At 60.6% G+C, this 57,671-nt stretch carries 52 protein-coding genes (2 of these 52 cut by a window edge); 36 read left to right on the top strand and 16 right to left on the bottom strand.

Going from position 1 to position 57,671, the window contains the following annotated elements; translation table 11 throughout:
* On the top strand, positions 1-133 hold the 3' end of the coding sequence (locus VVD49_RS16050; RefSeq protein ID WP_327600219.1) for an oxidoreductase. Its footprint begins 875 nt before the window's first position; 133 of the gene's 1,008 nt are visible here — the last part of the coding sequence; the start codon falls outside the window, past its left edge; its stop codon occupies positions 131-133.
* 89 nt (positions 134-222) lie between these two features.
* Positions 223-1,353 (top strand): GGDEF domain-containing response regulator, encoded by a 1,131-nt coding sequence (locus VVD49_RS16045; protein ID WP_327600218.1) that lies wholly within the window; start codon positions 223-225, stop codon positions 1,351-1,353.
* Between the two features lie 82 nt (positions 1,354-1,435).
* On the opposite strand, the gene VVD49_RS16040 is transcribed toward VVD49_RS16045, so the two are convergent.
* Positions 1,436-2,212 (bottom strand): outer membrane lipoprotein-sorting protein, encoded by a 777-nt coding sequence (locus VVD49_RS16040; protein ID WP_327600217.1) that lies wholly within the window; start codon positions 2,210-2,212, stop codon positions 1,436-1,438.
* 131 nt (positions 2,213-2,343) lie between these two features.
* Here VVD49_RS16040 and VVD49_RS16035 point away from each other — a divergent pair, with 131 nt between their 5' ends.
* A complete protein-coding gene (locus VVD49_RS16035; protein WP_327600216.1) occupies positions 2,344-3,141 on the top strand; it encodes an ABC transporter ATP-binding protein in 798 nt (265 codons plus the stop codon).
* The gene (locus tag VVD49_RS16030) at positions 3,122-4,504 is read left to right on the top strand and encodes a DUF1302 family protein (protein ID WP_327600215.1); all 1,383 of its coding nucleotides are present in this window, start codon (positions 3,122-3,124) and stop codon (positions 4,502-4,504) included. The genes VVD49_RS16035 and VVD49_RS16030 overlap by 20 nt, the downstream gene beginning before the upstream one ends.
* 40 nt (positions 4,505-4,544) lie before the next feature.
* On the opposite strand, the gene VVD49_RS16025 is transcribed toward VVD49_RS16030, so the two are convergent.
* The 3 genes from VVD49_RS16025 to VVD49_RS16015 are packed head-to-tail and all read right to left on the bottom strand — an operon-like array spanning position 4,545 to position 7,808.
* On the bottom strand, positions 4,545-5,321 hold the full coding sequence (locus VVD49_RS16025) for a PEP-CTERM/exosortase system-associated acyltransferase (RefSeq protein WP_327600214.1): 777 nt from the start codon (positions 5,319-5,321) through the stop codon (positions 4,545-4,547).
* 27 nt (positions 5,322-5,348) lie between these two features.
* Positions 5,349-6,563 carry an ABC transporter permease gene (locus VVD49_RS16020; protein ID WP_327600213.1) on the bottom strand — a complete coding sequence of 405 codons (1,215 nt, stop codon included), beginning with the start codon at positions 6,561-6,563 and terminating at the stop codon, positions 5,349-5,351.
* Between the two features lie 9 nt (positions 6,564-6,572).
* Positions 6,573-7,808, bottom strand: a complete 1,236-nt coding sequence (locus VVD49_RS16015; RefSeq protein ID WP_327600212.1) for an ABC transporter permease — start codon at positions 7,806-7,808, stop codon at positions 6,573-6,575.
* Positions 7,809-7,937: 129 nt separating this feature from the next.
* On the opposite strand from VVD49_RS16015, the gene VVD49_RS16010 reads away from it, so the two are divergent.
* A complete protein-coding gene (locus VVD49_RS16010; protein WP_327600211.1) occupies positions 7,938-8,819 on the top strand; it encodes a ThiF family adenylyltransferase in 882 nt (293 codons plus the stop codon).
* Entirely contained in the window at positions 8,812-9,897 is a 1,086-nt protein-coding gene (locus VVD49_RS16005) for a nitroreductase family protein (protein WP_327600210.1), read from the top strand. The genes VVD49_RS16010 and VVD49_RS16005 overlap by 8 nt, the downstream gene beginning before the upstream one ends.
* 2 nt (positions 9,898-9,899) lie before the next feature.
* Here the strand turns inward: VVD49_RS16005 and VVD49_RS16000 are convergent, their stop codons facing one another.
* Entirely contained in the window at positions 9,900-10,772 is an 873-nt protein-coding gene (locus VVD49_RS16000) for a class I SAM-dependent methyltransferase (protein WP_327600209.1), read from the bottom strand.
* Positions 10,773-11,035: 263 nt separating this feature from the next.
* Here VVD49_RS16000 and VVD49_RS15995 point away from each other — a divergent pair, with 263 nt between their 5' ends.
* The gene (locus tag VVD49_RS15995; protein ID WP_327600208.1) at positions 11,036-11,866 is read left to right on the top strand and encodes a PEP-CTERM sorting domain-containing protein; all 831 of its coding nucleotides are present in this window, start codon (positions 11,036-11,038) and stop codon (positions 11,864-11,866) included.
* A 156-nt stretch (positions 11,867-12,022) separates the two neighbouring features.
* Positions 12,023-13,348, top strand: a complete 1,326-nt coding sequence (locus VVD49_RS15990) for an N-acyl amino acid synthase FeeM domain-containing protein (protein ID WP_327600207.1) — start codon at positions 12,023-12,025, stop codon at positions 13,346-13,348.
* 46 nt (positions 13,349-13,394) lie between these two features.
* Here the strand turns inward: VVD49_RS15990 and VVD49_RS15985 are convergent, their stop codons facing one another.
* Positions 13,395-14,168 carry an N-acyl amino acid synthase FeeM domain-containing protein gene (locus VVD49_RS15985; RefSeq protein WP_327600206.1) on the bottom strand — a complete coding sequence of 258 codons (774 nt, stop codon included), beginning with the start codon at positions 14,166-14,168 and terminating at the stop codon, positions 13,395-13,397.
* Positions 14,169-14,652: 484 nt separating this feature from the next.
* Between VVD49_RS15985 and VVD49_RS15980 the strand changes: the two genes are divergently transcribed.
* The 20 genes from VVD49_RS15980 (at position 14,653) to VVD49_RS15885 (ending at position 38,662) form a co-directional block, all read left to right on the top strand.
* Positions 14,653-15,252 carry an XrtA/PEP-CTERM system exopolysaccharide export protein gene (locus VVD49_RS15980; protein WP_327600592.1) on the top strand — a complete coding sequence of 200 codons (600 nt, stop codon included), beginning with the start codon at positions 14,653-14,655 and terminating at the stop codon, positions 15,250-15,252.
* A gap of 83 nt (positions 15,253-15,335) precedes the next feature.
* Positions 15,336-16,862 (top strand): XrtA system polysaccharide chain length determinant, encoded by a 1,527-nt coding sequence (locus tag VVD49_RS15975; RefSeq protein ID WP_327600205.1) that lies wholly within the window; start codon positions 15,336-15,338, stop codon positions 16,860-16,862.
* A 15-nt stretch (positions 16,863-16,877) separates the two neighbouring features.
* On the top strand, positions 16,878-17,831 hold the full coding sequence (locus VVD49_RS15970) for an XrtA-associated tyrosine autokinase (protein WP_327600204.1): 954 nt from the start codon (positions 16,878-16,880) through the stop codon (positions 17,829-17,831).
* A 69-nt stretch (positions 17,832-17,900) separates the two neighbouring features.
* Positions 17,901-19,463, top strand: coding sequence for a TIGR03016 family PEP-CTERM system-associated outer membrane protein (locus VVD49_RS15965; RefSeq protein WP_327600203.1), 1,563 nt, complete (start codon positions 17,901-17,903; stop codon positions 19,461-19,463).
* A gap of 8 nt (positions 19,464-19,471) precedes the next feature.
* Positions 19,472-20,593, top strand: coding sequence for an XrtA/PEP-CTERM system-associated ATPase (locus VVD49_RS15960; protein WP_327600202.1), 1,122 nt, complete (start codon positions 19,472-19,474; stop codon positions 20,591-20,593).
* A 41-nt stretch (positions 20,594-20,634) separates the two neighbouring features.
* Positions 20,635-21,480, top strand: coding sequence for an XrtA system polysaccharide deacetylase (locus tag VVD49_RS15955; protein ID WP_327600201.1), 846 nt, complete (start codon positions 20,635-20,637; stop codon positions 21,478-21,480).
* Positions 21,481-21,544: 64 nt separating this feature from the next.
* A complete protein-coding gene (locus tag VVD49_RS15950) occupies positions 21,545-22,594 on the top strand; it encodes a FemAB family XrtA/PEP-CTERM system-associated protein (RefSeq protein ID WP_327600200.1) in 1,050 nt (349 codons plus the stop codon).
* Positions 22,595-22,599: 5 nt separating this feature from the next.
* Positions 22,600-23,913: a TIGR03087 family PEP-CTERM/XrtA system glycosyltransferase gene (locus VVD49_RS15945; protein ID WP_327600199.1), complete on the top strand. Its 1,314-nt coding sequence runs from the start codon at positions 22,600-22,602 to the stop codon at positions 23,911-23,913.
* A complete protein-coding gene (gene xrtA / locus VVD49_RS15940) occupies positions 23,891-25,450 on the top strand; it encodes an exosortase A (protein WP_327600198.1) in 1,560 nt (519 codons plus the stop codon). The genes VVD49_RS15945 and xrtA overlap by 23 nt, the downstream gene beginning before the upstream one ends.
* A 36-nt stretch (positions 25,451-25,486) precedes the next feature.
* Positions 25,487-27,373 (top strand): XrtA/PEP-CTERM system amidotransferase, encoded by a 1,887-nt coding sequence (locus tag VVD49_RS15935; protein ID WP_327600197.1) that lies wholly within the window; start codon positions 25,487-25,489, stop codon positions 27,371-27,373.
* A 2-nt stretch (positions 27,374-27,375) separates the two neighbouring features.
* A complete protein-coding gene (locus VVD49_RS15930) occupies positions 27,376-28,530 on the top strand; it encodes a TIGR03088 family PEP-CTERM/XrtA system glycosyltransferase (RefSeq protein WP_327600196.1) in 1,155 nt (384 codons plus the stop codon).
* The gene (locus VVD49_RS15925; protein ID WP_327600195.1) at positions 28,527-29,711 is read left to right on the top strand and encodes a glycosyltransferase family 4 protein; all 1,185 of its coding nucleotides are present in this window, start codon (positions 28,527-28,529) and stop codon (positions 29,709-29,711) included. Before VVD49_RS15930 ends, VVD49_RS15925 begins: the two co-directional genes overlap by 4 nt.
* On the top strand, positions 29,708-30,964 hold the full coding sequence (locus tag VVD49_RS15920) for a glycosyltransferase family 4 protein (RefSeq protein WP_327600194.1): 1,257 nt from the start codon (positions 29,708-29,710) through the stop codon (positions 30,962-30,964). The genes VVD49_RS15925 and VVD49_RS15920 overlap by 4 nt, the downstream gene beginning before the upstream one ends.
* Complete coding sequence (locus tag VVD49_RS15915; protein WP_327600193.1) at positions 30,961-32,061, top strand: acyltransferase family protein; 1,101 nt, start codon at positions 30,961-30,963, stop codon at positions 32,059-32,061. Before VVD49_RS15920 ends, VVD49_RS15915 begins: the two co-directional genes overlap by 4 nt.
* Positions 32,058-32,183, top strand: a complete 126-nt coding sequence (locus VVD49_RS15910) for a hypothetical protein (protein WP_327600192.1) — start codon at positions 32,058-32,060, stop codon at positions 32,181-32,183. Before VVD49_RS15915 ends, VVD49_RS15910 begins: the two co-directional genes overlap by 4 nt.
* A gap of 2 nt (positions 32,184-32,185) precedes the next feature.
* Positions 32,186-33,484, top strand: coding sequence for a putative O-glycosylation ligase, exosortase A system-associated (locus VVD49_RS15905; RefSeq protein ID WP_327600191.1), 1,299 nt, complete (start codon positions 32,186-32,188; stop codon positions 33,482-33,484).
* An 8-nt stretch (positions 33,485-33,492) separates the two neighbouring features.
* Complete coding sequence (locus VVD49_RS15900; protein ID WP_327600190.1) at positions 33,493-34,674, top strand: hypothetical protein; 1,182 nt, start codon at positions 33,493-33,495, stop codon at positions 34,672-34,674.
* Between the two features lie 277 nt (positions 34,675-34,951).
* On the top strand, positions 34,952-36,682 hold the full coding sequence (locus tag VVD49_RS15895; RefSeq protein ID WP_327600189.1) for an arsenate reductase/protein-tyrosine-phosphatase family protein: 1,731 nt from the start codon (positions 34,952-34,954) through the stop codon (positions 36,680-36,682).
* Positions 36,679-37,686 carry a polysaccharide deacetylase family protein gene (locus VVD49_RS15890; RefSeq protein ID WP_327600188.1) on the top strand — a complete coding sequence of 336 codons (1,008 nt, stop codon included), beginning with the start codon at positions 36,679-36,681 and terminating at the stop codon, positions 37,684-37,686. Before VVD49_RS15895 ends, VVD49_RS15890 begins: the two co-directional genes overlap by 4 nt.
* Positions 37,687-37,723: 37 nt before the next feature.
* Positions 37,724-38,662: a glycosyltransferase family 2 protein gene (locus tag VVD49_RS15885; RefSeq protein ID WP_327600187.1), complete on the top strand. Its 939-nt coding sequence runs from the start codon at positions 37,724-37,726 to the stop codon at positions 38,660-38,662.
* Between the two features lie 23 nt (positions 38,663-38,685).
* Here the strand turns inward: VVD49_RS15885 and VVD49_RS15880 are convergent, their stop codons facing one another.
* The 7 genes from VVD49_RS15880 to VVD49_RS15850 form a co-directional block, all read right to left on the bottom strand.
* A complete protein-coding gene (locus VVD49_RS15880; protein ID WP_327600186.1) occupies positions 38,686-39,750 on the bottom strand; it encodes a glycosyltransferase family 4 protein in 1,065 nt (354 codons plus the stop codon).
* Positions 39,751-39,809: 59 nt separating this feature from the next.
* On the bottom strand, positions 39,810-40,802 hold the full coding sequence (locus VVD49_RS15875; protein WP_327600185.1) for a glycosyltransferase family 2 protein: 993 nt from the start codon (positions 40,800-40,802) through the stop codon (positions 39,810-39,812).
* A gap of 47 nt (positions 40,803-40,849) precedes the next feature.
* Entirely contained in the window at positions 40,850-42,304 is a 1,455-nt protein-coding gene (locus VVD49_RS15870) for an oligosaccharide flippase family protein (RefSeq protein ID WP_327600184.1), read from the bottom strand.
* 9 nt (positions 42,305-42,313) lie between these two features.
* Positions 42,314-43,234: a hypothetical protein gene (locus VVD49_RS15865; protein WP_327600183.1), complete on the bottom strand. Its 921-nt coding sequence runs from the start codon at positions 43,232-43,234 to the stop codon at positions 42,314-42,316.
* 153 nt (positions 43,235-43,387) lie between these two features.
* Positions 43,388-44,644, bottom strand: a complete 1,257-nt coding sequence (locus VVD49_RS15860; protein ID WP_327600182.1) for a pyridoxal-dependent decarboxylase, exosortase A system-associated — start codon at positions 44,642-44,644, stop codon at positions 43,388-43,390.
* Complete coding sequence (locus tag VVD49_RS15855; RefSeq protein WP_327600181.1) at positions 44,641-46,227, bottom strand: acyl-CoA ligase (AMP-forming), exosortase A system-associated; 1,587 nt, start codon at positions 46,225-46,227, stop codon at positions 44,641-44,643. The genes VVD49_RS15860 and VVD49_RS15855 overlap by 4 nt, the downstream gene beginning before the upstream one ends.
* Entirely contained in the window at positions 46,224-47,282 is a 1,059-nt protein-coding gene (locus VVD49_RS15850) for a GNAT family N-acetyltransferase (protein ID WP_327600180.1), read from the bottom strand. Before VVD49_RS15850 ends, VVD49_RS15855 begins: the two co-directional genes overlap by 4 nt.
* A 115-nt stretch (positions 47,283-47,397) precedes the next feature.
* Here VVD49_RS15850 and VVD49_RS15845 point away from each other — a divergent pair, with 115 nt between their 5' ends.
* From VVD49_RS15845 to VVD49_RS15835, 3 genes are read left to right on the top strand one after another with little or no spacing between them, the layout of a single operon-like run.
* Complete coding sequence (locus tag VVD49_RS15845; protein ID WP_327600179.1) at positions 47,398-47,736, top strand: acyl carrier protein; 339 nt, start codon at positions 47,398-47,400, stop codon at positions 47,734-47,736.
* A gap of 26 nt (positions 47,737-47,762) precedes the next feature.
* The gene (locus VVD49_RS15840; protein ID WP_327600178.1) at positions 47,763-48,617 is read left to right on the top strand and encodes an alpha/beta hydrolase family protein; all 855 of its coding nucleotides are present in this window, start codon (positions 47,763-47,765) and stop codon (positions 48,615-48,617) included.
* Complete coding sequence (locus tag VVD49_RS15835; RefSeq protein WP_327600177.1) at positions 48,614-49,450, top strand: hydrolase 1, exosortase A system-associated; 837 nt, start codon at positions 48,614-48,616, stop codon at positions 49,448-49,450. The genes VVD49_RS15840 and VVD49_RS15835 overlap by 4 nt, the downstream gene beginning before the upstream one ends.
* Positions 49,451-49,474: 24 nt before the next feature.
* Here the strand turns inward: VVD49_RS15835 and VVD49_RS15830 are convergent, their stop codons facing one another.
* Positions 49,475-51,040, bottom strand: coding sequence for a glycosyltransferase family 39 protein (locus VVD49_RS15830; protein WP_327600176.1), 1,566 nt, complete (start codon positions 51,038-51,040; stop codon positions 49,475-49,477).
* A 51-nt stretch (positions 51,041-51,091) separates the two neighbouring features.
* On the bottom strand, positions 51,092-51,982 hold the full coding sequence (argB, locus tag VVD49_RS15825) for an acetylglutamate kinase (RefSeq protein ID WP_327600175.1): 891 nt from the start codon (positions 51,980-51,982) through the stop codon (positions 51,092-51,094).
* Between the two features lie 301 nt (positions 51,983-52,283).
* On the opposite strand from argB, the gene VVD49_RS15820 reads away from it, so the two are divergent.
* The 5 genes from VVD49_RS15820 (at position 52,284) to VVD49_RS15800 (ending at position 57,641) form a co-directional block, all read left to right on the top strand.
* Positions 52,284-52,517 carry an acyl carrier protein gene (locus tag VVD49_RS15820; protein ID WP_327600174.1) on the top strand — a complete coding sequence of 78 codons (234 nt, stop codon included), beginning with the start codon at positions 52,284-52,286 and terminating at the stop codon, positions 52,515-52,517.
* 3 nt (positions 52,518-52,520) lie between these two features.
* A complete protein-coding gene (locus tag VVD49_RS15815) occupies positions 52,521-52,976 on the top strand; it encodes a VOC family protein (protein ID WP_327600173.1) in 456 nt (151 codons plus the stop codon).
* 3 nt (positions 52,977-52,979) lie between these two features.
* Positions 52,980-54,890 carry an HAD-IIIC family phosphatase gene (locus tag VVD49_RS15810; protein ID WP_327600172.1) on the top strand — a complete coding sequence of 637 codons (1,911 nt, stop codon included), beginning with the start codon at positions 52,980-52,982 and terminating at the stop codon, positions 54,888-54,890.
* Positions 54,891-55,013: 123 nt separating this feature from the next.
* Complete coding sequence (locus VVD49_RS15805; protein WP_327600171.1) at positions 55,014-56,549, top strand: MBOAT family O-acyltransferase; 1,536 nt, start codon at positions 55,014-55,016, stop codon at positions 56,547-56,549.
* Positions 56,550-56,561: 12 nt separating this feature from the next.
* On the top strand, positions 56,562-57,641 hold the full coding sequence (locus tag VVD49_RS15800) for a hypothetical protein (protein WP_327600170.1): 1,080 nt from the start codon (positions 56,562-56,564) through the stop codon (positions 57,639-57,641).
* On the opposite strand, the gene nudB is transcribed toward VVD49_RS15800, so the two are convergent.
* A protein-coding gene (gene nudB, locus VVD49_RS15795) for a dihydroneopterin triphosphate diphosphatase (protein WP_327600169.1) crosses the window boundary here: on the bottom strand, positions 57,604-57,671 show its 3' portion. The gene runs 412 nt beyond the window's last position; 68 of the gene's 480 nt are visible here — the last part of the coding sequence; the start codon falls outside the window, past its right edge — the gene reads right to left on this strand; its stop codon occupies positions 57,604-57,606. The two genes, VVD49_RS15800 and nudB, sit on opposite strands and share 38 nt — an antisense overlap.

Genomic DNA, 57,671 nt, shown 5'->3' with positions numbered 1-57,671 from the left:
TCGCCGTCTGGCAGAAATTGCCAGCGAGGAAGTATTTGATGCGCTGCCACAAGTGTTTGAGCGCTTGCTGGCTGGACAGGCGCACGGGCGGACCGTGCTGCGGGTGGCGTCGGAAGACGCAAGCCTGCATTGAAGAGCAGTACATTTGTGGCAGAGACACGAGGCGAAGCGAGTGGCGTTGCTGTCAAACCGGGTAAGCGTGTATGCGAGTGAGGATGGAACATGACTGAAGTTGCCGCGCAGTTGCCGCGCATCCTGATTGTCGACGACTCGCGCATGGTGCGCGCTTCGTTGATCAAGCAGATCCGCGACAAGTTCGATGTGCGCGAGGAAGTCGATGGCGAAGCCGGCTGGCAGTCGCTCTTGCTCGACCCCACGATCGAAGTCGTCATTTCCGACATCGGCATGCCGCGCCTCGACGGTTTCGGCCTGCTTCAACGCATCCGTGCTTCGCGCCTGGCACGCGTCAATTGCCTGCCCGTCCTGATCATTTCCGGCGAAGACGAGAACGAAGCGCGCATGCGTGCGCAAGAACTCGGCGCCACCGACTTCATTACCAAGGGTACGCCGCGAGTCGAACTGCTGGCGCGCCTCGAAGCGCTTGCAAAACTGGCACAAACGCGTCGCGAACTTGAGCAGAGCCGTGAGCAGCTCGTGCGCCGCAATCGTGGTGATGTCAGCGTCATGGTCATCGAGGTCGATCACTACGATCGCCTGTGTGAATCCTATGGGCATAGCGTTGGCCAGCTGGTGCATCGCAAGCTGTCCAAGCTGCTGTCTGCCAAAGTCCGCAAGGAAGACACCATTGCCCACTTGGCCGAGGGCCAGTTCGCGGTAATTTCACCGTCAGCCGATCTCGACGCCTGTGGCGCTTTTGCGTTGCGCCTGCGGCGTGCCATTGAAACCATCGTCATGACCTACAAGGAGCACCGCATCCGGGTGAGCCTGACCGTGGGTCTGGCCAGCGCGCATGGCGATGCCTCCGTGTCGCTGGAGCACTTGCTGCAAACGGCAGCACAACGCGTAGCGGATGGCCGCAAGCTGGGCGGGAATCGAGTTGTGTCGGAGTCGGGCGAAGTGACGGCCGATACGGTCGGCCGCTTCAGCCGCCTTGCCGTCAGCGTTGATCACGCCCTGACGCAGATCCGTACCGGAAGCGGTGAGGAGGCCAGAAAGCGCTTGCGCGAGCTGACCAATACCTTGCTGCCGCTGCTCGAAATGATCGAGTCGGAATACCACGTCGGCATTCCGCTGGCTGAGCTGGCCGAGAAGGCCCAGATCACCAATATCGACATGAATGCGCAAGCCATGACGACCGTGGGCTCGCGCACGGTCTGGCGTACTGGCGCCTGATCGAGTCTCAGAACTCGTAGCTGAATGGGGCGAGCGCGTGGCCGGCCAAGCGGCTCGCGCAGCCCATTTAGTTGTGGGGTTCTTATTGCAGCTTCTTGAGATATTCCTTCGTGAAGGTGTAATCCGGTAGATCGCGCAGCTTCATCGCGTCGTACTCAAGGATCGACACCTCTCCTTTCTTCAGCGCATCTTCCATGATCAGCTTTGTCGGCCGGATGTGGCCCGCCAGCTGTTTGAAACCCTCGTAGCGACAGGTCTTGAGCAGACGGTTCGAAAGTGAGTAGAACTCGGCCCGATGCGGGTAACCGTTGCTGGCGCGCACCCAGTACAGCACGCGGGCATAAGTGACGCCGCGATCGACCGCGGTCAGTTCCAGCACCTGGTACTCCTCTCCGTCGATCTTGTCTGTCCGCAGGAGCTTGGGCGTATAGTCGCCACTGAAATTGGCGCGCGCCAGATCACCATAAGACACTTCGCCAGTCATGCGTTGCGCGACAGACAGGCGTACGGGCTGCGATACGCTTGGCATGAATAGCCACAGGTCGCGGGCTTTCATCAGAAGGATCTGTCCGCGGTCGGCAGCCGGTTCCACCGTCATGACAATGGTGTTGTCGTTACCCTTTGACAGTACCCGGTACTTGCGCAGCTCGTCGGTCTGGTCGGGTGCCTGCGAGGTGATATTGATGTCGACCTGGAAGCCTTCTGCGGGGAAGCGGACCCGGTCGGCCGCTTCGACGATTTTTTTGGCGCTATCCTCGTCGGCAGCGGCAAACGCGGGTGTTAAACTCGCCGTCGCAATGAGGAGTGCGCAATTGACGATAAAGCCTTGCAAACAGGCTGCAATCGAAGGTTTCGGCATAGGTGTTTCTCCGTGAATATGTGGGTGTTGCGGAATGCTTCAGACCAGATGCTTCAGGCCCGTTCCACCAGTTTCACTGGCACCGGTCGTAAGCATGGCCTTCCGCCCTGCGATTGACAAGAAAGAACGCGATGAACGTTGTGCAGGTTGAAGACGTCGTCAAGGAATACCAGCTCGGCGAGCAACGCGTAACGGCACTCAAGCGCGTGTCGCTGGCGATCGAGCAGGGCGTATTCATGGCCGTCGCGGGGCCCTCGGGGAGTGGCAAGACCACTTTGCTGAATCTCATCGGTTGTATCGACACCCCCTCGGAAGGCCGCATCCTCATCGACGGAGAGGACGTGGCGGGCCGCAGCTCTGATGAGTTGGCCAACCTGCGTAACCGCACCATTGGTTTCATTTTCCAGACCTTCAATCTGCTGCCGGTTCTGACTGCGGCCGAGAACGTCGAATATCCCCTCCTGCGTCGCGAAGACGTCAGCCCTGAGGAGCGTGCCCAACGTGTGCGCCACTATCTGGAGCTGGTCGGCTTGGGTGCGCACATGGACCGTCGTCCGAATCAGTTGTCGGGTGGGCAGCGTCAGCGGGTAGCGATTGCGCGCGCGCTGGCGGTGGGGCCGCGCCTGGTACTGGCGGACGAGCCCACCGCCAATCTTGATCGCAAGACGGGTGACGAAATCCTGCAGCTGATGCGTTCGCTGAACAAGCGACTCGGCACGACTTTCATTTTTTCGACCCATGACAAACGCGTCATGGCGATGGCCGACCGGCTGGTGCGCATGGAGGACGGCGAAGTCGTCCTGCTCGGTGTGCGCAATGCAGCGCGGTGGTCTTACGTGAACGAGCGCCGCCGGGCCAAGGCGGCTGACAGTGACCGGGATGAAGGCAGCCCGGAGCGGAGAAAGCCTGATGAAGAGAAAAAACAATAAGACACTGATTGCCGCAATGGTCGCCATGCTGATGGCGAGTGGGGCAATGGGTCAGTCGCGCAGTTCGCTGTTTGATGACGATATCAAAGAGCCTGGCAAGCCGGGTGCTTCGCCTGCCGCGACTTCTGCGGGGACCGGCGTGCGCTTTTCGGGCTACACCGAGCTCGGCATGTATCGGGCTGTCGATAATCCCGACCGTTGGATGCACCAGCGCCTGCGGCAAAGCCTGAATGCCCAGGGCGATGGTGGTGGGCTGAAATGGAAGTCCGGCGTGCGTCTGGAAGGTGACGCAGCCTACGTGGGGCGAGGCGATCGCTATTACAGCCCGGAGGTGCGTAACGACCAGAAGCTCGGCGTCGAGCTGACCGAGAACTATGTCGACAAGTCCCTTGGCGGCGTGGAGATGCGACTGGGCAAGCAGTATGTCGTGTGGGGCGAGATGGTGGGCGCATTCGTGGCCGACGTGGTCTCGCCACGTGACATGCGTGACTTCTTGTCGGCTGATCTGGAAAACATCCGCCGGACAACTTGGGCGACGCGCTTCGAGAACTTCAGCGGCGACTGGCATAGCGAATTGCTATGGGTGCCCGTGCAGACCTATGACAAGGTCGGCAAGCCCGGCGCTGATTTCTACCCGTACCCCGCACCCCCTGTTCCGGGATATGGCTATGCCGTCAATGTCGAGCAACAGCCCAAGAACGAGTTCTCGAATGGTAGTTTTGGTGCGCGCACGGGCTTCCTCAAGCAAGGCTGGGACGTTTCGGCCTTCTACTATGTGAGCCGCGATGTGGCGCAGACTTTCGAACGCAGCATCGTTGCGCCATCGGTTTCAACACCCTATCCATCAACGGTCTACACGCCGGTGCATGACCGTATCAATCAGCTTGGCGGTACCGTTGCCAAGGATCTGAATGGCGTTGTTATCAAGGCCGAGGCTGTTGTGACCGCCGGGCGTCGTTTTACCGTGACACGTCTCGACGACGATGACGGCTTGCTGAAGTCTCGCTCTCTGGATATCGCGCTGGGGCTGGACTACAACCCGCTCTCTGATCTCCGCCTGAATTTCCAGGTGATCGACCGCTCCCTTGCCGATCACGACGCCTCGATGCTGGTCGACAAGAACGAGATGGCGGGCAGCGTTCTGGCTGCCTGGACCTTGAACAGCGCCTGGGAGACCCAGTTTCTGTACGTCAGTAGCCTCAACCGGCAGGAAGGCTGGATTAGCCCTTCGGTGACCTGGAAGATCAGGCCATCCGTCCGCCTGCGAGTAGGGGCGGACTTCTACTACGGTCCGGCTTATGGCACTTTCGGTCGCTATGACAAGAACGACCGTGTGATCGGCGAGCTGCGCTGGAGTTACTGAGCTCCAGAGAACGGCCTGACGTTTCCCTCGCGGAGATGCGTCAGGCTGAAACGTTCTGCTTGAGTTCGTGTCCGGTGCTGCGGCGTGCCTCGTAGCTCGCATCGATCTGGGTGTTGATGGTGTCCCAGATGGGGCGCACGAAGCGCCGTAGATTCTTGACGATCTCATCGACATTCATCATCGAGGGAATGCGCGCGCCTCGGTGCTCGATGTAGTCGCCCATGGGCGTGAGCTTCACGCCAAGCTTGGAAAAATGCTCTACCAGCCGTGTCTCGGTGAGCATGAACAGGGTTTCAATCCCCTGGCGTTTGGCAAGCGCTACCGTGCCCAGATAGAGGCCGATCGGAATGTAAGGGAAGCGCGGCATGTCTTGCGCGCCGAAGTCCGAATCCGATACCCCGAGCGCCTGCCGGTCTTCGCCCTTGCGTCGACGGTAGGCCGCGACTACAGCGAGCCGGGAGACTTCCGCAACCCGGTCTCGCGGGTATATGCGGGTGTCCTTGCGTAGCTTGCCTTCGCAAAAGGCTTCGAAAGGCAAGGGGGCGTCACGATCTTCCGGACGCGTCATGACCAGGCGCGTGCAGCCGACACGACCATGCTGTTCGTTGGATGTGCGCAGCAGGCAATGCACCGATTGCGCATCGTAGGCATCCATCTCTCTCTCGTCGTCACGTTCGGCCTCGTACTTCAGGTCGTGGCAATAGACGGAATGACGAATGGCATAAACCTCGTTCAGCAGCTGCTCATCGAGCGCAGGAACGATTTCGAAATGGCGCTTGAAACCTTCGCCAAGATTGAATTTCTCGAAGGAGAACATGGGGCCTCCAGGCAGCTTCGACGCAGGCTAGATTGCCCGGCGCAAGGCATCGACCAACGGGACCCTGCAACTTCGCAAGGCAGGCGGGACTGACGCAAGAACGGTAGCAGTAAAGCCGATCAGCCCCGCGCTGGCAATAGATGTGAACGCCAAGCTTATGTGAGCGGTATAGCCCATTTCCGAACCGGGAACCGGTGGCATCGGTATGCCAACAAGGGAAATCAGGACTGCGGCCAACGAGCCGAGCAGCATGCCCAGCACGGCGCCCACCAGACCGAGCACGACGGCTTCGGCAAGGATCAGCTGCGTGACCTCGCGATGCCTTGTGCCCAATGCGCGCATGGTGCCGAATTCGGCGATGCGTTCGAAGGCTGACATATTGACGCTGTTCGCCACGCTTAGCAGGACCATCGCCAGCACGATGAATTGCAAAACGCCAAATTGCCGCTGATACAGCTCCACGGTCTTGGAATAGAAGTCGGACAGGGTGTACCACTCCCGGATCGTCAGGCTGCGCAAGGCGGGCAGGGCACGTAAGCGCCCTGCAACGAGGTCTGTGTTGTGAGTCTGATCCAGGCGGGCGACCAGAACGTTGACCTTGTCTGTGGCAAGCAGGTTCTGGGCACTCTGCAGCGTGATGCGCACGGCACGGGCATCGTAGTCTTTCGAGAAGCTACGGAATATGCCTATCACATCCAGATCGGCAGTGTTCAACGCGCCGTCGGGCGTGGAGGCAACCAGGGTAACTACGTCGCCCTCGTGCAGGCCCATGGTGGCAGCAAGGCCTTCTCCGATCATTACGCCAGACTCGTCTTCGTCCTTGAGATTGCGGCCGGCGATGATCTGGATCTGTTGCCCCAGCTGATTCTCCGACGTGGGTTGGATGCCCAGCCCGATGATGGAGTAGTCCCGTTTGCCGTTGTTGACGACGCCGGTGAAGGAGAGGCGGCCCATCACGTCCCGTACATGCGGAACGGCGCCCGCCTGTTGCTTCAAGCTGCTTACGTCCTTGAGCAGGAGTTCATCTGCTGGACGATTGCTACTGCCAAAGTAAGCGGGCGTTGCCACCTGGATGTGCCCTGTCTGTGAGCCGATGAAGGCCTCACCCAGCTGCGTGATCATGTCTGCTACGAAGCCGCCAGCGAGTATCAGGCTCGAAACGCCGACGACAATGGCGAAAAGAGTCATCGCAGTTCGGGTGCGCTGACGTACCAGATTACGGCGAGCAAGTTTCCAGAGCATGAATGATCCTTAGCGGCCCTGACGCAAGGCGTCAACGATGTTCATGCGCGAAGCGCGCCAGGCAGGCAGAACGCTGGCGGCGAGGGTCGTAATGCCCGCAAGCACGAAGGCGTCAATCGCCACCGGCCAGGAAAACCGGATTTCTCCCACATAGCCGTGTGCCATGCCCGGTGGCGCAGGCATCGGAATGCCGATACTGGAAATGAGGGTGGCCAGCAGGGCGCCGAGGCTTAGTCCCAATATGCCGCCGACAATACCGAGCACAACGCCTTCAGTGAGGAACATGCGCAGGACATCGCTGCGCCGTGAACCGATGGCCAGCGAGGTGCCGATCTCTGACGTGCGTTCGGCAACACTCATCGAGAGCGTATTGGTGACGGAGAGAACGATGATCAGGGCGATGATGAAGCGGATCACGCCAACCTGTTTCGAGAACAGGGCCACGGTCTTGTGATAGAAGTCTGCGCGTTCGTGCCAGGCCGAGATGCTCAGGCCCATGACCTTGAGAGGGGGCCTGAGGGCTGCGACGACCTCGTCGGTGGCATCCGTGTCTCGTAGTACGCCGATATAGGTAGTTGCGCTCTCTGTGCGGACCAGTTGCCGGGCCGAGTTGATCGGCAGTCGCAAGAACGCATCGTCATACGCTTTTACCGAAGTGGAGAACGTGCCTGCAACGACGAACTCGACTGCATTCTGGCTGCCCTTGATGGTCTTTGTGAGCAGGATGACATGATCGCCGACCTTCGCTTCGAGCGCGGCGGCAAGTCCTTCTCCGAGCAGCACGGCCTTCTGGTCTGCCGTGCGTAGATTCTCGCCGCTGCGGATGTCCATGCGGCGACTGATGGGCTCTTCGCGTACGGGGTCCACGCCTTCTGCAAGAAAGCCGATGGTCTTGTCCCCTAGTGACACCAAACCGCTTAGTGCAAGCCGTGGTGCGACCGCAACGATCTCGGGGCGCTTCAGCAATGCATCCAATGCCTGGTTGTTTGGAGGAATGAGAAAGCGATAGGGGTCTGCGCCACCTTTTTCTGCGTAGCCTTCATGGCTGATCTGGAAATGTCCGAGTTGGGCGTAGATCTGGTAGTCGCGCATGGAAAGCAATACCCAGTCTATGAAACCGGCCGCAAGAACATACGCAACAATGCCGCCGACTATCGTCAACAGAGCCAACCCGCTGCGCGTTGGGCTGCGCCACAGGTTGCGGAGTGCGAGTACGCTGTCCTGCCTCAGGTTTGCGAGTACCACGGTGTCTGCGTCTCCATGTGAGTCCCTATAATAAGCTCGATGAAGCGGGCTCACCAATGAGCTTCTGGTGGTAGAGGCAAACTGCTAGCCTTCTTGAGTTCGCGGCTTAGCGATGAGTGAGGAGTATCCGTGTTCGATTATGACCAGGCATTTTCCCGCAACATCGGCTGGGTGACCCGGGAAGAACAGGCCCGCTTGCGTACCACCCGCGTCGCCATTGCCGGGTTGGGGGGCGTAGGCGGGTTTCATCTCCTGACGCTTGCCCGGTTGGGTATCGGGAAATTTACGGTTGCTGATTTCGATGATTTTGACATTGTCAATTTCAACCGCCAGGCTGGTGCGCTGGTCTCGACACTTGGTCGTCCTAAGGCTGAGGTCCTCGTGGAAATGGCTCGGGACATCAATCCGGAACTCGATATCCGGGTTTTTCCGAAGGGCGTGTCCGCCGAGAATATCGATGACTTTCTGAATGGCGCTGACATATACGTGGATGGCCTGGATTTCTTTGCGTTCGCTGCCAGGCGAAACACATTTGCCGCGTGTCATGCCAAGGGGATTCCGGCAGTGACCGCTGCGCCTCTGGGGATGGGGGCGGCGGTACTGAATTTTCTGCCGGGGAAGATGAGCTTTGAGGAGTACTTCGTTCTCGAGGGGCAGAGCGAGCAGGAGCAGTCCGTGCGCTTCATGCTTGGCCTGTCGCCGGCCATGTTGCAACGGCCCTATCTGGTCGATCCCTCCGCTGTGGATTTTCTCGCGCGGAAGGGGCCATCCACGATCAGCGCATGCCAGCTGTGCGCCGGCGTGGCTGCGACGGAGGCTCTGAAGATTGTGCTGGGGCGAGGCACGGTTCGAGCCGCACCGCATGGCTACCAGTTCGACGCTTACCGCAATAAATTCGTCCATACCTGGCGCCCGGGCGGGAATCGCAATCCCCTGCAGCGAGCTGGTCTGGCAATCGTCCGGCGCGTGCTGGCTGGCATGCAGGCTCGCAGGGCCCCCGACAATGTCTGAAACCTTGCTGAAAGTACTGGACTTGGCACGCTGGGCCCCCAGTGGTGACAATACGCAGCCCTGGCGTTTTGAGCTGCTGGCCGATGACCATCTCGTGGTGATTGGCCATGACACGCGAGACCACGTGCTCTATGACTTTCACGGCCATGCAAGTCATATCGCGCATGGGGCGCTGTTGGAGACCATCCGCCTCGCGGCGACAAGGTTTGGCTTGGTTGCCCGCTGGCAACGGCGCCCGACCGAGGAGGGGTTGGAGCTTGTCTTCGATGTTCGTTTCGAGCCATCGGATTCGCTGCGGGAAGATCCGCTGGTGGCCTGCATCGAATCCCGGTCGGTTCAGCGGCGCGCAGTGCAGACTCGGGCGATACGCACTGAGCACAGGCGAGCGCTCGAGGCGGGAATGCCGGAAGGTTGGCAGCTCTGCTTTCACGAAGGCTTTGCTGAGCGAGTCTCTCTCGCGGGGGTCTTGTTCAGAAATGCGGGCATCCGGTTGCGTACCCCGGAGGCCTATCCTGTTCACGCCTCCATCATCGACTGGCGTCAGCGCTACAGCGAGGACCGCATCCCGGAGCAAGCCGTCGGCACGGATCGTATGACTGGGTTGTTGATGCGCTGGGTCATGGGGAGTTGGCAGCGGGTACGGTTTTTCAATCGCTACCTGCTGGGAACCTGGCTCCCCCGTATTCAGTTGGACCTCGTGCCTGCATTGAGATGTGCCGCGCACATAATGATCGTTGCGCCATCCAGGCCTTCAACGCCTGACGATTTTGTGCAAGCCGGGGCTGTGCTTCAGTCCCTGTGGCTGCGCTGCGAGCAGCAGGGAATAAGGCTCCAGCCTGCCATGACGCCACTGATTTTCTCCTGGTATGTGCAAATTGCGGAGCCGTTTACACATGACGCCCGAAGCTGGCGTGAGGCAAAAGAGATGAGCGAAGGCCTCAAGCGGCGCTGGGGAAGCGACAGACTCGGTCGAACGGTTTTCTGGGCGCGCATCGGCTACGGAGCGCCAGCCCAGGCCAGATCACTGCGAAAAGCGCTGGCGTCCTTGATATCGCGCGGAGACCGGCGAGAGGGCTGAGGCTAGATCAGCTTTGAACGCAATCCCCCGAGCAGGAAGAACGTCTTCAGATCGGCAAAGTCGCGTTTGTGGTTGCTTGGCATCTCCTGCCACACGGCGCGCAGGCGGGATTCGAGTTCGGGTGTGGTGGCTTGTCTACGCGCGCTTTTCAGAGCCACCATATAAGGCACCATGAAGGTCGAGTACACCTGAGCGCGGCCTTGAATCTGCTCGCCAGCCTTGCGGAAGTCGCTCAGGCTGAAAGCTGCGCGCAAGGAGTTCAAATAATCAACCGTGAAGATCTCCGGCTGTCGGTCGGCGTACTGATAAGCAAAGTAGCGAATGGAGCGTTCTGACTTCAGGTGACCAAAGTCTGCAAGGTAGATGCCGCCGCCTGGCTTGAGAACCCGGTTTATCTCCTTGAATGTGGCTTCCAGTGTGGCGAGTTCGGGCAGGTGGTGAAGCGCCATTGTGGACATGACGGCGTCGATGCTCTGATCTTCGATGGACGCAAGCTGCGCAATGCTGCTATGTATGAATCCGACGTTGGCGAGCTTTTGGTCCTCAACATGGGCCTGTGCTCTTGCAAGCATCTCGCGTGATAAATCGACCCCGGTGAACGAGCACTCTGGCGCCATTCGCGCGACGAGGGCCAATTGCGTGGCGGGCCCGCACGCCAGGTCCAGCACCTTATCTCCCGGCTTGATGATCTCCAGCACGTGAGAGGCGTTGTAAAGATAAACAGGTGCCATTACCCCATCTTCCCTGCCTGCCCGCGTGTAGGCGGCTACTTGCTCAGCGCTCTCCATGACGAGATCTGGCTCGGTGAAGCGTTGAGCTCTCTCGGTAGTGAGCAGTTCGTTTGCAATTTGACGCAAGACCGCAAGGCTCGGCATGGGAATGTCTCCGAATGATGAATAAGACTGGGGGCTATGACCGCCGGACAATATCGCTCGCAATGCCGGATTATTGCGCGCGATTCGGCGGATTGCCATGCGCAACACGGGTGTGGTGTCGGCGGGCCTTACAGTAAGGTATCCGGAAGTGCTTGCGAGGGTTTTTATTCCATTAAAAACAATGGCTTGAATTTATGGCACGGCCATTGCTTTATGTTGGCAGAGCGGAAACTCTCAACAAATTCTTTTGAAGGAGAAACAGCATGAAACTGAAAAAATTCGCTGCAACGCTTGCAGCATCCGTTGGTCTCTTCGCCAGCTCTGTGGCAAGTGCGTCGATCATTCAGGCTGACTGGAATGGCGCAATCGGCGGTTCCTCATTTACGACGTTTGACACCATCTTTCTGACCCCATCGCCGGCGAGCTACGCCATTACGTTGGATTTCGGTGCTGATGGCAAGTTCAGCACTGGCGACACGTTCACGGAGACGGTCAGCTACAAGGTGGTTCGTACGGATCTGGGTGCTACCGAGTCGTACTACAACCCTGCTGATACCTGGGTGGTTACGGCGACGTTGCAAGGCGTGCTGACGGGTGTGAATCTGGTTGCCGATGCATCAATCTTTAACCCTGCCTCGTTGGCCAATATTTTTGCAGCTGGCAGCACTTGGGCGGCAGCGTTTACTGGCGGTTCGGTTTCGTTTGTTGATGCCGATACAGCCATCAGTGTTGCGACAGCTACTGTTCTGTCGGGTGGTTCGTCACAATTCTTCGGCAACAACTCGACCCAGACGCTGCAGTTTGGTATTGATGCACGCTTTGATACCGTGAATGACGATTACTTGCGCGATGGTAGCGGCGGTTTGCTGAGTGGTTATCTTCCGCTGTTGTTTGGTGTCGCTGATGCGAGCGCCAACTTGGACCCTACCAAGATTTCTATCTCTGAGTCGGGTGAAGTCGTTCTTGTTGTGAAGGACAACGGTGGCACAGCTGTCATCGAGATCCCTGAGCCAGCTTCGATCGCTCTGGTTGGCGTTGCTCTGCTGGGTCTGGGTGCTTCCAGCCGCCGTTACAAGGCAAAAAAGACTGCTTGATCAGTTCCTTCAAGTAGTAGCAATATCAAACCCCGGTTCGCCGGGGTTTTTTCTTGCGTGAAACAACGTAGGCACCGGAGAGTGTTCGTGGTCTTGGTACGTGCAGGCAAACAGGGGCTGCCAATTTGAAGGCTCGTTTGGGGGAGGGGCTTGGCGATGAGTAAACGCACGGGCAAGGCCTTGCGCTATCTGGCTCGCGCATTTACTGCGTTGCTGCCGCGTAGAACCAGATTCGCCGTATATAGAAATCTCGTCAAGTGCGACGCGGCGCCGCCTGAGCGTCTGGTGTTAAAGCTTGCCGAGACCCAGGAAGAGCTGGAAGCTTGCTTCAAGCTGCTGCACGACGCGTATGTTGGTGCCGGCTTCATGACGCCTGATGAGTCCGGCATGCGAGCGACGATTTACCATGCGCTGCCAACGACAACGACTTTGTTGGCAAAGTATGACAACAGGGTGGTCGGGACTCTGTCGCTGATTCGGGAAAGCCCGCTTGGTTTTCCATTGCAGAAGATTTTCGACATCGAGGCGATCAGGCGTGCGGGAGGAAACATCGCCGAAGTGTCTGCGCTGGCGGTTGATCGCCGCTTCCAGGCAACGGGTGGAATGATCCTCTTTCCATTAATGAAGTTCATGTACGAGTATGCGACGCGGTTTTTTGATACGCGCCATCTCGTGATTGCCGTCAATCCGCGCCACATTGGTCTCTATGAGTCCCTGCTTTTCTTCAAGCGGTTGCGGCAAAACCCGGTTGATCACTACGACTTCGTCAACGGAGCGCCGGCGGTAGGCGCTCACCTGGATCTGGCGTCAGCCGCGGAGATCTATCGCAAGCATTACGATCACAAGGAGCCGGAGAAGAACTTGTATCGTTACTTCACCGCGCTTCAGATGCCGAATATTGTCTTTCCTGACAAGCGATTCTTCACGACCAATGATCCGGTCATGACGCCAGCGCTGATCAACTACTTCTTCAATGTGCGCACCCGCGTGTTCCAGAAACTCGGGGAGCAGGAGAAGCGGCAACTGCATGAAATCTATGACCTGCCTGCCTACAAAGCCTATTTGCCGCGTGTTGCCGATGACGGGGAGAAAAAGGCGCATGGCAGGCGCCAGCATCAGCGTTTTTCGGTAATGTGCCCGGCCGAATTTTTCATTGACGGGCGGGAAGAGCAGCTCTTTCCATTAATGGTCATCGAGTGCTCAATGACCGGTTTTCGTGCACGAACCGAGAACAGGTTGCCTGCGGATGCGCACGGCAAGGTCTTGATCAATCTGGGGCAGCAGGATCACAGCCAGATGCGCGTCTCGGTGGTACGAGGGGGCGTCTCAGATCCCCAGATATTTGTATTTCATATCGAAGAGGCCGACGTTGCATGGCAGAAGTTCGTCAACGTTCTACGCATGGCTAGCACTCATGGCGAACTCAGCGCGGCTACCCAGTTCTGGGATCGGGCGAATCCCGATGCAAGCCGGCTTCACTGATTTGTCCCGATCCGGCTTTGCAGAAAGGTTGCCTGAGGTGTGCTGCCTATTGAGTCCAGCGTAACTGTTCGATGACGCTTAGTGCTTCCTGCTTGGAGAAGAAGTAGGGGTAGAGCGACTTTGCCCGGAGGTACGGGCTACCACCATGCTCATCAATTTGAGTTTCAATATGCGACAGGTCGCCGTGCATCAAGACAGCGGGCGCGGCTACCCGTTTGCAGATGCGTTCTGTGCCCACTTGTCCGAGCCCAAGCATGCGGTGATAAAAGCTCACGTGACGAGGGTTGACCTCAATGAAGACATCGCTGACTTGATGGATTTCACGGCCGAAGATGAAGGCCAGGTGGAACAGTGATGCAAAGACTTCTTTTGATTGCCGGGTTGGTGCAAGCGCGAAGCGTGTAAGTTCGCAGCAATGCGCATTGCGATGTGTGCGATACCAGTCAATGTCATCCTGATAAAGCTCGTCAGCAAGCAGACCGTGACTGGAGTCTGTACGCAGTGTCAGTGTGCCTACAACAGACTCCCCCTGATACGCGGCGAATGTAACCTGATTTGAGGGTCTTTCGAAGAGCGCTTCATTTTCAATCTGATAGCCCCGCCAAGCGTAGCGTTGTTCAATCAGATTTGCGGCCAGCGCAAATTCGGTATCGTCCTGGATGCAGGCCAGTCGGAAAGCTCGGTCTGTCAGTCTGATGCGCTGGCGATCAGCTTCCCGACTTGGCGCGAGCTGTTTGCTCAGATGGAAATGCGCGTCAAAAGTACTCAGCCTGATTCCCTCGGGCGCAGCATGGCCGGAGGCGTTGCATATTTCTCTCATTGACTCTGTCCTCGTCTGGCCCATGTGGTCTGGTACCTTGCCCTGCTTGAGACCCCGGGTCGCGTGCGGCAGGGTCTTTTGCGCATGATCTTAACCTGCCCATTCGGGTGGGGAATGTTTTTTTGAGACATTTCCCGGGTGTTTGACGGGTAGGGGGCGATGAGCTTGCAGGAATGGCTTTGTCCCCGTTGGGGTGGCCTGGCGCCCATGCTGGGAGGGGCATCTTGTCTGAGGTCCGGCCCGCTTGGTGAAGGGCCGGCAAATCGCCCGTGAGGGCGCATTTCTTGCAAAGGTATGGCGCTACAATCGAGCGCTGTTGGCGGAAGAATGTCAGATCGTGTGGCATTGTTCCGCTTGGTCCATCTAGTGTCCGGGTAGCATCTTTGCTGCAGTGCGGGTGCTCGTATTTGTGGCACCTCGATTCGGGGTGTATGTAGTTAGCCGGAGGGTTGAAATGTTGCGAAACCTGTTTTCGAAAGCGCCGATGAGCGCTCTCTGCGCGATGCTCGCGTCTCTTGCCGTGTTGCTGGCTGGGTGCTCGACACCCTATCCGGTGGCTCCAGCCTCGGTGGCGACGCCTGATTACAACTACGTGATCGGACCGGGCGATGCCGTGAATATTGTTGTCTGGCGCAATCCGGAATTGTCGATGAGTGTTCCTGTGCGTCCCGACGGCAAGATCACGACCCCATTGGTCGAAGATCTCCCGGCAAGCGGGAAAAGTGCAAAGACGCTGGCACGTGACATCGAGAAGGCGCTCTCGAATTACATCCGGGATCCCGTGGTGACCGTTGTGGTGACCAGCTTTGTCGGTCCTTATAGCGAGCAGATCAGGGTCGTTGGAGAAGCAGCCCGGCCTCAGGTGCTGTCTTATCGCCAGCAGATGACACTGCTGGACGTGATGATCGCCGTGGGCGGTTTGACCGACTTTGCCGACGGCAATCACGCAACGATCCTGCGCACCTCCGAAGGGAACAAGCAGTACAGCGTCCGGCTTCGTGATTTGCTCAAGCGAGGGGATGTGTCCGCCAACGTTGAGGTCAAGCCGGGCGACGTTCTCGTTATTCCGCAAAGCTGGTTCTGAGTTTTCCCGATATTTCCAGATGTAAAGAGCGCCTTCTGTAAGGCTGTGACGGCTGCTGTGTTTTATTTTTGCGGGTTCTGCGGATGGATGATCTGATCAGGCGCCTGATGGCGTATGCGTATGGGGCATGGCGTTTTCGCTGGTGGGGCTTGCTCGCTGCGTGGCTGGTGGGTATTGCCGGGGCGATATTCGTGTACGTCTTGCCAGACAAGTACGAAGCCACTGCACGTATTTATGTGGATACGCAATCCGTGCTGGCGCCGTTGATGTCGGGGCTGACGGTGCCGACCGACGTCAATCAGCAGGTGACGATGCTGTCGAAGACCTTGATCAGCCGGCCCAACGTGGAAAAGCTGATCCGCATGGCGGATCTGGATCTCGCAGCAAAATCGCGAAACCAGCGTGAGGAATTGATCTCGAGCGTGACGAAGCGTTTGAGCATTCAGAGCAGCGGCAAGGACAATCTGTATTCGATTGCGTTCATGGATACTCAGCCAGAGCGGGCGAAGAAGGTTGTGCAATCACTCGTGTCGATATTTATCGAATCCGGTTTGGGCGACAAGCGCAAGGATTCGGATTCCGCTCGCCGATTCATTGAAGACCAGATCAAGAGTTACGCACAGAAGCTGGATGACGCCGAGTCACGTCTCAAGGAGTTCAAGCTGAAGAACATGGCGCTTGTCGGAGACTCCAAGGATACCGTCGGGCAACTGAGTGAAATCAACGAGCGCTTGCGTCAGTCCAGGCTGGAGTTGCGCGAAGTAGAGAATTCTCGTGACGCGATCAAACGGCAGCTGATGGGTGAATCGCCTGGCGGTGCCGCCGCCGAGATTGGTGTTCCCGAACTGGACGGTCGTATCGAGACCCTGAAAAAGCAGTTGGATGAACTGCGCCGTAGCTATACCGACAACCATCCTGATGTCATAGGCACCCGGCGTGTGCTGGCGGATCTCGAGCGTCAACGCGATGAAGAGCTGAAGGCGCGCAAGAGCAATGCGTCCGCAGGGACGCCGATCACCTCGACCAATCCGGTGTATCAGCAGCTCAAGATTTCCTTGACCGATGCCGAGGCTCGGGTTGCTCAACTCAAGACGCGTGTGGCGGAATTCGAGGCGAGATCAGCACAGTCGAAGGAGTTGATGCGTCTTGCGCCGCAAATCGAGCAGGAGCTGGCGCAACTCAATCGTGACTATGCCATTCACAAGCAGGAGTACGAGCAACTGGTGGGGCGTCGTGAATCGGCGCACATGTCCGCACAGATGGAGTCGGTGGGCGGCGTGGCTGACTTCCGTTTGATTGACCCGCCGAGCGTGCCATCCAAGCCTTCGGCGCCTAATCGTATTGTGATGATGCCATTGGTGGGGCTGATTGCCTTGGCCGTGGGTGCTGCCTTGACGGTGTTGCTGGATCAGATCCGGCCTGCTTTCTTTGATAGCCGCGTATTGCGTGAGGCGACGGGATTGCCGATCCTGGGCTCGGTCTCGGTAACGCCGAATCCCGAACGCATGCGTCGCAGCCGCCGTGTCAGGTGGTTGTTTGTGGGCGGAGTCGGCTCTCTGGTCAGCGTTTTTGGTGCGCTGACGGTCTTGTTAATGCTGTTGGGCCGCTGAGCGGGGAGAAAAGTCGTGAGCCTTATCGAAAAAGCGGTTGAACGGCTGGATCAACTCAAGCGTGCGGGGGTGACTCCGGCGGGTGTAGAGGAGCCGGCGGCGCCCGTCGCAGCGGCTGCGCCGCCAGCGCCCCAGCCTCCAGCTGTGGCGCCGATTGCGCAGAAGGTCGAGCCCGTTGCGCCGAAGAAGCCGGTCATCGACCCTGCTTCGGCGCAGAGCCGTCAGATCGAGATTGATCTGGCGCGTCTTGGCGCCCTGGGTCTGGTGACGCCGCTTAATACGCGCTCCATGGTTGCTGAAGAGTACCGGGTGATCAAACGTCCCTTGTTGCGCAATGTCGCGCAAGGCTCCGGGACGGACTCTTACCATCGCAACCTCATCATGGTGACCAGCTCCGTGCCGGGCGAGGGCAAGAGTTTCAGCTCCATCAATCTTGCCATCAGCATGGCCATGGAACTGGACCGGACCGTGCTGCTGGTGGATGCCGACGTATCGCGCCCATCGGTGCTCAATCATCTGGGCCTGCCGCCTGCGCGTGGCTTGATGGACTTGTTGTTGAACGATGACATCCAGCTGCCGGATGTGTTGCTGCGAACCAATATCGAGAAGCTGAGCATCTTGCCCGCGGGCATGCCGCATCAACGTGCGACCGAGTTTCTTGCGAGTGACGCAATGGTCAGGTTGCTGGATGAGTTGGCAACCCGTTATGCCGATCGCGTCATCGTGTTTGATTCGCCTCCCTTGTTGATGACCACCGAGGCGCGTGTCCTGGCTACGCACATGGGGCAGGTCGTCATGGTTGTCGAGGCCGGGCGTACCTCCCAGGCTATGGTGCGGCAAGCACTCAGCACGATCGAGACTTGTCCGGTCAAGCTGATGCTGCTCAACAAGACGCGTGATATCGGCCCGGGTGGTTACTACGGCTATTACTCGCCTTACGGCTATGGCCAGCAAGAGCGTGAGCACTGATTCGTGAAAACCAGGCTGACTTTGTCCCGCTGCAAGCGACCACGTCTGCGATTGACGCTGTTGAGTGCCATGTTTGTGACTTCTCTCGCAAACGCACAAAGCCTGAATGGTGATATCGGGCGGGATACCCTGCGGGCACGAAACTCAAAGAATGCCGATGATGGCCGCTACCGCGGAGAAATAGGCCTGCGCGGAAGCGAAACGTACTCCGACAACATCGCCCGTCAGGCGACCCAGACGCGCAGCGACTGGGTCACGGAAGTCTCTCCGTACATCAGTTATTACGGTCAGGGGGCGCGGTCACGGAGCAACGTCAATGCACGTCTGCAGAATTGGTTGCACTCCGATAGCCAGACGAGCAACAGCACGAACTTGCAGTTGAATGCCACGGCAGGCCTCGAGGCTTACGAAGATCATTTTTTCATTGATGCTGCGCTGAGCAATGATCGGCAGCGCATATCCCAGTTCAGTGCGGCAGACTCAAGTTATGGTGGCAACAGCAACAGTACCCAGCTGACGCGTTTCTCCGTATCCCCGTATCTGCTCTGGCACGTTGGCTCGCTGGCAGATGCGTCGCTGCGCTATCACTACGAAAAGGTGCATTCCGACGCGAGCTTTGCGTCCGGGCACAATGAGTCGGCGGCATTCGATATCCATAACAAGGTGTCGAATGATCGTCTGGGTTGGGCTTTCAACCTGTCGCACTACGCCGTTGATAGCGAGTCTTCCGTGGCCAGCACCACGAACAGCTACAGTGGATCATTGTTCTACGCCTTCGTGCCTGGGCTGGTTGGCAGTCTCTCGGGCGGTCAGGAGTTCGAAGATTTCCAGACCGGGCAGCGCCAGCATTCCTGGAATTGGGGAGCAGGCCTGCGTTGGCAACCCGATGAACGAACAACGATTGCGGCGAACACCAGCAGGCAGTTTTATGGGCGCGGTTTCAATTACCTGCTTGCGGAGCGTTTTGAACGTTCGGCTTTGCGCTGGACCTATTCGCGTGACCTGAGTACTGCTTCCAGCCAATCGCGGGCAATCCAGGCGAATACCGTGAGCAATAGCAGTGCGTCACGCTATGCCGCCGAATACCAGACGGAGTCAGCGGCGCTGCAAAGTTCCATTTCGGATCCTGCCGAGCGTGATCGTGTCGTCAGGGAGCGCCTCGCAGCGCGCGGTATCTCGATTTTCGATGTTACGCAGCTTGACTATCTCTCTGGCCAGTCGTCGATCAATACGATCATGCGATTGGCGTGGGTATTGGAGGGTGTGCGCAATACCCTGACGCTTGCTGGCTACAAGTCGAAACGGGAAGCCGTCACGCAGCAACAGATCGTGCAAGTGCAGGATGACCTGACGACTCACCAGAGCGTGAAGGAGCGTGGCTGGGATGCCGTGTGGGGACATAACCTCACCTCGCTGACCTCCATGAACGTGCGCTATGCCTTTGCGAATGTCAGTGGCGTAGCCACTACCGGGCAGCTCGACTCTTCTCGCACCAATAGTATTGGCCTCAATCTCAATACGAGCTTTGCGCCTTACACGACCGGCGGCATGACTGTGAACCACATCAAATCGACCGGCACCGCCGAATACCGCGAGAACGCGGTGGCTGTGTATCTCAACCACCGTTTCTAGGAGCCGCCATGTACGAATCCTTTTACGGCTTGACCGGTCGGCCGTTCCAGCTGAATCCCGATCCAAGCTTTTACTACGGCAGTCGTGGTCATCGGCGTGCCATGGCCTATCTCGAATACGGCTTGCACCAGAGCGAAGGCTTCATCGTCATCACGGGTGAGGTGGGCGCTGGCAAGACCACGATGGTGCGCAGCCTGTTGCAGAAGCTTGAGCAGACCAAGGTGGTCGCCGCGCATCTGGTCAGCACCCAGATCGATGCTGATGACATTCTTCGCCTGGTTGCCGCATCGTTCGGCATTCCGGCCAAGGGGGTCGACAAGTCCGACTTGTTGCTGGCGCTGGAAGCTTTTCTGGTGTCCGTGACGGCCTCGGGAAAACGAGCCTTGTTGATCGTTGATGAGGCGCAGAACCTGACACCGCGCGCAGTGGAAGAGCTGCGCATGCTCTCGAATTTCCAGCTTGAAGATCATGCTTTGTTGCAGAGCTTTCTGGTGGGGCAGCCCGAGTTTCGCGACACGATGCAGAGTCAGCACATGTCCCAGCTGCGCCAGCGCGTCATTGCAACCTACCATCTTGGGCCAATGGATGCGGACGAAACGCGGGCCTACATCGAGCATCGTCTGAAGCACGTCGGCTGGAAGGGAAGCCCGCGTATCGAGCCTTCTGCGTTCTCAGCCATTCACGCCTTCACCGGCGGTGTGCCGCGCAAGATCAACACGCTGTGCGACCGATTGCTGCTGGCCAGCTTTCTTACGGAAAGCCATGTGATCGCCGAAGGCAACGTCGACGAAGTCATCAATGAGATTCGCGAAGAGACGCCGCAGTCTTCGTCTGCGCCGGGCGATGCCGCGGGAAGCGCAACGCGCGACGAATTCATGTCCGCGCTCTCGGGGATTCCAGCTGCTACTTCGGGTGGTTTGCTGGGCAACCCGGATTTGCTGCGCCAGTTGGCTGATGCCGCTGCCGGCTTCCAGGCGTCGCGTCTCGAGGAGCGGGTTTCGCGCCTGGAAAATGCCTTCGCAGCCATGCTTGCACTGCTTCAGCAGAACGGCGTCGCGGCCCCTGTGCAGCCGAGCTCGGCCAAGGTTTCTCCATTGAATCCGGACAAGCGTGCGGCGAAGGGCTCTTAGCCTTCTCCGCAATGCATCACCAAAGTTAGCCCGAGGAAGCGATGATCAACGCTCTGACTGTCGATGTGGAAGACTACTTTCAGGTCTCCGCACTCGCGCCGCATTTCCCGCGTTCCGGTTGGGATGCGGTGCCCTGCCGTGTGGAGAAAAATGTGGATCGCATTCTGGCGACTTTGCATGAGTATGGTGCGAAAGCCACGTTCTTCACGCTGGGCTGGCTAGCCGAGCGCTATCCGAAGCTGGTGCGCCTGATCGTCATGGAAGGGCATGAGCTCGCCAGCCATGGTTATGGCCATGAACGCGCGACGGATCAGACACGCGGCGCCTTTCTCGCCGATATCCAGTTGGCCAAGGCGGTGCTGGAGGATATCGGTGGTGTCGAGGTGCGGGGCTACCGTGCTCCTAGCTTTTCTTTCAGCGACAAGAATCCCTGGGCGCATGATTGCCTGCGCGAAATCGGCTACGTCTATAGCTCCAGCGTGTATCCGGTGGTTCACGATCACTATGGCATGCCGGATTCGCCGCGTTTCCCGTACATGCATGAAAGCGGGATTGTCGAAATTCCGGTTACGACAGCGCGGGTGATGGGGCGTAACTGGCCTGCGGGTGGTGGCGGGTATTTCCGGTTTCTGCCCTACGGCGCGTCACGCTGGATGATTCAACGGGTTAACCGGGCAGATGGAAAGCCGGCGATTTTCTACTTCCATCCCTGGGAAATCGATCCAGAGCAACCGCGCGTTGACGCCGCTTCGGCGAAGACACGCTTCCGTCACTATGTGAATCTCGAAAAGACCGAGTCTCGTCTGAAGAACCTGCTGGGAGATTTCCAGTGGGGGCGGATCGACGAGATTTTTCTCGACAAGCAATTCAAGCTCGCCGCGGTCTGAGATAACGCATCGCACGCCTTCGTATTTTCGTCCATCCCGCTCTTCAAGTCCTTCACAAATCATCATGTCCAACGTATCGCCAGCCGGGCTGCAAGTCTGCATCCTGCAAGACAGTGATCGCCCGCGATGGGATGCTTTTGTCCGCGCCTGCCCGCAGGCCAGCTTTTTCCACCTGTCGGCCTGGCGCGACCTGATCAGCAAGGTCTGGCGACACAACTGCTACTTTATCTACGCGCAGCGCGATGGTGAGATCGTTGCGGTGCTGCCGCTTGCCGAGATCAAGAGCCGCTTGTTCGGACATTCTCTGGCTTCCTTGCCGTTTGCCGTCTATGGCGGTATCGCCGGCGAGGATGGAGAAGCGCGGGCCGCGCTGGAGAAATACGCCGACGACCTGGCGCGCAAGCTGGGGGTGACGCATCTGGAATACCGCAACGTGCTGCCCGCGCATCCGGATTGGCCCAATCAGGATCTGTACGTGGCTTTCCGCAAGACGCTGGAGCCGGACGAAGAGGCCAATATGCAGGCCATCCCGCGCAAGCAGCGCGCAATGGTGCGCAAGGGCATCAAGAACGAACTGCAATCGCACATCGATCCGGACGTCGACCGTTTCTTCGCCGTGTATGCCGACAACGTCAAGCGTCACGGCACGCCCGCGATGTCGAAGCGCTGGTTCAAGGCGCTTTTCGATACCTTCGGCGACGATTGCGAAGTGCTGACCGTGACCGACAAGGACGGCACACCCTTGTCGAGCGTGATGAGCTTCTACTTCCGCGACGAGATCCTGCCTTACTACGCGGGCGACATGACCGCAGCGCGCGATCTGGCCGCCAACGATTTCAAGTACTGGGAACTGATGCGTCGTGCGCTGGCACGAGGCTGCAAGATCTTCGACTACGGCCGCAGCAAGGTGGGAACCGGACCCTACAGTTTCAAGAAGAACTGGGGCTTCGAGCCGACGCCCCTGGCCTATGAGTACGTGCTGTACAAATGCGACAGCGTGCCGCAGAACAATCCGATGAATCCCAAGTACCGCGCTTTCATTGCCATGTGGCAACGCCTGCCGCTGGTGGTCGCGAACACATTGGGTCCGCACATCGTGCGTAACCTCGGGTGAGTGTGGTGGAGGTTCCGAGTCAAGTCCCGCTGCCGCAGAGCGCAAAACCGCATCTGCTGTTCCTTGTGCATCGCATTCCCTTTCCGCCCAACAAGGGCGACAAGGTGCGCTCCTACCACCTGCTCAAATTTCTCGCACAGCACTACCAAGTGCATCTTGGCACCTTTGTTGATTACGCAGATGACTGGCAGTACGTGCCAGCCCTGGACGAGTTCTGTGCCTCGGTGTGTGCCGAACGTATCTCGCCGCGGCTGGCACGTGTTCTGTCTTTGCGCGGCCTGTTGGGGGGCGAAGCGCTCAGCCTGCCGTTCTATCGCAATCGCCGCATGGCGAACTGGGTGCGCGATACAGTCGGCGCACATCGCATCGAGCGCGCCGTCGTATTCAGCTCGCCGATGGCCCAGTACATCGACGGCGGGATCGCCGGGCATTGCGTCGTGGATTTCGTGGACGTGGATTCCGCAAAGTGGACGCGCTATGCGGAGGACCGCAGCGGCCTCATGGCCTGGCTGTACCGCCGGGAGGGCTTGCGCCTGGCTGCCTTCGAGCGTGAAGTTGCGCAACGCGTCGCTGCGAGCGTACTGGTCTCCGAGGCTGAGGCCGCGCTGTTCAAGAGCGTTGCACCGGAAGCCGTGTCGCGTACGCACGCCATCGGCAATGGCGTCAACGCGGACTCGTTTTCGCCGCAGCACGACTTCACCTCACCCTATGCAACGGGCGAGCGCCCCGTGGTGTTCACCGGCGCGATGGATTACTGGCCGAACATCGATGCGGTGTGCTACTTCGCCGACGAAGTGTGGCCAGCCGTTCTCGCACGATATCCCGACGCGCGCTTTCATATCGTAGGCATGAACCCCTCCGAGGCCGTGCGTGCCCTGGCGGCACGCCCCGGTATAAACGTGACGGGCACCGTGCCGGACGTGCGCCCCTGGCTGCGCCATGCGCATGCCGTTGTCGCGCCCTTGCGTGTCGCGCGAGGTGTCCAGAACAAGATTCTCGAAGCCATGGCGATGGGGCGGCCCGTGGTAGCGTCGGCAACTTGTGCTGTCGGCATCAGCGCCCGGCAGGGGGAAGAGTTGTTTGTGGCAGACGCCACACCTGAATGGGTGGAGGCCGTGTCATCCTTGCTGGCGGACACGGCAAGGGCCGAGCAGGCCGGACAGCTGGCTCGCCAGCGCGTGCTCTCGGATTACAGCTGGGAGGCGCATCTGCAGCAGTTCCGGCAACTGATTGAAGGTGAACGGAAGCCCCTCGTCGGTAGCGTGGGCGCGGCGTCTGTCGGTCAAGGACACATGAATGAGCGAAGCAATGACTGCTGAAACCAAGGCAACAGGATCGCAGCGACTGCAGCCACGCTGGGCTGCGCTTGTCGCGGCTGCGCTGGTCATTGTCGTGTTGGCGGTGTTCCGCGATACGACGCTGGACATGTACGGCATCTGGATGCGTTCCGGCACTTTCACGCATTGCTTGCTGGTACTGCCGATCTGCATCTGGCTGCTATGGGAGCGACGTGCATCGCTGCAGTGCGTAGGGTTTGTGCCTGCGGCGCTGCCTCTGCTGTTCCTGGCGGGCGCAGGCGTGCTGTGGGTGATGGGCGAAGCCGTCAGCGCAGCCGTCGTGTCGCATTTCGCGGTGGCTTTCATGCTGATCGCCGTCGTATGGCTGATCTGGGGGCATCGCGCTGCCTGGCTGGCGGTCTTCCCTTTGAGCTTTGTATTGTTCGCCGTGCCCTTCGGTGAATTCCTGACACCGACACTGATGCAATACACCGCCAAATTCACGGTGGCGCTGGTACGGGCCTCCGGCGTGCCGGTCTATCAGGAAGGCATGAATTTTGTGATCCCGAGCGGACGCTGGTCGGTAGTCGAGGCCTGCAGTGGCATTCGTTACCTGATTGCCTCGGTGATGGTGGGTGTGTTGTTCGCCTATCTCAACTATCGCTCGGCCAAGCGTCGCGTGTACTTCGTACTGGCTTCGCTTGTCGTACCGGTACTGGCGAACTGGCTGCGCGCCTACCTGATTGTCATGCTGGGCCACCTGAGTGGCAACACATTGGCGGTCGGTGCCGATCACCTTGTCTATGGCTGGGTATTCTTCGGGCTCGTCATTGGCCTGTTGTTCTGGGTCGGGACGATATGGCGTGAAGACGAGGCGGCCCTGCCTGCAGCGACGCAGCTGGCTGCACCTGCTGGTTCGGGCGTCAATGCACGGACGATTGTGCTCGTCGTTCTGGCCTTGCTGATCCTTGCGATGCCGGTGCCAGTATTCAACTGGCTTACCAGACTGCCAACGGCGGCCGACTACAAGGTGCCGGCAATCCAGCCTGCTACGGGCTGGGTGGCAGCGGCGTCCGGCAATCCTGGCTGGCAAGCGGTGTACAAAGGGGAGAAGGCGTCGTCGCTGCAAGTGTTCAAGCGTGGCGAGCAACGGGTGATTGTGCAGATCGCATATTTTTCCAGCCAGTCGCCTGGGCACGAATTGGTGCAGTTCGACAATCACCTCGTCGACAGTGATGATCGCCTGTGGGGCGTCGTAGCCGAGGCGCGCGCCGAGCTGTCGGCGCAAGACGGCCAGAGCGTACAGTTCCAGCAAGCAGAGATTGGCGGTGACGGTGGGCGCTTGTTGGCATTGCGCACCTACTGGCTGGGCGAGGCCTCGACGACCAGTTCGGATCGTGCCGCAAAACTGGATTTGCTCAAGGCGCGCCTGCAGCGCCAGCCGGATGACTCCGCGGGTGTCGTGATCTGGACGCCGATGGATTCGACCCCGGCCGTGGCACAAAAGACGCTTGAAGCGTTTGTGCGGGACAATTGGAGCGCGGTGCAGACAGCGCTGCAGCACACCGCCCGTCACTGACGCAACGACAAACACAATCAACAAGAAGACTTGACCATGTGCGGCATTGCGGGGATTTTCGATCTGAAGGGGCGGCGCGAGCCAGACCGTGCGCTGGTAGCGCGCATGAACGCCATCCAGTTCCATCGTGGTCCGGATGAAGAGGGTCTGCATGTCGAGCCCGGTGTTGCGCTGGCGCACCGGCGCCTGTCCGTCATTGACCTGGCAACAGGTCAGCAGCCGCTGTTCAACGAAGATCAATCCGTGGTGGTGGTCTTCAATGGCGAGATCTACAACTACCAGGAACTCATTCCCGAGTTGCAGGCAGCAGGTCATACATTCCGCACGCGCAGCGATACCGAGGTCATCGTGCACGCGTGGGAGCAGTGGGGCGAGGCCTGCGTCGAGCGCTTCCGCGGCATGTTTGCCTTCGCGCTGTGGGATCGCAATCGCGAAACGTTTTTCCTCGCGCGCGATCGCGTGGGTGTCAAACCGATGTTCTACGCGGTACTTGACGACGGCTGGCTGGCCTTTGGTTCCGAGCTCAAGACGCTGACGCAATGCGCCGGGCTTGACCGCCGTCTCGACCCGCAAGCAGTCGAAGAGTATTTCGCGCTGGGTTATGTAGCCGATCCGCGCTGCATCTATCGCGGCGCACGTAAATTGCGCGCGGCGCATACGATGACGCTACGGCGTGGAGACGCCATGCCGGCGCCTCGCCGATACTGGGATGTGCAATTCGAAGCGACATCGACGGTCGGTGTGCGCGAGGCTTGTGAAGAGCTCAATGCGCGCCTGCGCGAATCCATCCGCTTGCGCATGATTGCTGACGTACCGCTGGGGGCGTTTCTTTCCGGCGGCGTCGATTCCAGCGCCGTCGTCGCGCACATGGCCGGCTTGTCGGACGCGCCGGTGAATACCTGCTCGATTGCTTTTGACGACCCGGCCTTCAACGAGTCGGCGTTTGCGAAGCAGGTGGCAGATCGGTACAGGACCAATCATTTCGTCGATACAGTCACGAGCGATGACTACGATCTGATCGACATGCTGGCCCGCTTGTACGACGAACCGTATGCAGACAGTTCGGCCATTCCGACCTATCGCGTTTGCCAGCTGGCACGCCGTCACGTCACCGTGGCCTTGTCGGGCGATGGCGGTGACGAAGTGTTCGGAGGCTATCGTCGCTACCGTCTGCACATGATGGAGGAGCGTGCGCGCTCGGCCTTGCCACAGTGGCTGCGTGGACCTCTGTTTGGTGCCATGGCGCGCGTCTATCCGAAAGCCGACTGGGCGCCGCGCATGTTCCGCGCCAAGACGAGTTTCCAGGGCATGGCACGTGATTCGGTGTCGGCCTATTTTCACAGCATGTCGGTGCTGCGTGACGATGAGCGCAGCCGACTCTACAGCGAGAGCTTGCGCGCGCAACTCGGCGGCTATCACGCCCAGCATGTCTTCAATCAGCATGCGGCGAATGCGCAGACAGACGACCCGCTGTCATTGATCCAGTACATCGACATGAACACCTGGCTGGTGGGTGACATCAATACCAAGGTGGATCGTGCCTCGATGGCGCATGCGCTGGAGGTACGTGAGCCTTTGCTCGATCACAAGCTGATCGAATGGGCGGCCACCTTGCCATCGGCGATGCGCATAAAGGGACAGGAAGGCAAATTCCTGCTCAAGAAGGCGTCCGAATCCCTGCTGCCGAACGACATCCTGTATCGCCCGAAGATGGGCTTCTCCGTGCCGCTGTCACGCTGGTTCCGTGGTCCGTTGAAGCAGCGCGTGCGCACCGCGCTGACTGGTCAGCGTCTGCTCGATACCGGCTTCTTCGATCACCGCTATCTGCGCAGCATGGTGGATGCTCACGAGTCGGGCTTGCGCGATTACAGCGCGCCGATCTGGTCCTTGCTGATGTTCGACGCTTTCCTTGGACTGCAGTGACGGTGCGTCGGTTACGTATCGCCCATGTGGTCTATAGCTTCAAGGCCGGCGGTCTGGAAAATGTCATCGTGCAACTCATCAACAAGTTGCCGGCAGAGCGCTTCGAACATGTAGTGATTGCGCTGACGGAATGCAGCGAGGAGTTTGCCCGCCGCATCGAACACAAGGACGTGCGCTTCATCTCGCTGCAGAAGCCTCCGGGGCAGATCTTCGGGATGTATCCGCGACTCTGGCGCCTGTTCCGTGAGTTGCGCCCGGACGTGCTGCATACCTGCAATCTGGCCGCGCTGGAAGTGACGCCGGTTGCCTGGCTGGCTGGCATAGGGCGACGCGTACACGTCGAGCATGGCTGGGTGGTGGCGGACCCGGATGGCTCGAACAAGCGCTATCGCCTGATGCGGCGTTTGTATCGGCCGTTCGTGACGCAATTCGTGGCGGTGTCACGTCAGTTGCGCGACTATCTGAGCGGCCCGATTGGCGTGCCACCTGAGCGTGTCGCATTGGTGCCAAACGGGGTCGATACGGAGAGGTTTCATCCCGCCGATGCGGATGAGCCCAAACCTGATGCCTGGCCCTTCGCTGGGGATGCCTGGGTTGTCGGCACGGTAGGTCGCCTGGACCCGGTGAAGAATCAGAAGCTGCTGATAGATGCCTGTGCGCAATTGGTGGCCGGCGATGATGAGGCGAAACGGCGCCTGCGACTGGTGATCGTTGGCGAAGGCGAGGAGCGGGCCGCGCTGACCAGGCGCTTGATGGAAACGGGCATGTCGGAGCGGGCGTGGTTGCCCGGCAGTCGCAGTGACGTGGCGGAAATGCTGCGTGTGATGGATTGTTTTGTACTGCCGTCGATTGCTGAAGGTACGTCCTGCACTTTGCAGGAAGCAATGGCCAGTGGCTTGCCGATTGTAGCGACGGCGGTCGGAGGTAATCCGGACGTGCTGGAGCATGGCCGCTGTGGCGTGCTGGTGCCATCGGGCAAGGTGGATGAGCTGGCACATGCCTTGTCGCGGTGTCTGCACGCAGATCCAGGCATGGCAGAGTTGCCTGCGATTGCTCGCAGGACAGCGCTTGCGCAACACGCACTGACCATCATGGTCGATGCATACGAAAATCTGTTCGATCCGGCGGCGAAGCGCTCGCCGGGTCGGACTTCATGAGTCAGACCGCAATGAAGATCATTTATCACCATCGCACCCGCGGCGAAGATGCCCAGGGCGTGCATATCAGCGAGTTGCAGGCCGCGTGGCGTGCCATGGGGCACGAACTCGTGGAGGTGAGCCTTGGCAATCGCACCAGCGAGGGTGGCAAGGAGAAGCCCGCGCCCAAGCCTGGCGAGATGCAGAAGGGGCACTCCGAAGGGCGGGGCAAGCTGGGTAGTCTCATCTACGAATTCCTGTCGTTCGGCTACAACGTGGTCGGTGCATTCCGTCTTTGGCAGGCGGTGCGGCGTATCCGGCCGGCTTTCATCTACGAACGTCATTCGATTCATCTCGTGGCCGGGGCCGTCGTGTCACGGCTGACCGGTGTGCCGCTGGTGCTGGAAGTGAATGCACCGCTGGCGGAAGAAATGGCAAAACAGAGCGGGCTCGTTGCGCAGGGCTTTGCCGAGGCACTCGAGCACTGGGTCATCCGCAAGGCGACGCGCGTCGTCGTGGTGACGGATGTGCTGCGCCAGTACTATGCCAGGAAGGGGCTGGGCGTCAGCCACTTCGAGGTCATGCACAACGGCGTCGACCCGGCGCGCTTCAACGCGCAGGTTTCGCCGGTGACGGTGCGCGAGCGCCACGGTTTGCAAGGCCGGTGTGTCGTCGGTTTCGTCGGCTGGGTCAGGCAATGGCACCGTCTGGACCTGATGATCGACGCCTTGTCCGCCCTGCCTGATCGCGACAATTTTGCGATGCTGGTGGTGGGCGATGGCCCCGCTGTTCCTGCCCTGCGTGAGCAGGCCGCGCGACTGGGTATGGCGGGCAATATTGTCTTCGCGGGCCCGGTGCGGCATTCCGAGATTCCCGATCATGTGGCGGCGATGGACATTACGGTGCTACCGAGCATCCCGCCGTACGCTTCGCCGATGAAGCTGTTCGAGTACATGGCGCTGGGCAAGGCGGTGGTCGTGCCGGATCAGCCGAATCTGCGCGAAGTCGTTCACGACGGTGAAAACGGTTTGTGCTTTCCGGTGGGCGACTACGCGGCCTTTGCCGATTGCGTGCTGCGTCTGGCTCAGGACAATGCGCTGCGCGCGCGCATGGGGCAGGGGGCGCTGCGCACGATCGAAGACAACGGCCACTTCTGGCGTAGCAATGCTGAACGCGTGAATCGCTCACTGGGGTTGGCGTGAGCGGTTTTGCGTCTGACGCCATGACGCGGGGGCTGACCGAGCATGCCAGTTCGCGGCCAATCCGCACCTTGTTGTTTTCCACGCTGTACCCGAGCAGTGCGCGGCCCAATCACGGCATTTTTGTCGAGACGCGTCTGCGCGAATTGCTCAAGAGTGGCCAGGTGGAAACGCGGGTGGTCGCGCCCGTGCCGTGGTTTCCATCGCGGAGCGCGCGCTTCGGCGACTGGGCGAAGATGGCAAGCACGCCAGCCTTCGAAGAGCGCAATGGATTGCAGGTATGGCATCCGCGATATGCCTTGCCGCCGAAAGTCGGCATGAACGTCGCTCCATGGACCTTGGCCTGGGGCGCTCGCGCCACGGTGGCGAAACTGATCCGTGATGGATTCGATTTCGATCTGATCGATGCGCACTACTACTACCCCGACGGCGTTGCTGCGGCCATGTTGTCGCGCTGGTTCAACAAACCGTTCGTGGTGACGGCTCGAGGTACCGACCTCAACCTCATCCCGCAGCATCCCTGGCCACGCAAGTTGATCGCCCAGACGGCGGGGGCAGCCAGCGGTTCGATTGGTGTTTGCGCTGCCTTGATGGACGAGTTGTACAAGCTCGGCGCAGAGCGTGAAAAGCTGCATGTCATGCGCAATGGCGTCGACCTGGAGCGCTTCGTGCCGCTGGAGAAAGAGGCAATGCGCCAGAAGCTGGCTTTGCCGCAAGGGACCGTGCTGCTTTCCGTGGGGCATCTGATTGCGCGCAAGGGGCACGACATTGCGATTGATGCTGTTGCGCGTTTGCCGCAAGCCACTCTGGTGATCATCGGAGAGGGCGAAGAGCGCACCCGATTGCAGCAGCAGGTCGCACGTCTGGGCATCGCTGCGCGCGTACGTTTCACGGGAGCTATCCCCAACACGCATCTGGCATCCTGGTACAGCGCGGCCGACGCGCTCATTCTCGCCTCGAGTCGTGAAGGCTGGGCCAACGTGCTGCTTGAGAGCATGGCTTGTGGCACGCCTGTCGTGGCAAGCCGTATCTGGGGTACGCCCGAGGTTGTACAGAGTGACGTCGCCGGGCGTCTGGTAGACGCGCGCAACGGCGCCGCGTTTGCGCAGGCGATCAAGGCTCTACTCGAGGCTGCACCGCAGCGTGAAGCCGTGCGGCGCTATGCCGAGGGCTTCGCCTGGGGGCAGACAACGGAAGCACAGATCGCCTTGTTCCGCGATGTGCTGAGCCACACAAACGCCGGGCACGTACGATGAGTCGGCAAATCGACAGCCTGACTTCCTTGCGCGGGATCGCGGCCTGGTGGGTCGTGGTTTTCCACTTTCGCGACTACATGTGGGGGCCTGGCTCCTCGTGGAGCTCATGGGCGAGCTACGGCTACCTTGCCGTGGACCTGTTCTTCGTCATGAGCGGCTTTGTGATCCAGCTCAGATACGCCGAGATGTTCGAGCGCTTGTCGTTTGCGAGCTGCCTCGATTTCATGGTGATACGTTTGGCACGTATCTATCCATTGCATCTGTTCATGTGTGTCGTGTATCTGATCAATCCGCTGGCGATTCACTTCTTCTCGCAAAGCGGCGATATCTCGATGCGCTACGATCCGTTGCAGTATGTGCTTGGGCTTTTCCTGGTTCAGGCCTGGGGCCTCCTTCCCGACTACGGCTGGAACGTTCCCTCGTGGTCGATCAGCGTCGAATTCGCCGCGTACCTGATGTTCCCTTTGTTGTGCCTGTCGCTGACCGGGCCCCGCCAACGCTGGTGGGGATCGCTCGGCGTCCTGCTGAGCGCGGCGCTTGTACTCGCCCTCTGTTTCTCGCTGGCAGGGAAGGGCTCTCTCGGGGCCGGGATATACGACCTCGGCGTAGTGCGGTGCGTTGGCGAGTTCACGATGGGCATGGCCGTATGCAAGCTCGTGCAAGGCGCATGGGCGGGTGGCGTGCGTGCGGCGCGCTGGCGCGCCCTCGCAAGCGGCATCGGCGCGACAGCCCTGTTCGTCGCCGGCTGGAGCGCAGGCTGGAAGGACTACTTCTATGTGCCCCTATGTTTTGCCGGGCTCATCCATGCGTTGAGTACTTACCGCGGAATGCTTGCGCGCGCGCTGGAGTGGAAGCCCTTGCTCGCTTTGGGCGTCGTGTCTTACTCGACCTATCTCTGCCATTTCTTCATCAAGGACTGGGTCCTGTTCGGTCTGGTTGATGGATCGCGAGCGTCGGCGCTGGCAATTGCAGCGTATCTGTTGCTCACGCTGATTGCTTCCTTCCTGCTTTATCGATTCGTCGAGTTACCAGGCCAACGCATCGTGAAGAATGCATGGCGGCGCAGTCGCGCACAGCCGGGCGAGGTGAACCCATGATCGACAATCTCTCCGTGTTGTTCTGCTGCACGACCGTGATCTGGGTCGTTGTGCGTCTCGTCATGCTGGAGCGGGTGCGAAAGCGCAAGGCGGCGCCGCGACCAGGCGAAGGAGGGCGCTGAACGTGCTGCGCGGCTTGCTCGTATTGTTCGTGTACATCCTGATCAGTGCTTATGGATTCGGCATGCCGCATCTGTTTGCGCTGGCCTACATCTGGACTGACCTGTTCAGGCCACAGGGCGTGGCCCAGGCAATCATCAGCGGACTGCCGCTGTCGATGATCTTCGGCGTGGCCGCCATCGGCGCGTGGTTTTTCTGCAAGGACAAGCCCAGGCGCGTGACCTTCGGCACTGGCGTGATGATTGTCTGGACCATCTGGATGACCATCAGTACCTATAACGCTGTCGTGCAGGATGCGGCCTGGGCGAAGTGGGACTGGGCTTTCAAGTCCGCGGTGTTCGCGGTGCTGTTGCCGTATTACTTCAATACCCGAGAGCAAATCGAGTCTGCACTGCTGATGGTGCTCATTCCGATCGGCGCCAACATCATTGCCGTGGGCATCAAGACGCTCATGGGCGGTGGCGGGTATGGCATGGATATGGCGGTCAGCGGCAATGGCATCAGTGAAAGCAGCACGCTGGCCATGGTTGCGACTTCGGTCATTCCCTTGTTCCTGTGGGTCAGGAACTATTCGCTGCTGGTGAGTCCGGCCTGGTTGCGGCAGGTCATGGCGTTGAGTCTGGTGGCTCTGGCCCTGGTCGCGGCGCTGGGTACATTTGCCCGCACGGGGCTGGTGTCCGTCGCGCTCTTGCTGGTGATCGGCTTCTTTCGCACGCGTCGCAAGATCGCCTACGTCTGCGTCGTCCTGTTCCTGCTGAGCGGTGTAAGCGGGTTCATGGGGGATGCCTGGACCGAGCGCATGGGTACCTTGCAGACGGCGGGTTCGGAGGCTTCTGCGATGGGACGCGTGGCAGCCTGGTTGTGGACGCTCGACTATGTGAAAGAGCATCCCTTCGGCGGTGGCTTCAACGTTTACTTCATCAACTATTTCTCGCTGCCGATGACAGACGGCACGATTCTGGAAGTAAAGGGCAAGGCCTTCCACAGTATCTATTTCGAGGTGCTTGGCGAGCTCGGAATTCCGGGGCTGGTGATGTTCCTCTCGATGATCGGCTGGTCGATCACGACCTTGCTGAGTATCCGCCGATTTGCCAAACGTCATGCCGAGTTGGGCTGGATGGGTGATATGGCGACCGGGCTCGTTTGCTCCACCTTTATCTACATGCTGGGCGGGGCCTTTGTGGGCGTCGCCTTCCAACCCTATTTCTGGTACCTGTTCGGAATCGGCATTTCCCTCAAGCACTATGCAGACAGACTGCGGAAACAGCCCGAATATGCACCCACGAAAACCGGCTTCGAGTGAGATGAGATATGTCTGATAGCAAGCAAGGCCTCGAGATCGCGCTGTTCGACTTTCAGAGTCACGCGAGCATGCACCTCAATTTCAACGAGGGTTATATCCGCTCCTTACGCAGTGCGTACCCGGACGACCGCATCCTGTTTCACGCCTGCACGGGTCACGTTGCGGAGTTGCAGACGCGATTGCGTGACGTGGGAAACGTCGAATTCCTGTCGATCGAGCCTTTCAAGGTGCCTTTCGGTTGGTCGCGTCACAATCCTGTCGGAGGGCGTTGGGCTGCCTGGCAGTGTCGCAAGACGATGCTGGCCAGCCTCAAGTCGCGTCGGCTGCGCAGCGTCGCGCTGCTTGGCGAGGACGGTCATCTCTACGCCGTGATCGGCAGACGCTGGCATGAGCTCAGCAGCAAGCTCAACAAGGCGCCCCTGCACATGATCCTGCACAACCATCTGGGCGACGCCGTGCGCTGGCGTTCGCGCAATCCATTCATCCGTGGCACGGACATGGTTGCCCAGGTGCAGAAACCGCTGCCATCCAACGTGCGCATCCTTGCGCTGGAGCTTGGGGTCAAAGAGGCGATCGCCGAACGCTTTCCAGCGATATTGCCTGCTGTGCGCACGCTCGAGCACCCGTCGCTGGTCTCGGAGTGGACCGTGGCCAAGGACGAAGCGAGCGACGCTGCGAGGCCCACGCGCATCGCCTTCCTCGGCAATGCCAGCCGCACCAAAGGCTTCAACGTGTTCCTGTCGGTGGCCAATGCCTGTGCTGATGACAGTTTCGAATTCCATGCAATAGGCATTGACTGCGGCATCCTGGATGGCATCGAGGCGCTGGCGCGGCGCCCCGCGAAAGGTGGTCTCCCACGCCGGGACTACATTGCAGCGCTCGCGGATATGGATTTTGTCTGCCTGCCACTTTCCAGCCTGGAATACGCATTCATCGCCAGCGGTTCCGTCACTGATGCCATCGCGGCAGCCAAGCCATTGCTTGCGTTGCGAACGCGCACGCTGGAGGGAATTTTCGAGCGCTATGGGCCGGTCGGCTATCTTGCCGATACGCCGCAGGAGCTCATCGACTACGTCAAAGACCACGCGCAGGACATGCGCGACAACCGCGCACTGTGGGTTGCCAACATGCAGAAAGTGCGAGCGGCGCGCAGCCCTGAAGCGCTCGGAGTGGTCTGCCGGGAATTCTGAGTGTTGTGCGGAAACGCGCGTGAGAATCTTCCACGCAATGTGCCAAATGCCTGACGGGTGCTGCGGAGTGAGGAAAAATTCGTCTCGTGCAGTGCGACATTTCTCTACAATTGGCGGCTTACGTGCTCTCCGCCACTTCCGTGACTTCCTCGTTCGAGATTTTCGCCATCGTATTGCGTGACAGGCATCGCCCTACCGACAGTTCGATCGGCGGCTGTGGCGTGTTGTCCCATCGTGTCCCTGGACTGCCTGTTCGTCCTGTGCCGGAGCGCAATGCATGACGTTCACGGGTAAGGCGCTGGTTCTCGGGGATGACACCCGCAGCTTTCTGGCGACAGTGCGTTCGCTGGGGCGCAAGGGCATTGAGGTACATGCCGCGCCTTTCGACATGACGGCGCCGGCGCTGCAGTCGCGTTACATCCAGCGCACACATTTCCTGCCTTACTACCTTGATGGCGGCGGCGAGTGGCTGGCCGCCATGAAGACCTTGTTGCTCGCAGAGCGCTACGATCTGGTGATTCCCTGCGAAGAGCGCAGCTTGCTGCCCTTGTTTGTGCATCGTGCGGAACTCGAGGCTTTGACGGTTCTGGCGATTCCTGATGAGCGTGGCCTCGACGCTTTTTTCGACAAGCATCGCACACGCGAACTGGCTGGCAAGCTGGCTATCCCGGTTGCTCAGGGGCGTCTGCTTTCTGCGACTGACACGGTTGCAGGGATCGAGGCCGAACTGGGTTTGCCGCTGATTGCCAAACCACGAAAATCCTACGTCTGGCCCGACATATACGTGCGCAATGGCGCGCGCCTGATCGAAAGCCGGGCGGACGTCGCGGCACTCATCGCCAGGCATGCCGAAGCACCTGACGAGATCCTGCTGGAAAAGCTTTTCCCCGGCAGCGGCCTGGGTGTGTCAGTGCTTTGCCACGAAGGCGTTGTTCTCCAGTCATTCGAGCATCGTCGCGCCCACGAGTTGTTTGGCAGCAGCTACTACCGTCGAAGCGTAGCGGTTGATCCGCAACGCCTGGCGGCCGTGAGTGCCTTTACCGCAGAAGTTGCGTACACCGGATTGGCGATGTTCGAGTTCAAGCTCGATGACGCGAGCGGCCGATGGATCTTGCTGGAAGTGAACGCGAGACCTTGGGGCTCCTTGCCACTGCCGGTGTCGATAGGTGTCGACTTTCCTTACAGGCTTTACCAGCTTCTGGTCATGAAGCAGACCACTCCGTCAGCGGCCTATCCGGCGGGGCGCTATGCGCGTAACTTCGTGCTTGATCTGTGGCAGTTACGCTCGGTGCTTGGGGAGTGGCGCACTCATCCCGCAAAATCAGCTGGCCAGATCCTGTCCTGGTTGTGGGGCTTCCGGCGCTGGGCTGCGTGCCGGGAGAAGTTCGACGTATGGGTGTCGGACGACAGCAAGCCGGCCCGGGCCGAGTTGAGCCAGTTCGTTGCAGAGCGTGTGCAGTCGGTGGTCGGGCAGGAGAAGCGTGAGGCCTCAAGAGGCGCCTTGCATGAGCAGGTTGTCGAGCGACTGCGGGCCTTGCGCAAGGATGGACGAATTGCTTTCATCTGCCAGGGCAACATCTGTCGCAGCCCTTATGCCGAATACAAGCTCCGGCAGTTGCTCGCCGACGGTGCGCGGGTCGAGGTGCAGTCGGCCGGGCTGTTGCCACGTAACCGCCGGGGTTCGCCGGAGGGCGCGCTGGAGGCTGCATCGCGTCGCGGTATCGACCTGTCGGGGCATGCTTCCCTGCATGCCGGCGGCGAGCTCGTGGAAAATGCTGACATCATTTTCCTGTTTGACGAGATCAACGCCCTGAGTTTCAGACGGCGCTACCCCGATCTCGTCGAGAAAACTTTCCCGCTCGATGCCTTCGCACGCAGGAAAGCCACACGCCAGATACACGATCCCGAAGGCAAGAGCGTCGAGGTTTTCTCCGCGATCTACGACGAGATAGACGACTGCCTTGAAGGCGTGGCTGTCATTCTCAACGCCCGCATGGTGAGCGCGTGATACACCACATAGCCGACCGCAAGCCTGCCAACTTGCCAGAGGGCCACCCTCCAGTGCTGTTGGTTGTCGTGGACACCGAAGAAGAGTTCGACTGGAGCAAACCGTTCGATCGCAATAGCGTCGCAACGACCTCCATCGCGGCGCAACCCTTGGCGCACACCCGCGTATTCGATGCCTTTGGTGCGGTGCCGACCTATGTGGTGGATTGGCCCGTGGCGAGTACGCCTGCCTCAGTGGACGTGTTGCGTGGCTTGCAGGACGCGGGCAAGTGCGAGATCGGTACGCATCTTCATCCCTGGGTGACACCGCCGCATACGGAGGCTGTGAATACCTTCAATTCCTATGCAGGCAACCTGCCGCAGGAGCTGGAGTTTGCCAAGCTCGAGCGCATCACACAGGAAATCACCCGCAATTTCGGTCGGGCACCACGCATGTTCAAAGCCGGGCGGTACGGCCTCGGCGCGGGGACTGCCGCGGCGATCGAGAAGCTGGGCTATGAGATCGACGCCAGTGTTGTGCCCTACACGTCGTTTCGCGGCGATGGGGGGCCGGACTTTTCCAGCGCAACACCGGATCCGTTCTGGTTTGATGTGAATGGCCGTCGCATGCTCGAACTACCGGTCACCACCGGCTTTGCAGGCGCATTGAAGGGTTTGGGCCCTGGCGTGTACCCGCAGCTGACTTCGCCGCTGGCGCGCAAGCTACGGATGCCTGCCATCGCGTCGCGCAGTGGCATGCTTGAGCGGATACGCCTGACACCCGAAGGATGCTCGGCGGACGACATGATCCGCCTGCTCGACGCGATGGCGGATTCCGGTTGCCGGGTATTTACGCTGACCTATCACAGCCCCTCGCTGGCGATTGGTCATACCCCTTATGTGCGTGACCAGGCCGGGCTGGATGCTTTCCTGGCCTCGATCGAACGCGTCTGCCGGCATTTCAAGGAGCGCCTGGGCGGCACCTTCATGAGCGCTTCAGCTTTGCAGGCCAGGCTGCTGACCTGACAGGTCCTGCGGGGGCCTCACCAGTACGGAGATGTTTGTGGCGCAAACGAATTTGCCTGCGGTGAACGTGATTGTCCTCAACTGGAACAATTGCGAGGACACGATCTCCTGCGTGCAGTCATTGCAGGAGCAGGACTATGGCAACTTCTCCATCGTCGTCATCGACAACGGTTCCGCTGATGATTCATACGCCAGGCTGTCGCAAGTCGCGGGCATCAGGCTGTTGCGCAACGCGACCAACCTCGGCTATGCCGGGGGGAATAACGCCGCCATGCGTGCTGCGCTGGACGCGGGGGCCGACTATGTCTGGGTGTTCAACAATGATGCAACCGCAGCACCCGATTGCCTGAGCAAGCTCGTCGCTGCTGCCGAGGCGAATCCCGATGCCGGCCTGCTGAGCCCCGTGATCTATCACAAGGAGTCGCCAGAGAAGATCCAGCACTGTGCGACGCGCTTCGACCAGCGCACATGTCTGTTCGAAGAGGCGCCGGATATTCCCACTGCGCAGGCGTGGCAGGCGGGCAGCCCGCTCAACATGGCGCTGTGGGGTACGGCGCTGCTGTTTCGCCGCAAGACGATCGAGACCGTCGGCTATTTCGACGACGACTTCTTTGCCTACTTCGAAGACTCCGACTACTCCATGCGCAGCTGCGCCGCCGGCTTCCAGAATGTCACAGTGTTCGATGCGGCGATCTGGCATCACTGGCCGCAAGGCGTGCGCAGGCCGTATTACTACTACTTCGTGTTGCGCAACGACCTGCTGATGTGGCGCAAGCACTTGTCACCATGGATGCGCCTGAAGCATCGCTGGTGGAATTTTGACCGCGCAAAGCGTCTGGCGAATACCTTCCGCGACTCGCCCGAGATTGCGAATGCCTGCGCGCTCGGTTTGTGGGATGGCTGGACGCGCAAGGGCGGCGCTTACGCTGCCAAGCCTGCACCGTGGTTGGCGCGGCGCTTGTTGGGCGTGGCTTAGCCCAGGTAATCAGCGCGGCGCAATCAGGGCGGCGCGAAGCGCCCTGTCTTGATCAGGCGCTCGTAGGCGCTGAGCAGGGTGCTCGAGACTGTTTCCCAGGAAAACTCTTCAGCCTTGCGGCGCGCGCCTGCACGCTTGGCCGTCAGCGCGTCGCGATTGCGTGCCAGCTGCAGCACGCATTCGAACGCTGCCTCCTTGTCTGAGGGAGGCAGCAACCAGCCAGCGCCGTCGTCCACGTAGTCCTTGATGCCACCGACATCTGTCGCAATGACCGGCGTGCCGCAGGCCAGTGCTTCAAGAATCGAATTGTTCGCCGTTGCATGGATAAGCGGCAGGAACAGCGCGTCGGCGCGGCGGTAGAGCTCGATCAGTTCTCCCTCGTTGATATTGCTGTGACGCGCCACATTCGTGCACGCCGTGAAGAACGAGAACTTGGCTTCAGGCAGGACGACATCGAGGATGACATCCAGTTTCTCCTGCGCGCAGCGATCTGCGACGTAGTGGGCAACCTCGAAATCACGCATGTGGTAGCCGACGAACAGCAGGCGCATCGTCTCTGCAGGTTTGTGCTGTGCGGGCGGCGTGAAGGCATGGATGTCGATGCCATGCGGAACGAAAAGCACTTTCTCTTCGCCGAGCCACTCCGAGAATTGCGGGACTTCGCTGGACGCCACCACGACTGCGCCGCCGAGGCGCTTCAGCAAGTCCTTCTGTGTTCGTTCGAAGCGGTCGCGCGTGGCGAACGCGGGCACGTGGAAAGTCGCGGTGAGCTGGCCCGGCAGGCGTTTGGCCCGGGACAGCAGCATGTTGAGCTGCTCGTCGCCGTAGGCCGAGTGCACGATGTCAGCCTTTTGACGCCAGGCGAGCCAGAAGGCGCGCTCTTCCGCCAACCTGTCGTTGAAGCTGTAGCTCCACACGGGGCTGTTCTTGCCAAGGGTCTGTTCCCAGACCTTCGCTGTTACGCGCCCGGGCAGGGAGCGAATGTCTTGGCTGCGCACATCGGTTGCACCGAGCGCATCGGCGAGGCGGTCGTAGCCACCGCTGGCAGAATGGTGTTTCCAGCGCTTGTTCAGGCAGATGATCTGCATGGCGGTGTTCCCCCGGATTTCTTTGCGATGTCGGCTTGGTGTTCAGGCGCGACGGACGACTAGGCCTTGTTGCCTTGCAGCCAGCTACGCAACTGGCAGAGCGTCGAATAGGCCGCCCACTTCAAGGTTGGCAAAGCGCCGAGCGCCTGCCATGCGTAGCTTGCTGCGGTTTGCCATTGTTGCTTGCCGGCGAGCTCTTCCACGACCTTCTTCAGTGCATAGCCCTTGTGCATGCGGCCGTGCTTGCGGATCGCCGCGTGCTTCGAGAACAGGGCTGCCTTGTCGAGAACGCGCACCTGTAGCAGGCGCTTGTCCAGCATGCCCATTGCCGTCGTCATGTTCAGGGTCTTGGACGGGTCGGGCACATTGTGGCGCGACACAACCGCCGGGTGATGCAGCATGGTGCCGGCTTGATCGATGAGGCGCAGGAAGATGTCGCGGTCGCATTCCCAGCGTATGCCTTCATCCATCATGCCGACGCCCTGATAAAGACTGCGCCGCACGATCAGGCAATTGAGGTGGCAGAAGCCGGAGGTCGCCATCAGGTCGTCGATGCTGACGCTGAAGACGCCATCTGCATCGGCGTTGCTGCCACGCGCAGCTACTTCCCTTGCCAGCTCGCTGAGCCAGATCGGGCCTTGGAGTTCCTTGTTGAGCAGGAAGGCGCGCTGGTTGGCCATGTACATGTCCGCAGGCCTGCTCGCCAGCGCCTTGGCTGCGCGGGCCAGGTGCTCGTTGTCGGTCCATGTGTCATCGTCGTCAAGGATGCCTATGTACTCGCCGCTTGCCTGGTCGACGCCATAGTTCAGCGAATAGCTCTGGCCGTGTCCCTTCGGGCGTCGCACGAGCCAGTGGCTCTTGATGCGATCGCCGATCCGCGCCTGCGCGGCAGCGATGACGCTTTCGTACGCCGCGAGATGCTCGGGCGCCGAGCCATCGTTCACGACGTGGATCTCGAAATCCGTGAAGCTCTGTGTGAGCACCGACTCGAGGGCTTCGCTGAACAGGACCGGGCGATCTCTCGTTGCAAGGATGATTGAGAATGTTGGCATTCGTCGTGATTTCTTCCGGGCGGATGGCGGGCGGGATGTAAGCGATGTCAGGTCCGCAGACGTGGCAGGCGGGCGTAGAAGCTTGCTGCCAGCGAATCTACTTCATGGCGCAAAGGGTGCCGGCTCAGTCGCAGGGAGCCATACCAGATCGCGGCCAGCGGGATTGCCGCGACCAGCAGAAGGGGCCGTGGTGGCAGATATGGCGACAGCAACAGCAAAAGACCTTCACCGGCGAGGGCGCACACGATGGTAATCAGCGCGCTGCCACGCACGGCCTCCAGGGTTTGCCTGGTGGAGTAATTCAGTTGCGTTACTTGCAGCAGCACCATGCAGGGCGCCGCAGCCAGGGTGGCCGCGCAGATGATCCATGAAAACGACTGGATGCTGCCGGAGAAGAACACCAGCGCGCAGGCAACGCGTGCCACGATGGTTGCAAATAGCGGTATCGCTGCGAGGTAAGGCTTGCCGATGGCTGCCAGCGCAATCGGCGTGTAGTTGAATGTCATTGAAATGGCGGCCGCCGCAGCCAGTGCGGGGATCGCCGGGACGGCGGCCAGCCAGGATTCGCCGTACAGCGCGAGGATGACTTCCTGACCAAACACTGCGGTCAGGGCCAGCGCGGGCCAGCCGATGCCGGTCAGTAGCGTGATCATGCGCGACATGACCGAGCCGAGATGATCGCCGCGATGATGAGCCTGCGAGATGAAACGCACGGCGCCGTAGTTGACGGTCGAGCCGGCGATGTAGGTGAAGATGCTGACCGTCGAGTTGGCGCGGCTGAACAGGCCGACGCGATGCGGGTCGCCGAACTTGCCGAGAAGGGTGTCAGGCAGGGCGTTGTTGACGGAGTCGCAAATGGCGGTGATCAAGGAGCCTGCGCCAAAGTGCACCACGCTGCGCCAGTGGCGCAGCGATGGCATCCACGGCATGCCTTGCGGGCGCACTGCGGCGCAAGCCAGTGCCGTGGCAATGATGTTGATGAGGTTCGCCCAGGCAAGGGCCAGCGCACCGAATCCAAGATACGCGAGGCTCAGGCAGCTGACAGCGTAGCTGAGTGTGCCGGCGACCATGACGCGCGCCTGTTTGCCCGCGGCATACTCGCGATTGAGCATGGCCAGCGTGATCGAGCCAAAGGGGATGAAGATGAAGCCGAGCGCAAGAACCTGCATGACCGGCCGGATCTGCGCCTGCCCGAAATACGTGCTGATCGCGCCGCTGGCGAAGAACAGCAAGACGGCGATAGTCCATGAGCAGGCAAACAGCACGCCGATGGCCGCGCGGATCTTTTCCGGCGTCAGATCCTTCTCGCGTTCGATGTAGGTCGCGACGCCGAAGTCCCGGAACACGTGAGCGACGCCGACGAACACGAAAGTCATCGAGAAGATGCCGATTTCAGCCGGGCTCAGCAGCCGTGCCAGTATCAGCGATACAAGAAAATTGATGACTGTCGCGCCGGAACCCGACAGGAAATTGATGATCAGGGAGCGGCGAATATTGACCATGCAGCCGCCTCAGCTTGCTGCGTAGGACCGCAGGAAGTCGCGAGTGTCCTTTACATAGGCGGAGGAGCGGAAGCGCTGGTGGCCGATGTAGTGTTTGAAGATGGTTGCAGTCGTGCTGACGTCTGGCGTGGCGTAACGCGGAAACGGCAATACCGCGAAGCCGCGCGTATTGGCAACGAGGTAGTTGGAGGTGACCTGTTCCGTCCCCCACCGCGTCCAGTGCTTGCCAAGGTGTGCGGTCATGCGGCGCGAAAATTCCAGCATGTCTTCGCGCATCGTCTGGCTTGGTGGAAAACCGGTGAAGCCGGAGCAGCCGCCGACATAACGCGAGCTCGGCGGCAGGCCCAGGTCAGGCAGAGCGGTTTCGGACAGCACTTGCACATGGGCATCGTGGAGGTGAATCCACGGTTGCATGCGCGTACGTGCCTGCTCGAAGCTGATCGTGCCTTGCCCGATTTCCTCACCGATGACAAAACCGTTGCCGGCGTCGATGGCGGTGATCACATCATGCGGGGTGTCCAGGGTCAGCGTGTCCGCGTCGACCTGCACCACGTAGTTGTCCGACGCCAGATTGGCGATGGCAAACAGGCGTTCCCAGGTGCCGCCTTGAGGAATATCTGCGTGGCGGAAATCAGCCGCTTCGAGTAGCTCGATGAAGGGAATGTGTTGTACGAGCGTCGCGCGATCTTCGGCCGTGATGCTGGGGTCGCAGACGACCACGATGCGACGGGGGGCCGCATAACGCGCAAAGGATTTGGCTGCAGCAAGATAGGGCAGTACGTCACGGGTATGGACCATGGACAGCTGTATGAAATCGCGATCGCCACGCTGCACGGGGGGCGTATCGAGAATGCCGCGTACTTGACGACGATACAGCGAGCCGAAGAAATCACGTCGCAGGCGATTTCCTATGCGATTTACAAGATCCATGGTGTGGTGATGAGAATGGAAAAGTGACGAGCTTCTACGTGTCGCAAGCAGGGCCTCGGCTACCGGAGCGCGGCTCGGTCAAACAGACGCCGAATCCTACGCGAATTCGCTGGCCGCAGTGTTTCATCTTTCACGGTCCGCACGTTATGGCTATCAGGGCAGTAAAGCTTCAAGCGTCGCAGGGTGGCTGAGGAAAGCAGCGGGGCTGGCGCTCGCACCGTAGGCGCCCGACTGGTAGACCACGACCAGGTCGCCGACCTGCCCTGCGTAAGGCGATTCGATCTGATCGGCGAGCATGTCGAGCGGGGTGCACAGCGGACCGACGACGCTCACCACTTCTGCGGAGCCGGCTGTTGCCCCTAGATCCGGGCGCGCGGGATGGATCGTTACCGGATAGTTCTTGCGGATGACCTGCCCGAAGTTGCCGCTGGCGGCGAGGTGATGGTGCAGGCCGCCATCGACTACAAGAAAGGTCTGGCCGCGTGATTGCTTGCGGTCGACGATGCGTGTGACATACACCCCGGCTTCGCCAACGAGATAGCGGCCGAGTTCGAGGACTAGCTGGGCATCGGGCATGCGGACGTGCGCATCGTCGGCAATGGCGTGTAGTGCGTCGGCGATGGGAGGCAGGTCCAGCCGCTGTTCGCCGGGGAAGTACGGAATGCCGAAGCCTCCACCCAGATTCAGGCTCTTCACCGCAGAGGGTGCGCTGTCGGCGAGACGCAGGGCCAGCTGATAGCTCAGTTGTTGGGCTTCGATGATGGCTGCAGCGCGCAGGTTCTGCGAGCCAGCAAAGATATGGAACCCCTCGAAACCAAGGCCCATCTGGCCAATTTCGGCAAGTAGCGCCGGCACCTGTTCGGCGTCCACGCCGAAGGGCTTGGGGCCGCCGCTCATCTTCATGCCCGAAGACTTCAGCTCGAAGTCGGGATTGACGCGCACCGCGACGCGTGCGGCCTTGCCCTGGCGTGCGCTGATCTGCGCCAGCGTGCGCGCTTCGCGGAAAGACTCGACATTGAGCAGAATGCCGGCCGCGACGGCTTCTTCAAGCTCGGCATCGCGCTTGCCGGGGCCGGCAAAGCTGATGCGTTGCGGGTGCGCGCCGGCCGCCAGAGCCGTGCGCAGCTCACCGGCCGACGCGACATCCAGCCCATCGACCAGCATGGCCATCTGTGCGACCAGCCCCAGCAGCGGGTTGGCCTTCATCGCGTAGTGCAGATGGATGCCAGTGGGCAGGCTGGTCCGGAGGTGCGCAACGCGCTGGGCGATGGCCTGCTGGTCGTATGCATAGAACGGCGTGCGGCCGACCTGTGCGACGAGCTGCGACAAGGGTGTGCCGCCGATGACCGGTTCGCCGTGCTCGAAGGGGAATTGCGTCAGGGGGGCGTGGACGGGTCTGGCAGTGCTCATGGAGCGTTTTCCGGTGCAGGTGTGGTGAGCGTTTCGGCGAGCAGCTTGCGATCGATCTTGCCGTTCGGGTTGCGGGGCAGCGCCCGCTCCATTACCACGATACGGGTCGGTAGCATCCAGGCCGGCAGTGTCGGGCGCAGGGCAGCCAGCAGGCTCTCCTGGCTCAGCGCCGCACCCGCCGTGGCGCTGGCGAACAGGGTGATGGACTGGCCCAGCAAGGGGTGGTCGGTGCCGATGGCTGCAGCCTCCGCAACCAGTTGCGTGGCATAGCAGGCCTCTTCGACCTCGGTCGGACTGACGCGGTAACCCGAGGTCTTGATCATCTCGTCGCGCCGCCCGATGAAGTAGAGGAAGCCTTCTGCATCGCGCCGCACCGTGTCGCCCGAGAACACCGCAATCTCGACCAGGCTTGAGCCTTCGTGGGCGGGTAGCGGGCGGAAGCGCTCGGCCGTTTTCTCGGCGTCGTTCCAGTAGCCCATGGCCACCAGCGCACCGCGCTGCACGAGCTCGCCGGGCTCGTCGACGGCGCATTCGCTGCCATCCTCACGCAGCACCATGACCTCCGCATTGGGGATCGCACGGCCGATGGAGTCCGGGCGACGTTCGGCTTCCTCGGGGGGGAGGTAGGTGGCGCGGAAAGCTTCGGTCAGGCCGTACATGAGGAAGGGTCTGGCTGCGGGCGCGCGCTGGCGCAGGGCGCCGAGCGTTTCACGCGGCATGCGCCCGCCCGTGTTGGCGAAGTAACGCAGCGGCGTGACTGCCGCCGCAGGCCAGTCGAGCTGGGCGAGCTGGATCCACAAGGGTGGGACTGCCGTGAGGCCCGTGATCTGCTCGCGTTCCATTGCCTTGAGCACGTCGCGCGGCAGGAGGTAATTCAACAGCACGACGGATGCGCCCGTGCAGAAGGCGGTCGTGAGTTGCGAGAAGCCGGCATCGAAGGACAGGGGCAACGCAGCGAGCAGGCGGTCGCCGGAATGGTTGCCGAGGTAGCTCGCCACGCTCTGAGCGCCGACGACGACATTGCGGTGGGAGACCATCACGCCCTTGGGGCGGCCCGTGCTGCCCGAGGTGTAGAAGATGCCGGCCAGATCGCTATCGATGACGCGGTGGCCGTCGCGAGCTGGCGTGGCGAGGAGAGCCTGCCAGTCACTGGCGTTCTCCCCGTCAATGACGAGCACATGCTGTAGCTCAGGGCATTGCGCCAGCACTTCGGCGAGCAAGGGGCGGCGGGTGGCAGTCGTGATCAGGATGCGGACCGTGCAGTCCTGCAGGATATGGCCGACCTGTGCTGGCTTGAGCAGCGGGTTGATGGGCACGAAGGCTGCGCCGGCACGACTGCTGGCAAAAATCGAGACCACCATCTCGCTGCGCTTCTCCATCCACATCGCGACGCGCTGGCCCCGTTGCACACCCAGCGACAGCAGGCTGGCAGCCAGGCCTTCGACCTCGCCTTGCAGGCTGGCGTAGTCGATATGCCTGTTGCCGTCGACCAGGGCGGTGGCGTGCGGGGTACGTGCCGCCGAGCTGCCGAGCAAGTCATGCAGCAGGAAGGCTGGTGTATGGGAGAGGGGCGTGGATGTCATCGCTCGTTCGTTGTGGATGGCGCTGGCTTGAACCGACGCAGCCAGCGACGGCCGAAGTGTAGTGCAGCGTGCAGCAGGCCCGAGACCGAGCGAGCATCGAAGGCAATCATGCCCACGAGAGGGCGCGAGTGTGTCATCCACTCCGCCTTGTAGGCGTCATCGCCGGTGAGGAAGTCGATCTCGCAGACCTTGTCCACGTCGAGCACATGTTCAGCCAGCGCGGCCGTCAGGACGGTGCCGACACCCAGTCTGGCAAAGCGGGAATCGTACGCGAGTTTGTAAATGGAGGCAGTTCCATCCTTCACGAACCAGACTTGTGCCGCGACCGGCTCGCCGCCCAGATAAAGCAGGCCCAGGCGCAGCCAGCCTTGCGCCGCTGTCATGCGACACAGTTGCGGAATGAAGTCCGGGAAGGCTTCTGGCTCCTTCCAGCTTTGGGCGTAAACCTTGGCGTAGGCAAGTAGTGCCGCTTCGATCGAATCGGCCGTGGTGGTAATGTCGAGCCGGAAGCTTGGCTCGGCAAGCAGGCGTTTGCGGCAGCGGCGCAATGTATTGGCAAGCCGTGACGGGCGAGCCGCCAGATAGTCGGCACCGCATAGCCCTGCACAGGGAAGGTACCAGTTGGTGCTGACGTGGAAGGTGTCACACAGGTAAGCCTGTTGGCGCAGGGCTGGCATCAGCATGCCCAGCAGCGCGGCGTCAGCATGCAGGGGGCGCAGTTCGATGCGTCGTGCACCGTGCGTGCGCAGCCAGCGGGCGAGGTCGGCCACGTCTTCGACGGCTGGCGCGGTGCCGCCTTGCACACCGAAGTCGGCGCTGTAGTAACTGGATAGCGCGTGAAAGCTGCTGCCATCCTGCATCAGCGGCAGGCGCAACACGCGCTGACCAAACGTCGCGTCGTTGCGGTTGCTGCCTGCAGGCAGCCCATGGCGCTCGAGCAGTTCAAACCATTCGTGCGTGAGGAACAGCGGGCAGCGGGCTGCGACGAGGTGATCTGCCGCGTGGGCGGGTGAAACCGGACGCGGGAAAATGGCTGGCATGAGGGTCTTGCTCATTCCTGATTGCAGTGCCGACGCAAACAAGTGATGCTGTTCTCGTCCAGTGAGACATCGAAGCGCCAAATCTGGGCCATCTGCCTATAATACCGGCCTTGGCAACATGGCGCCCGTAATGGCCGACACGTTGCCGAACCAAATTGCATGCAGGGGCATGCAGGTTTTCAAGGCCCCATGGAAGCGGGCCACGAAGCGGGAGCACGTGTTGGATATTCGCAAGGAACTGGCTGTGGTGCTCGACGACGTTCTGGGGCTTGAGGGGCGTGCACAGCAGTTCAGTGATGAAACGGCCTTACTCGGGGCCTTACCCGAGCTTGATTCCATGGCCGTGGTCGGCATCATTGCCGGCATGGAAGAGCATTTCGGTATTTACCTCGCTGACGACGAAATTGATGGCAGCAGCTTTGCCACCTTCGGCAGCCTGTTGCGCTTCGTGCAGGACAAGCTTTCCTAGCCCGGCCCTCCAGCCCTTCACGCGCAGTGAAATCCGACCTTCATCCTTTCTTTCTTCCCTCAACCAGTGGCGGGCTTTACGCCTTGCATCTGCCGCATAGCGGACCGACCCTGCGCGGTACCTTGCTGTGGTTGCAGCCATTTGCCGAAGAGGCCAACTGCGCGCGTCGTCACATCGTTGCGGCTGCGCACGAATGTCAGGCCCAGGGATTTGCCAGCCTGCTTGTCGATCCGTTCGGTACCGGCGAGAGTGCGGGAGATCTGGGCGAGGCAAGCTGGGAGGTCTGGCGCAGCAATGTCATCGAAGCCGCAGACTGGTTGCGCAAGCGCCAGGCCAAGCTCCAGGCCGCACCCTTGTGGCTGGTCGGCGTGCGGGCAGGGGCATTGCTCGCAGCCAGCGTCGTGGCGGAGGTCTTGCCCGCCGGGATCGTCGGTTGGCAGCCCGTTGCCGCCGGGCGCTCCGTGCTGGATAGCTTTCTGCGCATGAAGCTCGCCTCGGAGTGGGCCGTAGCGGAGTCTGCCAATGCGGCGGAGATTCTCGGCCGACTGCGCGAGCAACTGAATACCGGAGGTGCCGTCGATGTGGCGGGCTATACCTTGTCTGCCAACCTGGCGCATGCGATTGAAGCGCAGGTGCTGAGCTGGGACAAGGGAAAGTGCGGTCGTGCGGCGTGTCTGGAATTCCGCTCGCGGCCTGATGGTGAGGCCGAGCGCGGCCACTCTCCTGCCATCGAACGCCTGTGCGAGAGCTGGCGCGAACAGGGCATGCGCATTGCATCGGCGGTGGCCGAATCGCCCCAGTTCTGGACGCTTTACGAAGCGCCCCTGACGCCTGGCCTCGGTGAAAAGACGCTGGGCCTGATCAGGTTGATCTCGTCATGAGTTTCGAGATGACGCGCGCCGCGCTGATCGAGGCCGATGGCCAGCGTCTGGTCGCAACCCTGCAGTTGCCATCGACGCCAGGTGCGGTCGGAGTGGTGTTCGTCACCGGCGGCCACCAGGTGCGCGCGGGCAGTCATCGCCAGTTTCTGCGTCTCGCACGTAATTTCGCGGCGGCAGGCTACCCCTGCCTGCGGTTCGATTTGCCCGGTCTCGGTGACTCGGAAGGCGTCCTGCGTGGATTTGAGGACAACGTCATGGCGTTGCGCGCTGCCATCGACCTGCTACAGAAAGAGATGCCGAGCGTTGAGCGCATTGTGCTGTGGGGGCTTTGCGACGGCGCGAGCGCCGCGGCGCTGTATGCGCCTGCCGATCCGCGTGTTGCGGGTTTGTTGCTGGCCAATCCATGGGTGCGTACGGGGCAGGTCCAGGCCAAGACGCTGGTAGCCAGCTATTACCGCCGCCAGATGGCGTCATGGGCCTTCTGGCGCAAGGTGTTCACAGGGCGTGTCGGCATATTGCACAGCGGGCGTGAATGGCTGCGCAACTGGCGCATTGCGCGGCAAGCTGCCGATGCCCCCGGCAATGCGCTGCCTGAGCGCTTGCTCGAAGCCTTGCATGCTTTCAAGGGTGTGCTGCGGATCGTGATTGCCGAGCATGACCTGACGGGCCAGGAGTTCCTGCAAGTGCTTGGCAGTCGTGCTGACTTGCCTTGCGCAAGCCTGTCGGACGCAGACCACACCTTCTCCTCATCACGAGATCATCAACGACTCGCCGAGCACAGTCTTACCTTGCTTGGCGACGTCAAGGCCACTGCCAGACAAGGCCAGGGCTGAACAAACGCGTCTGCAGTTTGTGGTTCAGCGCATGCAGGTCACGTGATGCAATTGCAGGCCGGTGTACTTCCGCGTGCTGACCAGATGTTGCGGGCATGAGATGAGGTCCGCCGGGTTCAGGCCGTTGTTGCCCACCAGCCAGAAACGCTTCGCTGTCTGCATGGCCGGCACAGGGGACCAGCCGATAATGAGCGGGCCGGCGGGTGAGTCGACCTGTCGCGTGCGCGGCAACAGGCCTAGCCAATTGAGCTTCTGTGTGCCCAGGCGTGCGTAGATCTTGCGCCAGGCTTCCGATGAGTCGGCCCGCTCCGGATCCTGCACTTCCAGCATGCTGCCCCACTCGGGGCCAACCAGATAGCGCGCCACGCCCCAGTAGATGATGTTGTCGGGCACGTACACGAATTCACCATCGGCCTTGTGGGCGATGATGTCGGCCGCCAGTTCCCGATACTGCGTCTTGCGCGGCTCAATGGCCTGCTGCCATGCCGCCCAGGCGCAGCCGATGGCGCATGCGGCAAGGATCACGCTGAGGAGCGTGCGTGCGGCAGGCTGCCTGCATTTCTCGAACAGTTGCACCAGCGCAGCGCCCAGCACGATGGCTGCAAACGGCGCGCAGAACGCAAAGACGCGGTCCAGCCAGATCGGGCGTATGGCAATTGACAAGACCATGCCGAAGAACAAAGGCCAGAACACCATACAGACCGCGAGGCGCCTGACCTCCCTCACAGCCCAGGCGCTCACCAGCAAGGCTGCCCCCAATGCGATGGCGACCACCGCATAGGGTGTGGGGCTCATGAAGGCATCGCCATAGCCCAGAATCCAGCCGCCGACAGTATGCGCACCGTCTGCCAGCGATGCATTGTGGGTATGCGAAATACTGCGGAAATTTGCGTTGATCAGCCAAGGCAGCATGGCAACGCCGGCCAGCACTGAAATGCGCAGCCAGCGCCACAGTTCGGTGCGCTGTCGCGTCTTGTTTAGGAGGCTCGCATAGGGGAAAAGATAGAGGACCAGGCCCGAGAGCATGATCAGGCTGGCCGCGCTGTGCATGGCCGCCATGGGGAACAGGGCGATGCCCAGTGGCAGGGCTCCCTTGAAGCTGCGATTCGCCAGGAAGTGTTCGGCTGCCGCCCAGGTCAGTGTCGCAACTGCGCAGAGCATGGCGTACTGACGCAACTCGCCGGCGAAATAGATTTCGCTGCCGAGGAAGGCGCAGACTGCCATGGCGGCCAGCCCCGCCTGGCGACCAAAACGGCGCCCTGCAAACACTGCGATGCTGATCAGCGTCACTGAACTCCAGGTCACCGAGTTGAGCATCAGCCAGGTGTCGCTGTGCCCCAGTCCGCTCCAGGCCGTGAGCTGCATGTAGAACAATGGCGGGTGAATTTCAAAGCGCAAGACCGCGATGAAAGTCTGTATGACGGACAGGTTGGTATAGGACGCCGCAAACATCTCGTCATACCAGAACCCTTCACGACCTATCGGCAGGATGCGCAATACGATGCCGATTGCCAGGATGGCGAGGCCCAAGGCAAAGACAGGCAGGCGCGAAACGCGACCTGCCGGAAGATCAGGCGTGCTGGATGTCATTGCCAAGGAAGCCGGAGAGGGGTTGTCAGGTATGTGGGCGTTCGTGCGCGATCAATGGCTCTTGATCATCGTGCCGACACCGTGGTGCGACAGGATCTCGAGCAACAGGCAGTGTTCCACACGACCGTCGATGATGTGCACCGAACGCACGCCATTGCGTGCTGCATCCAGCGCCGAGCTGATCTTCGGCAGCATGCCGCCGGACAGGGTGCCATCGGCGACCAGGTCGTCGATCTGCTTGGGCGTCAGACCGGTCAGCAACTTGCCGCTCTTGTCGAGCACGCCGGGCGTATTGGTGAGGAGCACCAGCTTCTCGGCCTTGAGCACTTCGGCGAGCTTGCCGGCTACCACGTCGGCGTTGATGTTGTAGGTCTCGCCTTCGCTGCCGACACCGATCGGCGCAATCACCGGGATGAAGTCGCCGGTATCGAGGAAGCTGATGATGGACGGATCGATCGCCGAGATCTCGCCGACCTGGCCGATATCGAGCATTTCTTCCGGCTTTTCCTTATTGGGCATCATCAGCTTGCGGGCGCGGATGAAGGCGCCGTCCTGCCCGGTCAGGCCGACGGCCTTGCCGCCATGGCGATTGATCAGGTTGACGATGTCCTTATTGACCTGGCCGCCCAGGACCATTTCGACGATGTCCATCGTCTCTTCGTCAGTGACACGCATGCCCTGGATGAACTGGCCCTGCTTGCCGAGGCGCTTGAGCAGGTCGTCGATCTGCGGGCCACCGCCGTGCACGACTACCGGGTTCATGCCGACGAGTTTGAGCAGCACCACATCCCGCGCGAAGCAGTCCTTGAGCTTCTCGTCGGTCATGGCGTTGCCGCCGTACTTGATGACAATGGTCTTGTCGTAGAAGCGCTTGATGTACGGCAGGGCTTCGGCAAGGATTTCGGCTTTGAGGGCGGGTGCGAGTGTCTGGGTGTCTGCCATGATCAGGGCCAAGCGAGTTTTAACCCGGGAATTGTATCGCAGCAGAGGGAGCGCCCGGGCAGACCGCAGGCGTGTTACGGCGTCATGACCACGGCAGGTGGCCAAGGGGGCAGGTTCAGTCGATGTTTGGTGAATCGTGCTCCAATCTTTGTGCCGTGACGGAAAAATGGCCTGAATCGTGCTGTATTTGGCTATCTGGCGAGGCGCTGTCGCCAATACTGCTTCCGATGCAGGCGGCTGCCGCAAGTCGGTGCATGCGGGCTTTCGCAACGAACATCTCAGGGCGTGAATGAAAATGGAAATGACAGACCTGTATGCGCGTTTGACCGGGATTTTTCAGGATGCGTTCGACGACGATACGCTCGTATTGACGCCCGAGCTGACGGCGCAGGATGTGGATGGGTGGGACAGCATTGCCCACATCCGTCTGGCGCTGACGGTAGAAAAGGCCTTCGGCATCAAGTTCTCGGCCGGCGAAGTTGGCAAGCTCAAGAACGTCGGCGAATTCGCAAGCCTGATCCAGTCGAAAGTCTGAGTCGTGTCGGCGCCGTCCCTCGACAAGCGCTTCGGCTTGGCATTTCATCACTTCGGCCTTGCCGTGCATGCGCCGGACGCCGCTTTTACCTATCTGGATGCGCTCGGCTATCGCGGCGGCGAACCGATGTTCGACCCATTGCAAGGCGTCAATCTCGTGATGCGCTACCACGAGAGCATGCCAGCGGTTGAGGTGATCTGGCCTGGGGATGAGCCTTCGCCAATCGACAACATGCTCAAGCGGCGTGACAGCCTGATTTACCACATCTGCTACACCGCGCCTGACGTGCCCGGCACGCTCGCCGCGATGGCCGAGACAGGCTTGCAGCTACTGGCCTTGGTCGAACCACGGCCGGCCATTCTTTTTGGTGGGCGGGAGGTGTCCTTCCATCACGTCGCCAACTTCGGCCTGATCGAATTCATCCACGGCGATGTTCCGCCAATGGACCTCGGGAGCTGAGGCATGGGGGCCGACCTGCTGACAGAACTGTCGTGGTTGCAGCGTCCGCCCGCAGATGTATCGAAGCGTTGCCGGGCGCTCGTTGCAAGTCCCGATGATTTCGGCCAGCGCGTTCGCCAACTGGCTGCATTTGCCCTCGATACCAACAATATCAATCGCGTGGCCAAGGCCATTGCGCATGCTCAGCAGGCGGGCTGGTCGCTCGCGCCGCTCACGCCGTTCAGTCTCGGCATCGTAAGCAACGCGACGACTGACATGCTGGTGCCGGCACTGGTGACGAGTGCCGCGCGGCACGGCATTGCACTGACCTGTGTTGAGGCGGATTTCGACCAGGTCGTGCAGGAAGCCCTGCAAGCTGATTCACGCATCAACCGCGCGCAGCTCGATGCGGTGCTGATTGCACTCGATCATCGCGGCCTGCCGTTGTGGGCGACACCGGGCGATGCCGATGCGGCCGAGGCGACGCTCAAGTCGGCACTCGCGCACATCGAAACGATCCGCGCTGGCCTGCGCGCAAACGGCAAGTCGATCTGCATCGTGCAGACGGTGGCGCGACCACCCGAGCCCCTTTTCGGCAGTTTCGACATGGCCCTGCCGGGCTCCATGCAGCAGCTCGTGGCGCGCCTGAATCTCGGCATCGCCGAAGCGGTTACGGGCAGCGAAGACCGTCTGCTCGATGTGGCCGGACTGGCGGAAACCGTCGGTCTCGCCAACTGGCACGAGCCGACGCAATGGAACATGGCCAAGCTGCCCTTTGCCGACGCGTGTGTGCCGCTGTACGCGGACCGGCTGGCCGGGCTGCTCGGTGCGTGCAAGGGCAAGAGCCGTCGCTGCCTCGTGCTCGATCTGGACAACACGGTGTGGGGCGGTGTCATTGGCGACGATGGCATGGATGGCATCCAGATCGCGCAGGGCGACGCGACTGGTGAGGCCTTCCTCTCGGTGCAGCGCGCAGCGCTGGCCTTGCGTGAGCGTGGCATCGTGCTCGCCGTGTCGTCCAAGAATACCGACGAAATTGCACGACGCGTGTTTCGCGAGCATCCCGAGATGCTGCTGCGTGAAGAGCACATTGCCGTGTTCCAGGCCAACTGGAATGACAAGGCGAGCAACATCAAGGCGATTGCCGAAGAGTTGTCGCTGGGGCTGGACTCTTTCGTATTCCTCGACGACAACCCGGTCGAGCGCAATCTGGTGCGCAGCGAGTTGCCACAAGTTGCCGTGCCGGAGTTGCCGGAAGATCCCGCGCTGTACGCCCGTACCTTGTTGTGTGCCGGCTACTTCGAATCAGTGGCTTTCTCCGAGGAGGATCGTCAGCGCGCGGCCTTCTACCAAGGCAATGCACGCCGCGTGTCGATGCTGAAGCTGGCAACCGACATGGACGCCTACCTGGCTTCGCTGGCGATGGTCATGACCGTGCAGCCCTTCGACGAGACTGGCCGCGCGCGCATCGCCCAGCTCATCAGCAAGTCGAACCAGTTCAATCTCACGACGCGGCGTTACACGGAGGCCGATGTTGCTGCGGCCGCTGCCGATGCGAATATGTTCACCCTGCAAGTGCGCCTCGCTGATTCGCTCGGCGACAACGGCATGATCAGCGTGATCATCTGTCGTCCGCTTGGCGATGATTGGGACATCGACACCTGGCTGATGAGTTGCCGGGTGCTGGGGCGCAAAGTCGAACAGGGCGTGCTGCAGGAAATACTCACGAATGCGCGCGTGGCTGGCGTCAAGCGACTGCTGGGCAGCTACATTCCGACCGAACGTAACGAGCTGGTGAAAGAGCATTACGCCAAGCTCGGCTTCAGTCTGCTGGAGACGTCTGCGGACGGCACGACCCGCTGGGCGCTCGACGTGGCCAGCGTCACGCCGATTGAGCTGCCTTTCGTCGTGCAACGTCCAGCACTGTCGGTGTGAGGTGCTGACAGGCGCCGCAGGTGAGGGGCTCGCGGGCTTGTTCAGTATTCAGGAGGGAGCGGGAGTGGGCAGAGACCTCTCCTGTGTTTTCAGAATCAAGCCAGGCGTGTTTCGGGGAGCCGTATGCTTTTCAATTCCGTCGTTTTCATTTTCCTGTTCTTGCCGATCACGGTGGCCGGCTATTTCTTCCTGGCGCGCTTCGGCAGGCGCCCGGCACTTGGCTGGCTGATCTCCGCATCGCTGTTTTTCTACGCGTGGTGGAGCGTGGCGTTCCTGCCCTTGCTGCTCGGCTCCATCCTGTTCAACTACGGCATGTCGGAGCTCATCGGCCGCACGCAACGCCCGCGCCTGCAGAATGCCTTCCTGACGCTGGCCATCGTCGTCGACCTTGGCGCGCTGGCGTACTACAAGTATCTCTTTGCGATCGTGCAGACGCTCAATGCCCACCTCGGCCTGAGCATGCACTTCGACGAGATTGCCTTGCCGATCGGCATCTCGTTCTTCACCTTCACGCAGATCGGCTACCTGCTCGACGTGAAGCAAGGCATGACCGAGGAGCGCGGCTTCCTCAGCTACATCATGTTCGTGACCTTCTTCCCGCATCTGGTGGCGGGCCCCATTCTGCATAACAGGGAGATGATGCCGCAGTATGCGGACGAGAAAACCTACCGCGTTTCCGCCAGCAATATCTCCATCGGGCTGGCGCTATTGGTGATGGGCTTGGCCAAGAAGACGCTGTTGGCGGACCCGCATTCGGCTGCAGTAGCCAGCGGTTTCGCGCATACCGGGGCCTTGTCGGCAGGCGAGGCCTGGCATGTCGTACTGTCCTACTCGCTGCAGCTGTATTTCGATTTCTCCGGCTATTCGGACATGGCGATCGGCCTGGCGCGCATCTTCAACGTGACCTTCCCGGTGAATTTCAACTCGCCCTTCAAATCGACCAGCATCATCGAATACTGGCAGCGCTGGCACATCACGCTGACCAATTACCTGAACCTGTATCTCTACAATCCGATTGCGATGAAGGTGTCGCGCTGGCGCATGGAGCGTGACCTCGACGTGTCGCGCAAGGCCCTGGCGACGCCGGGCGGTTTTGCCGCCATGGTGCTGTTCCCGACCTTTGCCACCATGGGCATCGCTGGCGTGTGGCACGGTGCAGGTCTTCAGTTCCTGATCTTCGGTTTGATGCACGCGACTTACCTGTCCATCAACAACGCCTGGCGCGTCTATCGCGCACCGGCCAAGAAGGCGACCAAGGGCCAGCCCGAGCCTGCCTGGAAGCGCCCCGTGAAAGTCCTGCTGACCTACCTGTCGGTCGTCATCGCGGTGATCTTCTTCCGCGCGCCGTCGACGGAAGCGGCCTTGCAGATGCTGTCTGCGATGCTCGGCGCCAATGGCCTGGGCAGCTTTGGTGGTGCAAGTTTCTCGCGGGCTGAATTGCTGGTCATGCTGCTCTCGTACTTCATCATCTGGGGTCTGCCGAACACGCAGCAGATCCTCGTGCAGCACGCACCCGTGCTGGAGAAAGTCACGGCCGGACGCCCCGCCTGGCTGCAGTGGAAGCCGACCGCAGCATGGGCTGCCGGTCTGGGTGTGCTCGCTGCGTGTGCCATTCTCGCGACGGGTGGCACCAGCGAATTCCTGTACTTCCAGTTCTGATCGGCGGCCTCGATGCAAGCTCGTGAATCTGATCCGCGGCTTTTCCTGACGATCTTCGTGGCAGCACTGCTGTTGAGCCTCGCTGCGATCTGGCTGTATGTCGTGTATATGCCGATGCGGTTTCTTGAAACCGGCTACGTCAGCTGGACGGCCAAAATGGATCTGGCAAAGACCTGCGATATGGGCGATCTCGTCGTCATCGGCGACAGCCAGGCGGAAGCGGCGATCAACCCGCTGGGCCTGTCAGTCAAGAGCACCAATCTTGCGGTGGGTGGCGCGACACCTATCGAGATGTATTACTGGGGGGAGCACGTGCTGCGTTGCCCGAACGTGCCTCGTCATGTAATGCTGACCATGGCCCGTGGACAGATGGGGCTCATCAGTAATTTCCTGTTTGAAAACGGCGCGCGCTACGGCTACATCGGGTTTGGCCCGCTGCAGGAAATTCAGACCGAATCTGCGCGTCTGCACGACGGTGCCTTGGAGAGGTTGCACACACGTGACGGCTTGAACGGCACGCTGCGCAACGCCTTCTATGCCATGCATGCGCCACCGCTGTACTTCAACAGCCTGATCAGTGCGCGCTTCAATGGTCGTGCGCAGGCTAATACACAAGTCTATGACAGGCTGCTGCGCAACCGCGGTCACAACGACTATCCAGGCCAGGTGCAGAACGCCGGCGCGGGCGCGCACGCGGAAGAGCCGGATTTCAAGGTGTTGCCGATTCAGGCTTATTACCTGGAGCGCCTGATCGAGCGCCTGGAAGGCGCGGGCGCGCAGGTGCATTTTCTCGTCATGCCACGGCGCGGGTCTGGTGACGAACAGCATGCCGGCCAACAGGACGCGCGCTTCAACGCTTACCTCGTCGGGCTACAGCGTCAGCATCCGCATTTCGATGTGGTCAATGGCGTACCTGCGATCTGGCCGGATGCCTTGTTCTCCGACGCGGCCCACCTCAATCCGGCGGGGACCGAGCGCTATACCGCCCAGTTTGAACACTGCGTGAAGCTTCGTGTGCTGGCCGGGCCTGCGGCCCCGGCCGCTGCGTGCGACTTTACTTCGGTCGTGGCGGGGAACTCATTGGCGAATTGACGCGTGACGGCAGCATCAGGATCGCGTCGC

Source organism: Uliginosibacterium silvisoli (genome assembly GCF_036017035.1).
GTDB lineage: Bacteria > Pseudomonadota > Gammaproteobacteria > Burkholderiales > Rhodocyclaceae > Viridibacterium > Viridibacterium silvisoli.
Note: the sequence above shows the minus strand (reverse complement) of the source record. Positions and strands in the feature narration are given on the sequence as shown.

What these genes read in the sequence shown, in the direction of transcription:
- VVD49_RS16045 (WP_327600218.1), top strand. Translation starts at nt 223, where the DNA reads ATGACTGAAGTTGCCGCGCAGTTGCCGCGCATCCTGATTGTCGACGAC.
- VVD49_RS16040 (WP_327600217.1), bottom strand. Translation starts at nt 2,212, where the DNA reads ATGCCGAAACCTTCGATTGCAGCCTGTTTGCAAGGCTTTATCGTCAAT.
- VVD49_RS16035 (WP_327600216.1), top strand. Translation starts at nt 2,344, where the DNA reads ATGAACGTTGTGCAGGTTGAAGACGTCGTCAAGGAATACCAGCTCGGC.
- VVD49_RS16030 (WP_327600215.1), top strand. Translation starts at nt 3,122, where the DNA reads ATGAAGAGAAAAAACAATAAGACACTGATTGCCGCAATGGTCGCCATG.
- VVD49_RS16025 (WP_327600214.1), bottom strand. Translation starts at nt 5,321, where the DNA reads ATGTTCTCCTTCGAGAAATTCAATCTTGGCGAAGGTTTCAAGCGCCAT.
- VVD49_RS16020 (WP_327600213.1), bottom strand. Translation starts at nt 6,563, where the DNA reads ATGCTCTGGAAACTTGCTCGCCGTAATCTGGTACGTCAGCGCACCCGA.
- VVD49_RS16005 (WP_327600210.1), top strand. Translation starts at nt 8,812, where the DNA reads ATGTCTGAAACCTTGCTGAAAGTACTGGACTTGGCACGCTGGGCCCCC.
- VVD49_RS16000 (WP_327600209.1), bottom strand. Translation starts at nt 10,772, where the DNA reads ATGCCGAGCCTTGCGGTCTTGCGTCAAATTGCAAACGAACTGCTCACT.
- VVD49_RS15995 (WP_327600208.1), top strand. Translation starts at nt 11,036, where the DNA reads ATGAAACTGAAAAAATTCGCTGCAACGCTTGCAGCATCCGTTGGTCTC.
- VVD49_RS15990 (WP_327600207.1), top strand. Translation starts at nt 12,023, where the DNA reads ATGAGTAAACGCACGGGCAAGGCCTTGCGCTATCTGGCTCGCGCATTT.
- VVD49_RS15985 (WP_327600206.1), bottom strand. Translation starts at nt 14,168, where the DNA reads ATGAGAGAAATATGCAACGCCTCCGGCCATGCTGCGCCCGAGGGAATC.
- VVD49_RS15980 (WP_327600592.1), top strand. Translation starts at nt 14,653, where the DNA reads ATGAGCGCTCTCTGCGCGATGCTCGCGTCTCTTGCCGTGTTGCTGGCT.
- VVD49_RS15975 (WP_327600205.1), top strand. Translation starts at nt 15,336, where the DNA reads ATGGATGATCTGATCAGGCGCCTGATGGCGTATGCGTATGGGGCATGG.
- VVD49_RS15965 (WP_327600203.1), top strand. Translation starts at nt 17,901, where the DNA reads ATGTTTGTGACTTCTCTCGCAAACGCACAAAGCCTGAATGGTGATATC.
- VVD49_RS15960 (WP_327600202.1), top strand. Translation starts at nt 19,472, where the DNA reads ATGTACGAATCCTTTTACGGCTTGACCGGTCGGCCGTTCCAGCTGAAT.
- VVD49_RS15955 (WP_327600201.1), top strand. Translation starts at nt 20,635, where the DNA reads ATGATCAACGCTCTGACTGTCGATGTGGAAGACTACTTTCAGGTCTCC.
- VVD49_RS15950 (WP_327600200.1), top strand. Translation starts at nt 21,545, where the DNA reads ATGTCCAACGTATCGCCAGCCGGGCTGCAAGTCTGCATCCTGCAAGAC.
- xrtA (WP_327600198.1), top strand. Translation starts at nt 23,891, where the DNA reads ATGAGCGAAGCAATGACTGCTGAAACCAAGGCAACAGGATCGCAGCGA.
- VVD49_RS15935 (WP_327600197.1), top strand. Translation starts at nt 25,487, where the DNA reads ATGTGCGGCATTGCGGGGATTTTCGATCTGAAGGGGCGGCGCGAGCCA.
- VVD49_RS15925 (WP_327600195.1), top strand. Translation starts at nt 28,527, where the DNA reads ATGAGTCAGACCGCAATGAAGATCATTTATCACCATCGCACCCGCGGC.
- VVD49_RS15915 (WP_327600193.1), top strand. Translation starts at nt 30,961, where the DNA reads ATGAGTCGGCAAATCGACAGCCTGACTTCCTTGCGCGGGATCGCGGCC.
- VVD49_RS15910 (WP_327600192.1), top strand. Translation starts at nt 32,058, where the DNA reads ATGATCGACAATCTCTCCGTGTTGTTCTGCTGCACGACCGTGATCTGG.
- VVD49_RS15900 (WP_327600190.1), top strand. Translation starts at nt 33,493, where the DNA reads ATGTCTGATAGCAAGCAAGGCCTCGAGATCGCGCTGTTCGACTTTCAG.
- VVD49_RS15895 (WP_327600189.1), top strand. Translation starts at nt 34,952, where the DNA reads ATGACGTTCACGGGTAAGGCGCTGGTTCTCGGGGATGACACCCGCAGC.
- VVD49_RS15880 (WP_327600186.1), bottom strand. Translation starts at nt 39,750, where the DNA reads ATGCAGATCATCTGCCTGAACAAGCGCTGGAAACACCATTCTGCCAGC.
- VVD49_RS15875 (WP_327600185.1), bottom strand. Translation starts at nt 40,802, where the DNA reads ATGCCAACATTCTCAATCATCCTTGCAACGAGAGATCGCCCGGTCCTG.
- VVD49_RS15870 (WP_327600184.1), bottom strand. Translation starts at nt 42,304, where the DNA reads ATGGTCAATATTCGCCGCTCCCTGATCATCAATTTCCTGTCGGGTTCC.
- VVD49_RS15865 (WP_327600183.1), bottom strand. Translation starts at nt 43,234, where the DNA reads ATGGATCTTGTAAATCGCATAGGAAATCGCCTGCGACGTGATTTCTTC.
- VVD49_RS15860 (WP_327600182.1), bottom strand. Translation starts at nt 44,644, where the DNA reads ATGAGCACTGCCAGACCCGTCCACGCCCCCCTGACGCAATTCCCCTTC.
- VVD49_RS15855 (WP_327600181.1), bottom strand. Translation starts at nt 46,227, where the DNA reads ATGACATCCACGCCCCTCTCCCATACACCAGCCTTCCTGCTGCATGAC.
- VVD49_RS15850 (WP_327600180.1), bottom strand. Translation starts at nt 47,282, where the DNA reads ATGAGCAAGACCCTCATGCCAGCCATTTTCCCGCGTCCGGTTTCACCC.
- VVD49_RS15845 (WP_327600179.1), top strand. Translation starts at nt 47,398, where the DNA reads ATGGCCGACACGTTGCCGAACCAAATTGCATGCAGGGGCATGCAGGTT.
- VVD49_RS15835 (WP_327600177.1), top strand. Translation starts at nt 48,614, where the DNA reads ATGAGTTTCGAGATGACGCGCGCCGCGCTGATCGAGGCCGATGGCCAG.
- VVD49_RS15830 (WP_327600176.1), bottom strand. Translation starts at nt 51,040, where the DNA reads ATGACATCCAGCACGCCTGATCTTCCGGCAGGTCGCGTTTCGCGCCTG.
- argB (WP_327600175.1), bottom strand. Translation starts at nt 51,982, where the DNA reads ATGGCAGACACCCAGACACTCGCACCCGCCCTCAAAGCCGAAATCCTT.
- VVD49_RS15820 (WP_327600174.1), top strand. Translation starts at nt 52,284, where the DNA reads ATGACAGACCTGTATGCGCGTTTGACCGGGATTTTTCAGGATGCGTTC.
- VVD49_RS15810 (WP_327600172.1), top strand. Translation starts at nt 52,980, where the DNA reads ATGGGGGCCGACCTGCTGACAGAACTGTCGTGGTTGCAGCGTCCGCCC.
- VVD49_RS15805 (WP_327600171.1), top strand. Translation starts at nt 55,014, where the DNA reads ATGCTTTTCAATTCCGTCGTTTTCATTTTCCTGTTCTTGCCGATCACG.
- VVD49_RS15800 (WP_327600170.1), top strand. Translation starts at nt 56,562, where the DNA reads ATGCAAGCTCGTGAATCTGATCCGCGGCTTTTCCTGACGATCTTCGTG.